Source organism: Bacteroides sp. 11BF, from assembly GCF_019633765.1.
GTDB lineage: Bacteria > Bacteroidota > Bacteroidia > Bacteroidales > Bacteroidaceae > Bacteroides > Bacteroides hominis.
Window position 1 is genome coordinate 1 of record NZ_JAFKPJ010000026.1, and the last position, 46,838, is coordinate 46,838.

Here is a 46,838-nt window from a genome sequence, read left to right on the forward strand (position 1 = left end):
CAGAGAAGTTAAGCCTGATCACGCCGATGGTACTGCGTAACAGTGGGAGAGTAGGTAGTCGCCGTTTTTTTCAGAGAGTTCATCCCCTCGGGTCAGAAGACACGAGGGGATGACTTGTTTTTGGGTATAAGCTAAGAGGGACATGCGCTTGGAGAAGCGGGGATCACTTATTTGCATTATATCTTTTTTACTTTGATTAATCTTTTATATAAAAGAAAGAATCTTTTAGTTAAAACAAAAGCCGGCTGTGAGTGTTTTAATGGTAGAGTTCGATTTTTAGCAATTAAAAGATGTGAAATATGGTGACACTATACAATAAGTTACTATTTTTGCCACGAAAATCGAAAAGAGAGTTTATCCATAAAAATAGAACGATGAAAACTTCTGTAAAATTCATATTGATGTTTGTTCTACTGATGCTATCCTTTAGCATAAGTGGCAATGCATTGAATATTATGGAATGCTCTCATAACCCAGTTACTTCTTGCCAGGTTTCATCTTCTTCTTTGGATGCTAATTACTCTTATCGGTGTGGTAGCGATTTTGCCGGTTTTGATAAATCGCAAACTTTGTCTGTCTCCGATGTTGAATTAGGTTTCAAACCTGTTTCTGAAACATATTCTTCTACTAATAATCTCCGTCTTCGTCGAATTCTTGAGGATTCTGACCTTTTTAATGACACAATGCGTAAATTGTGCCTGTTGAGAGAGAATTTGTTGGTATTAGACCAAAGTAAATCTTATTATTCGGATAAGGATCCACATTATGCGTCCATAAGCTGTCACTACTACATCTTTGCTTTAAGACGTATCCTTATTTAAATTCCCAATCTTATATACTCGCTGTGTTTGACAATGCAGCCTCATTTTTAGCATGAGGCTGTAGGGGGCGGACTGCGGTGTGTCTAATCGTATTTACTTTAATTCTTAATAACAAATTCTTTAACAAAAAAAACTTTATTATGGAAACTACTCAAAAAAAGTCGACTAAGATTGTAGGTATCAAGAATGCCGGATTGGTTATTATCTGCTGTTTCATTATAGCAGTGTGTATCTATCATTTCATTTTGGGAAATCCCACGAACTTTATGAACAATGATCCTAACAATCACCCACTTCCGGGAAACTTTATGGGGACTATTTACAAAGGTGGAGTGATTGTGCCTGTTATTCAAACTTTATTGCTGACTGTATTGGCATTGAGCATTGAACGTTATTTTGCTCTTCGCTCTGCTTTCGGTAGAGGTTCTTTGGTTAAATTCGTTTCTAACATCAAGGATGCCTTATCGGCAGGAGATCTTCGTAAGGCGCAGGAAGTTTGTGACAAACAGCGTGGTTCTGTAGCAAATGTCGTTACTTCTACATTGCGGAAGTACGAAGAAATGGAGAATGATTCTTCTCTTTCGAAAGATCAGAAACTGCTTGCTATCCAAAAAGAACTGGAAGAAGCTACTGCGCTTGAACTTCCGATGATGGAACAGAATCTTCCGATTATCGGTACGATCACCACATTGGGTACTTTGATGGGATTGCTTGGTACGGTTATTGGTATGATCCGTTCGTTTGCCGCTTTGGCTGCCGGTGGTTCTGCCGACTCAATGGCTCTTTCACAAGGTATCTCTGAAGCTTTGATTAATACAGCTTTCGGTATCCTTACCGGTGCGTTGGCAGTTATCTCTTATAACTACTATACAAACAAAATCGATAAGTTGACTTACAGCCTTGACGAGGTAGGCTTCTCTATTGTGCAGACTTTTGCAGCTACTCATAAATAATCTGGAATCCACTAAATTCTGACAATAATGGGCAGAGCGAAAATTAAAAAGAAAAGTACGTTCATCGACATGACGGCGATGAGTGACGTTACGGTACTGTTGCTTACCTTCTTTATGTTAACTTCTACATTTGTGAAGAAAGAGCCAGTACAAGTGACTACACCCGCCTCAGTTTCGGAAATTAAGATTCCGGAAAAGAATATCCTTCAGATATTGGTTGATCCGAACGGAAAGATATTTATGAGTATGGACAAGCAGTCCGACTTGAAAGCGGTATTGGAGAGCATGGGACAGGAATATGGCGTCACATTCACTCCGGAACAGGAAAAGAAATTCATGTTGGCATCCACTTTCGGAGTGCCGATGAAAAACATGAAAACTTATCTTGACTTGCCGACTGAAAAGCAGGATGCAGTACTGAAGAACGAAGGTATTCCTTGTGATAGTCTTGATAATCAGTTTAAGTCATGGGTGCGTAATGCACGTGCTGTGAATTCTGATTTGCGTATTGCGATCAAGGCTGATGCGGATACTCCTTATTCTGTGATTAAAAATGTTATGAATTCACTTCAGGACCTCAGGGAGAATCGGTATAACCTGATTACTTCTCTGAAAACGACTTCTGAAAACTAAAAACGAACAACTATGAGTGCTGAAGTACAAGAAAGCGGTAAAAAGAAGGGGAATAGCAAACAGAAGAAGATGACGGTTCGCGTAGACTTTACGCCTATGGTGGATATGAATATGTTGTTGATCACTTTCTTTATGCTTTGTACCTCGTTGAGCAAACCTCAGACGATGGAGATAAGCATGCCGAGCAATGATAAAAACATCACCGAAGAACAGCAAAGCAAGGTGAAAGCTTCACAGGCAATCACGCTCTTGTTGGGACCCGATGACAAACTATATTATTATGAAGGAGAACCCAACTACAAGGATTATACTTCTCTGAAAGAGACGTCGTATAAACCGGATGGATTACGGGCAATACTTCTGAAGAAGAATGCTGCTGCTGTCAGACAGGTAAATGATCTGAAACAGAAGAAGCTGGAACTTAAGATATCAGACGATGAATTTACGAAGCAACTTTCCGAAATAAAGAGTGGAAAGGATACGCCTACAGTCATCATCAAGGCGATGGATAATGCATCGTATGCAAATCTGATTGACGCTCTCGATGAAATGCAGATATGTAATATTGGTAAATATGTGATAACGGACATTGCCGAAGCTGACGAATTTCTGGTGAAGAATTTTGAAAGTAAGGGTGAGCTTTCACAGAATATTGCCGAATAAAATGTAACACCAAAAAATAGAAAATTAAAATGGCAAAAATAGATTTAACTTCTTTTGAATGGTGTGAGCTGATTTTTAAAGGCAAAAATAAAGCTTATGGTGCGTATAAAATGCGTGCTGATTCACCCAAACGTCACAATGTGGCAATGGTTATTGTGTTGATAATCGCCTTAGTGGGCTTTAGTCTTCCGACTTTAATCAAGATGGCCACTCCGAAGCAAAAAGAGGTAATGACGGAAGTCACCACCTTGTCGCAATTGGAGGAGCCTGAAATAAAGCAGGAAGAGATGAAGAGAGTAGAACCGGTGGCACCACCCCCGCCTGCTTTGAAGAGTTCTATCAAGTTTACCGCTCCAGTCATTAAAAAAGATGAGGAGGTACATGAGGATGATGAGATTAAAAGCCAGGAAGAACTCACACAAACCAAAGTCGCTATATCCATTGCCGACGTGAAGGGTAACGATGAAGCAAACGGTAAGGATATTGCCGATTTGAAACAAGTGGTTACTCAGGCAGAGCCGGCCGAAGAAAAAGTTTTCGATATGGTAGAACAGATGCCTACATTCCCCGGTGGAACCACAGAATTGATGAGGTATATCGGTGAACATCTGAAATACCCTACCATTGCTGCCGAGAATGGTACACAAGGAAAGGTGATCTGTCGTTTTGTGGTTGGTAAGGATGGACAGGTGCGGGATGTAACTATCGCACGTTCATTGGATCCATATTGCGACAAGGAAGCCATACGTGTTATCAAATCGATGCCTAAATGGATTCCCGGAAAACAGAACGGTAAGGCCGTGGCAGTAAATTTCACAGTTCCTATTGTCTTTAAACTACAGTAATTATGACTAAGAAACAATTCTGGCTAATCAGTGCCTGGTCTTTGATTGTATTATCTGCTTGTAATTCAAAACCCAAGGACGGACTGACGGATACTTATACGTCGGGAGTAATAGCTATTACCGCTGACGAAAGTTTTCAACCCATTGTTCAAGAGGAAATCGATGTATTCGAGGGATTATTTCCTTTGGCCGGAATTGTTCCCCGTTATACTACTGAGGTAGACGCTATCAATCAGCTTCTGAAGGATAGTGTGCGTCTGGCTATTACCACTCGTACATTGACTCCCGAAGAGATGAATTCTTTCCACAGCCGGAAATTCTTCCCTCGGGAAATAAAGCTGGCTACTGACGGATTAGCCCTGATTGTCAACAGGCAAAATACAGATACCCTGATTTCAGTGCGTGATATCCGGCGTATTCTGACAGGAAGGGTACATGCATGGAAAGAGCTTTATCCTACCTCAAAGCTGGGTGATATCCAACTCGTATTTGATAATAAGAACTCAAGCACGGTACGTTTTGCAGTTGACTCCATCTGCAAAGGAGCTCCTTTATCCGATAAAGATGTAAAGGCTCTGAGGACAAATCAGCAAGTGATTGATTACGTAGCACGTACACCCGATGCTATCGGAGTGATTGGCGTCAATTGGCTTGGAAACCGGAGTGATACCACAAACTTGTCTTTCCGTGATGAGATTAGAGTGATGTCAGTAAGTGCAGACGATATAGCTACCCCGCAGAACAGTTACAAGCCCTATCAAGCTTATCTGTATTACGGAAACTATCCGTTAGCACGCCCTATTTATGTATTACTGAACGATCCCCGTAATGCACTGCCCTGGGGATTCGCTTCTTTTCTCACTTCTGATAGAGGGCAGCGGATTATATTAAAGTCCGGACTCGTTCCGGCTACCCAGCCGGTTCGTATTGTGGACGTGAAAGACGAATAATAACTAAAATTGAATTACAATGAAACGATTTCAACTGTTTTTAGTAGGAGCATTTGTAGCAGCCGGTCCGCTTTTTGCGCAATCGGCGGATGCTGATTGGCACAGCGAGGTTGCCAAAGTAAAAGAATTGATTCAGACCAACCCGGCGCAGGCTTCCGAAGAAGCCGCACAGTTGCTGAAAGGGAAAAATAAAAAAAATACCGATCTTCTGACTGCTATTGGTCAGGCATATCTGGAAGCTGGTAAAATTAGTGAAGCGGAAACTTATGCCGCTCTTGGACAAAAGGCTGACAGCAAATCGGCTGCGGTATCGGTGCTGCAAGGCGATATAGCCGTAGCTAAGAAAGATGCCGGAAAAGCTTGTCAGCTTTACGAACAGGCTATCTATTTCGATCCTAATTATAAAGAGGCCTATTTGAAATTCGCTGATGTGTATAAGGCTGCCAGCCCACAACTTGCCATAGAGAAACTGGAACAGCTGAAGAGCATTGATCTTTCGAGTGTTGCTGCCGATAAGAAACTGGCTGAAATTTATTATTTGAATAATAAGTTTGATAAAGCGGCTGAAGCTTATGCCCGATTCATCAATACTCCGGAAGCAACGGAAGATGATTTGACGAAGTACTCTTTTGCGCTCTTTTTGAACCATGATTTTGAGAAGTCGCTACAGATAGCTCTGATGGGATTGCAGAAGAATCCGCGTGATGCCGCATTCAACCGTTTGGCTATGTATAACTATACCGACTTGAAACGCTATGATGAAGCTATGAAAGCAGCAGATGCTTTCTTTAAAGAGTCTGATAAGGCCGATTTTTCTTATCTTGACTATATGTATTTCGGCCATTTGCTTAATGCTGTGAAAAAGTATGATCAAGCGGTGGATGCTTATATGCAGGCAATCACACTCGATCCGAGTAAAACAGATTTGTGGCGTGAAGTCTCTTCTTCTTATGAATTGAACAATGAATTTACAAAGGCGATAGAAGCCTATAAAAAATATAGCGAATCGTTGAGTGCCGATAAGCGCACCCCTGACGTACAGTTCCAGATTGGAAAGCTTTATTACGAAAAGGGTACGCAATCGGATACATTGACGGTTTCTTTAGATGAGCGGAGGGCTGCTCTTCTCTCTGCCGATTCTATTTTTACTGAAATTGCTACAGTGGCTCCGGATAGTTATTTGGGTAACTTCTGGAGGGCACGCACCAATTCTGCGTTAGATCCGGAAACCACTCAGGGATTGGCTAAACCTTATTATGAAGAGGTAGCCACATTCTTGGTTGACAAAAACGATCCGAGATATAACTCTGCACTGATTGAGTGTTACAGTTATCTGGGATATTATTATCTGGTGGCTAACAAACTTCCTGAATCTAAGGAGTATTGGAATAAAATTCTGGCTATAGACCCCGCTAATGCTACTGCTAAACGTGCATTGGATGGCATCAAATAGTAATAATTTTAGTTGTTTGTCGTGTGGGAGGAGTGGAGAGTGATTCTTAGCTCCTCCTTTTTTATAGTGCTTTCCGCTACCTTTGCTTAATTATAAGTCTGCTTGTTTTTCACCTTATTATATTTAGTGAGACATATGCTTCTCAGTTTTTGCGTTGATCTTATTCTCTTCTTTGTATATATAAAATGTGTTTCTTTATAGTGTTGATTATAAGAATTGTATAAGAAAGTTTGAAAAAATATTGCTGAATTTGTTGTAGTATTCATATATTTGTCTACTTTTGCGGTGTACTATTATACTAATACACATAAACTCATAAATAAATGAAGATGATTACAGCAGAAAATCTTTCTTTTTTTTATCGTAAATCGAAGCGTGCCGTATTGCATGACTTCTCTCTGTCACTTGAGAAGGGTAGAGTTTACGGATTGCTCGGCAAAAATGGTGCAGGTAAATCTACACTACTCTATCTCATGAGTGGTCTACTCACACCCAAAAGTGGTCGTGTGCTTTATCACGGTACTGATGTGCGCCGTCGCCTGCCGGTTACATTGCAGGATATGTTCCTGGTTCCTGAAGAGTTTGACCTTCCCCCTGTTTCGCTAATTAGCTATGTAGAGTTAAACAGTCCGTTTTACCCTCGTTTCAGTAAAGAGGATATGGTGAAATATCTGCACTATTTTGAGATGGATATCAATATTGATCTGGGAGCGCTTTCTATGGGGCAGAAGAAGAAAGTGTTCATGAGCTTTGCGCTTGCTACAAATACGTCTTTACTATTGATGGATGAGCCGACCAATGGACTGGACATTCCGGGTAAGAGCCAGTTCCGGAAGTTTATAGCTTCGGGTATGACAGATGATAAAACGATCTTGATTTCTACACATCAGGTGCGTGACATTGATAAGGTGTTGGACCATGTGCTGATTATGGACAATAGCCGGGTGCTACTGAACGAATCTGTAATGGGCATTTGTGATAAACTGCTTTTTACTGAGAGTGACGACCGGACATTGCTTCAATCTTCTTTATATTCCGCTCCGTCTATTCAAGGTAATTTCTTGCTTCTGCCTAATGAATCGGGCGAGGATTCGGAGATCAATCTTGAATTACTTTTTAACGCTACCTTGGCAGTTCCCGAAAGGATATCTGCATTGTTCCACACTAAACAAACAGAATTATGATAAGAGATACTTTTTTCAGCCAAACACGTTTTATGAATCTCTGCCGTAAAGAGATGATCGAGAACTGGAAGTCAAATCTGCTCCGTGTCGCGTTGATGTATGGTGCCATGGCGGCGATAATGATATGGAATGGATATTTAAGTTATCGGGCCAGTCAGGATAGCGATATAACCTGGAGTTTTAATCTGATGATTTTTATATGGGGGCTTTGGGTGTTTGGTTGCCTGAGTGCTTCGTTCACGATGGAAAGGATGAAATCGAAAACAGGGCGGCTCTCTGTACTTATGACTCCTGCCACTTCGTTTGAAAAATTCTTTTCCCGCTGGCTGGTATTTACGGTTGTTTTCTTAATCGTTTTTCTGATTACCTATAAGCTGGCGGATTATACAAAGATATTGGTGTATTCGTTAGCTTATCCGGAGAATGATGCGATTGCGGTTACTCCGCTGTCTCATTTGTTTGGTGATAATACAGGTTATTATACGGTGTTCAGGCATACCTATACGTTTGTATTGATGATAGCAGGCTATTTTTTCTTTCAGTCTTGTTTTGTATTAGGGAGTACTGTCTGGCCTAAGAATTCTTTTGTCAAAACATTTTCAGCAGGAATGATTATTTTTATTGCCTATGTGTTAATTGTTGGCGGATTTGCTAAATTGATATGGTCGGATCACATAAACTTCAATCCGGATATTAGTGAGGAAGCAGCTTTTGGTTGTCTTTCAGCAATAGCAATACTCTTTACACTGGTCAATTGGACACTTTCGTATTTCCGTTTCAAGGAATCTGAGATTATTAATCGAATGTAACAAACTCTTACGTTTATGAATTTTAAAGAGAGTAAAGCCATTTATCTGCAAATAGCAGATCGAATCTGTGATGAGATACTTCTCGGGCAGTATCAGGAGGAGGAACGTATTCCTTCCGTAAGGGAGTATGCAGCTATAGTAGAGGTAAATGCCAATACGGCCATGCGCTCGTTCGACTATCTTCAGTCGCAGAATATCATTTACAATAAACGAGGTATCGGTTATTTTGTTTCCGCCGGTGCCAAAGATCTGATTCTTTCACTTCGCCGGGAGACCTTCTTGAAGGATGAACTTGAGCACGTATTTCGTCAACTCTACACACTGGGAGTTTCGGATGAAGAGCTGCTGGTTATGTATCGTAACTTTATGATGAAACAAAAATAAAAAAATAGAATCTTATGAAACGTACTACATATATATTTATTGGCATACTTGCTTCGGTACTCGTGATACTAATGGCAGGTGTCGTTTATATTTCTTTCCAAAAGTTTGATAGAGACTCATACATACTTACTTTTTCGGATAAGTTGCTTCAAACAGAGTTTTCCGGTGTTCGTGCCGTAAAAGTTTATGCAAGTGATACGCGTCATGCATGGCTGGAACAGGCTTGCGTGAATGTAGTGCCATCTACTGATGGGAAAACAAGATTATTTAGTCCGGAATCTGAATATCTGAAAATCAGTCAGGATGCGGATACTTTGGTGATTTGCCTGGATTTGACTAATTATGATCTTCCTGAACAGAAAAAGAAATGTCTTATTCCGGGGTTGCAGGCTAAAGGATTACAGCTTACTATAGAAGCGGATGCTAATCTGGCTTTTCTGACCAATACCATTCGTGGATTGCGTACGAATATAAACGGGATAAAAACAGACTCTTTGGCTACGTATATCCAAAGTGGGGAAGTACGTTTAGATTCTTGTGAGATTCGCGCTCTCTATGTTGATGGTGATGGCGTGACATTTAATGCTCATCAATCGATAATTCCCTATCTTTATTTGGATCTGGATGGCGTCAGAAACTGGGGTGTCCATGAATGTACAATTGGTACTGAACACTTGACAGGTAGTGAGACTTATCATCGTAATGAGCTCCAGAAAGGGGAATGCAAGAAGATGATTTGGACTCCTAAGAAGGAGGATGCCGTGCTGCATGTGACGATGAAGGAAAAAGGGTGTTTAGTACTTCAAGACGAATAAAAAAGGCATTGCTTCTCGGGCTTTGAGAAGTTTGAGTGGATAGATTGTATATCAGGAAGAAAAGGATGTAGCAAAAGAACTGTTTAGTTTATTGTTGCATCTTTTTTTGTTATCAGAAGTGGAAAGCTATACTTTCTGTTACATACTTACCATTTATGCAGTAAACTATTATGGGGCTAAATGCGATAGTAATGGCGTGTTTTTGGAGTGGTAAGGCATTGGAGTATTTTGCCGTTTTGGAGAGATTTAATGAAACGAATGAAATGATCTTGTTCGATAGATGAGAAGAATGATTATATTTGCAATATTTGTTTTTGTTAATCTAAAAAATATCCTATATGACACGACATAAAAACTTATTGATATTATTTTTTTGTAGCATGTGTATTTCTGTTGCAGGTCAGCCATGTGCAGTAAAAAGCCTTGTGCCCGATACTCCATCTAAAGCTCCGGATTACTTTTGTACGTGGAATTTGCAAGGCTATGTGGTCAGCTATAAAAGTACTGAACTAACCAGAGCCGCCATGACTGAAGACTATTTATTTGGAGATGGACCCTATCAGAATTGGGTAGATTGTTATCCTGCTATCCGGAAAGATCTTTATTTTGTAATGGACGATTCATGGGATATACCGAAAGGCGTTAATGATTCACCAAATCCTTATTTAGGAACTGTAGAACTTAGTCCGGATCGCTTCCCGTCTTTTGGTGGAGATGACGTGGAACGTTTAAGGCAGCTATCCTTAAAAATCAAAAGCAAAGGCTGGAAAGGTATTGGTGGATGGATTTGTGCTCAGAAGGCAGAAAAGTATGCCGATATTCCTGAGGAAGAATATTGGAAACGGAGGATAAAGGTAGCTAATGAAGCAGGTTTTGATTATTGGAAAGTGGATTGGGGGAAAGAGGATAGGAATGGAGAATGGAGAAAAAGATTAACTTCTATGGGCAAACGGTATGCTCCTCATTTATATATAGAACATGCTTTGCGGAATGAGTTTATTGAATTTAGCGATGTCTTTCGGACGTATGATGTAGAAAACATTACGGCGCAGCCGATTACTATTCAGCGTATTTGTGATCTATTACCTTATAAGACCGTTAATGGGGCAAAAGGAATTATCAACTGTGAAGATGAACCTTATATTGCAGTGGGGCTGGGTTGTGCTATTGGTGTGATGCGTCATTCGTTTGCAGGAACTTTGCCGGATGGGACACAGGATTTTGTATTTCCACCGACCGGGCGTGATATAAAGCGACGTTTGGATGAAGTAGTACGTGGAGTCAGATGGCATCGGATAGCAGTACCTTTCTCAGTAGGAAATACAGCTTATGCTATTGATAGCGTGAAGCTTACTGATCATTGGACGCTATGGGAGAACGAAACCTGGAATAAAGGACGTAAGGTTGGTACGGACGTGATAGCTGAAGCACCGGCACGGGTCGCCCGGGGAATGGGATTGCCGGAAGTTTCCGGGGCTCCTCTGGAAGTTCGTCCATTTGTGCTGGCGTCCCGTTATCCCAATGGTGCTGTAGCTGTTGTTACAATAGGGCGTAATTTGGGGCGTGAATATGTAACAGAAGAAGTTGTAGTGACCGTATCTATTGATCGTTGGGATGTGCCTGTCGGTTTACTGGGGTATTTCAAAGAGGTGACGATGGTATTTCCTTCCTCAATAGAAAAGGAGAATCGTACGGTATATGCACAGGATTTGGCAGGAGAAACTCCGGTGGACATTACTTCCAAAATTGTAATTAAGGGGAATCGTTTGACAATACCGGGGGATGTAATCCGACAAATGGGACTCATGAATGCTTCTGAGGGAGATTGTTCTGATCCGGGGATGGTACTAAGAATAATGTAGCTATTGGTGACTGTCTTAAAGTTGGTACTTAATGATAAAACGGTAATCCCTAAGATTTTAGGTATGAATCCTCTATGATCCCTTTGGTTCTGATATAAAATCAAGAAAGGCTGATAATTTATTAATTATCAGCCTTTCTCTTCTATTTAGTTGCGGAGGCCTGACTCGAACAGACGACCTTTGGGTTATGAGCCCAACGAGCTACCAACTGCTCCACTCCGCGATGTTTCTGTTTTGTGAGTGCAAAGGTACGGCTTTTATTTGAACTACCAAATATTTCGATATTTATTTTTCGATAAAAATGTTGTTTTTATGCTATGTTGCTGGAAATCAGCGATGACCTGTTTTACTTTTTTTCATAGTGCTTTCAGGTACAATTGTTAATAATTTATTTATTTTCTTGTGTGGACGAAAGAAAAGAATTACTTTTGCACAAATAATTCAGCAATGTGCAATTAACCTATGACCGTATCAAAAACAAAAGCCAAGTTAGTAGACGTTGCCCGTCAGCTTTTCGCCAAGATGGGCGTGGAGAATACTACAATGAATGATATCGCTCTTGCTTCTAAAAAGGGTAGGCGTACGCTCTATACCTATTTTAAAAGTAAGGATGAAATCTATTTGGCTGTTGTAGAGTCTGAACTGGATATTCTGTCGGATATGATGAAGCGTGTGGCAGATAAAGATATCTCTCCTGATAAAAAAATTATAGAGATGATCTACACGCGACTGGATGCAGTAAAAGAGGTGGTTTATCGTAACGGAACACTCCGTGCCAACTTCTTCAGAGATATTTGGCGGGTGGAGAAAGTCCGCAAAAGGTTTGATGCAAAAGAAATGCAACTTTTCAAAAGTGTGCTGAAGGAAGGACAAGACAAAGGGGTGTTCCATATAGACGATGTGGAAATGACCGCTGCGTTGGTACATTACTGCGTAAAAGGCATCGAGGTGCCATATATTCGAGGACATATCGGGGCGAACCTGGATATGGAAACCCGAAAAAGATATGTTGCCAACATCGTGTTTGGTGCACTACATAGAACAAAAATTAATCAATAATTTAAATTTAGTATGGGATTATTAGATGGAAAAACAGCCATTGTGACCGGTGCGGCTCGTGGTATTGGTAAAGCTATTGCTTTGAAGTTCGCTTCTGAAGGAGCAAATATCGCATTTACAGATCTTGTTATCGACGAAAATGCACAGAACACAGCGAGAGAAATCGAGGCAATGGGTGTAAAAGCTAAAGGATATGCTTCGAATGCTGCCAATTTTGAAGATACTGCAAAGGTGGTAGAAGAGATTCATAAAGATTTTGGACGTATTGATATTCTGGTTAACAATGCAGGCATTACTCGTGACGGATTGATGATGCGTATGAGTGAACAGCAGTGGGATATGGTTATCAACGTAAACCTGAAATCTGCTTTCAACTTTGTTCATGCTTGTACACCGATTATGATGCGTCAGAAAGCAGGAAGCATTATTAACATGGCGTCAGTGGTAGGAGTTCATGGTAATGCGGGACAGTCTAACTATTCAGCTTCAAAAGCCGGTATGATTGGTTTGGCTAAATCTATCGCACAGGAGCTTGGCTCTCGTGGTATTCGTGCCAATGCCATTGCTCCCGGATTTATAATCACTGATATGACAGCCGGCCTTTCGGAAGAAGTGAAAACTGAATGGGCTAAGAAAATTCCATTGCGCCGTGGCGGTACTCCTGAAGATGTGGCCAATGTGGCTACTTTCCTTGCTTCTGATATGTCTTCTTATGTATCAGGACAAGTGATCCAGGTTGATGGTGGTATGAATATGTAATATTCGGTATGACCGTTGTATACGAAGACAATCATATTATAGTAGTTAACAAGACCGCTTCCGAAATCGTTCAGGGAGACAAAACGGGTGATACTCCTCTTTCAGAAACAGTTAAGCAATATCTGAAAGATAAATATCAGAAGCCCGGAAATGTCTTTATCGGTGTAACCCATCGGCTGGACCGCCCCGTGAGCGGTCTTGTTATTTTTGCGAAAACCAGTAAGGCCTTATCCCGGCTGAATGAGATGTTCAAGAACAGTGAGGTCAGAAAGACCTATTGGGCTGTTGTGAAAAATTGCCCGAAGCAACCTGAAGGTGAACTGATACATTATCTGGTACGTAACGAAAAACAGAATAAGAGTTATGCTTATGATAAGGAGGTTCCCAATAGTAAGAAAGCAATTCTGAGCTATAAGCTTATCGGCCGTTCGGATAATTACTTCCTGCTTGAGGTCGACCTTAAGACCGGACGTCATCATCAGATTCGTTGCCAACTGGCAAAGATGGGATGCCCTATTAAAGGTGATTTGAAGTATGGTTCTCCACGTTCCAATCCGGATGGAAGTATCTGTCTGCATGCCAGGCATGTACGTTTTGTTCATCCGGTATCCAAAGAATTGATAGAACTCGATGCTCCTGTGCCGGATAGTAATTTGTGGCATGGGTTTGAAATAGATATATAGCAAAAAAGCCATTCCCTGAATAGACGAAGTAGGAATGGCTTTTTTGTTGTAGTGTGCTTACTATTATTCGGCAAACTGTGCAAATGCTCCTGGTGCTGCGACCGTTGTAGCAGTTGTATCAGCTACTTCTTTTTTAGGCTCGGTTTTCACAGTGTCTTTGACCTCTTTCTTTTGATCTTTTTTCACCGGATCCTGTGCCATGGCAAAGAATGATCCACAAGCAAACATAAACATAGCTACTACTAAAACTAACTTTTTCATAATTATTGCTTTTTAAAAGTTTTGATTGTCTGTTTTTTTAATTTCATGTTAAGGTCTAGGTTAAAAACCATCACAAACAAACATAAACATTGCTACTACTATAAAACTAACTCCTTAGTTTTATTTTCATTTGGTTAAACACTTGTACAGAGTATTTTCCAAATGCTGTGCCAGAAAGGAAGGCTCTGATGTAACCGGTTGATTTGCAGTATGCTAAAAAAAAGATAAAGATGAAGGATAGTGTAGAACACTGTGGAAAGTGTGGAATGGGGTGTGGAAATATTCCACACCTTGCTGTTCGTTAAAGATCGATTCCGTATAGTTTCAATTTATTATATAATGTTTTGCGGTCAATATCAAGTAATTGCGCGGCGCGACTTTTATTGTTGCCTGTCTGTCGCAACGCCTCCATTATATGCTCTTTTTCGGTATCCTCATCCCGCAATGCCATTTTGGGAGTTGAGGGTTGCGTCTCCTGTATCTCATTTCCCAGTTCTGTGAGACCAATAAAACTACCTTGTGCGAGCAGTGTGGCACGTTTGATTATATTCTTCATCTGTCTCAGGTTGCCGGGCCAGTGATATTCAAGAAGTGCTTTTGAAGCGTTGGCATCGAAGCCGATAAGTTGCTTGTCAAGTTCTTTATTAGCTTGGTCGAGGAAGAAGTTGGCAAAAAGAAGGATATCTTCTCCACGTTCTTTCAGCGTAGGCATTCGCAAAGTGAATTCATTAATCCGATGATATAGATCTTCACGGAATGTTCCTTTTTCGATAGCTTGTTCCAAATTTTCATTGGTTGCAGATACCAGACGGATATCGACTGTTATTTCTGTATTTGAACCAACAGGACGTATTTTACGTTCCTGTAATGCACGAAGAAGTTGAATTTGTATTTCGTAACTGAGGTTACCTATTTCATCAAGAAAAATGGTACCTCCGTTTGCTGCTACAAATGCACCGGTTTTGTCAGAGAGTGCTCCGGTAAAAGAACCTTTGATGTGTCCGAAAAACTCAGAAGCAGCCAATTCCTTGGGGATAGAGCCACAATCGATAGCGATAAACGGTTTGTCGCAACGTTTGCTTAACTGATGAATACGGTGAGCTACATATTCCTTACCGGTTCCGCTGGCACCGTTGATCAGGACTGACATGTTAGTGGGAGCTACCAGGCTGACATAATTATAAAGTTGTTTGGCCGCATCGCTTTCTCCTTCCAGGTAGGAATGGGATTCCCGTTTGGTTTTGGGACTTTTACCATGTGGGGCTACCTGTGGAAGAGGGGATTCTTTAACTTGAAGGGCTTCAGTTATTTTTTTGAGCAGTTCTTCAGGATTGACCGGTTTGGCAATATAATCTTGTGCGCCCAATTTCATGGCTTGTACTGCTGATTGGATGTCTGCATATCCTGTCATGATAATCAATGGGATATGAAGTTCTTTATCACCCATCCATTTCAGTAGATGGATGCCATCGTGGTCGGGAAGTCGCAAGTCGGAAAGAATCAGATCTGTCGGTTGTGCATCGATGTGCTTTTGCGCACGTGCAATGTTACTTACCGATGATACATTAAACCCTTTTTTGCCTAACCAGGTTTTTAGCATCATTCCGAACGTAATATCATCTTCAACTATCAGTATGGATCTCATGATGTTAGCTTTTGCCTCTTTTTGTGAGCTACAAAGGTAAGAGGTTTTGAGGTAAAGTCGTATATTTGCAGACTTAAATTAAATAAAAGCGTTATGAGAAAGAATTTTTGGATATTATTAATTATACTGGTTTGCGGTGCAGTAGCTTGTAAACCGGGACAAAAGAAAAATGGAAACATGGAAAAAGAAACTGTATTGAAAATTGAGACCTCTTTAGGAGATATCAAAGTGAAATTGTATAATGAGACTCCAAAACACAGAGATAATTTTATTAAATTGGCTGAAGACGGAACGTATAATGGGACGCTGTTTCATCGCGTAATAAAAGACTTTATGGTGCAAGCCGGTGATCCGGAATCGAAAAATGCTCCGAAGGGCAAGATGTTAGGTTCGGGTGATGTCGGCTATACAGTTCCGGCAGAGTTTGTATATCCTAAATATTTCCATAAGAAAGGTGCCTTGTCTGCTGCTCGTCAGGGCGATGAAGTAAATCCTAATAAGGAGTCATCCGGCTGTCAGTTCTATATTGTTACCGGAAAAGTGTTCAGTGATTCGACTCTTCTGAATATGGAACAGCAGAAGAATCAGAATAAAGTGACTGAGGCTTTTAATGCTTTAGCACAGAAACATATGAAAGAAATCTATAAAATGCGTAAGGCTAATGATCAGGATGGACTTTTCGCTTTACAAGATACTTTGTTTATACAGGCTGAGGCTGAAGCTGCCAAACAACCGGATTTTCATTTTACTCCTGAGCAGATAAAAGCTTATACTACCATCGGAGGTACTCCGCATTTGGATGGTGAATATACGGTTTTTGGAGAAGTTATAGAAGGTATGGATGTTGTTGATAAAATTCAGCAGGTAAAAACAGACCGCAGTGACCGTCCGGAAGAAGATGTGAAGATTATCAACGTTTCTGTTATCGAATAAATATGCTGCAGATCAACAGGCATATTCTGAGCAATGGCTTGAGGCTGGTTCACTCACAGGATGCCAGCACGCAAATGGTTGCACTCAACGTTCTTTATAATGTGGGAGCCAGGGATGAAAATCCGGAACATACTGGGTTTGCTCACCTTTTTGAGCATCTGATGTTTGGGGGCTCGGTGAATATACCCGATTATGATGCACCGCTTCAATTAGCGGGAGGAGAAAATAACGCCTGGACCAATAATGATATTACCAACTATTATCTCACTGTACCCCGGCAGAATGTGGAAACTGGATTTTGGCTTGAATCTGATAGGATGATGAGTCTTGATTTTAGTGAGCGCAGCCTGGAAGTGCAACGTGGAGTGGTAATGGAAGAGTTCAAGCAACGCTGTCTCAATCAGCCATATGGTGATGTCGGGCATTTGTTGCGCCCTTTGGCATATCGGGTTCATCCCTATCAGTGGCCTACCATTGGTAAAGAATTGTCCCACATAGCCAATGCAACATTGGAAGAGGTCAAAGATTTCTTTTTTCGTTTTTATGCGCCCAATAATGCTGTGCTTGCTGTCACCGGAAATATATCATTTGAAGAGGCCGTAAGCCTTACGGAAAAGTGGTTCGGACCCATTCCTCGTCGGGAGGTTCCTTTACGGCAGTTGCCCAAGGAGCCTGTCCAGACAGGAGAGCGTCGCCAGGTAGTCGAGCGGAATGTGCCGCTTGATTCGCTTTTTATGGCTTATCACATGTGTGACCGTTTGGATGCCGATTATTATGCATTTGATATTTTATCGGATATTTTAAGTAACGGACGTTCCAGTCGCCTGAATCAGCATCTTGTACAAGAAAAACAATTGTTTTCGAGTATTGATGCTTATATATCAGGAACGATTGATGCCGGTTTGTTTCATATCAGTGGTAAACCGGCTGCCGGTGTATCATTGGAAGAGGCGGAGACAGCCGTACGTGAAGAGTTGAACGAGTTGCAAACTGCTTTGGTACAGGAACATGAACTTGAGAAAGTGAAGAATAAATTTGAGTCTACCCAGATATTTGGAAATATCAATTATCTGAATGTAGCGACGAATCTTGCATGGTTTGAGTTGAACGGACAAGCAGAAGATATGGAGAAGGAAGTAGAACGTTATCGTGCTGTAACTGCCGACCGTCTGAAAGCAGTGGCACAAACCGCATTCCGTGAAGAAAATGGAGTGGTACTTTACTATAAGAGTAGCAAGGGAGAGCAGGAATGAGACTTATATATAAGAATCATTATAAAGCACTATTTCTTCTTGGCCTTCCTATTGTCATCGGGCAGGTGGGAGTGATTGTACTTGGTTTTGCCGATACCTTGATGATTGGGCATCACAGTACCAATGAACTGGGGGCGGCTTCCTTCGTCAATAATATGTTTACGTTGGCTATCATCTTCAGCACCGGATTCTCGTATGGGCTTACACCCATTGTTGGCGGTTTTTATGGTGTGCGTAAATTTGCTGCTGCAGGACAAGCTTTGCGTTGTAGCTTGCTTGCCAATCTTTTGGTGGGCATTTTGCTAACCGGAATTATGGCGATTCTTTATCTGAATGTGGAAAGGTTAGGGCAGCCGGAAGAATTGCTTTCTCTGATCAAACCCTACTATCTGATATTGCTTGCTTCATTAATTTTTGTGCTGTTATTTAACGGATTCAAACAGTTTACTGACGGAATAACCGATACCAAGACAGCTATGTGGATACTTCTGGGTGGTAATGTGCTGAATATTGTAGGAAATTATATACTGATTAATGGTAAACTGGGATTTCCTGAGTTGGGACTATTGGGAGCCGGAATCAGCACATTGTTTTCGCGCATTGTCATGGTGTTGGTTTTTGTATTGGTCTTTTTTAGTAGCCGTCGTTTTTTGCGTTATAAACTGGGATTTATCCGTTTAGGATGGTCGCGCGCGTTGTTTCGGCAGTTAAATGCTTTGGGGTGGCCTGTCGCTTTTCAGATGGGGATGGAGACTGCTTCATTTAGTTTGAGTACGGTGATGGTAGGATGGTTGGGCACTATTGCTCTGGCTTCCCATCAGGTGATGCTCACTATCTCACAGTTTACTTTTATGATGTTCTATGGGATGGGAGCGGCAGTGGCTGTACGGGTCAGCAATTTCAAAGGTCAAAACGATATCGTTAATGTGCGACGTACGGCTTATGCCGGCGCACATATCATATTGGCTATGGGAATCGTATTGTTATCCATTGTTTTCTTTTTCCGATATCAGGTGGGAGGATGGTTTACTGACAATACGGAAGTGTCAGCGATGGTAGTCGTTCTGATGGTGCCTTTTCTGGCTTATCAGTTTGGAGACGGAATGCAAATCAACTTTGCCAATGCCCTGCGTGGCATTTCGGATGTAAAACCTATGATGCTGATTGCTTTCATTGCCTATTTTATTATTTCTCTCCCGGCCGGGTATTTCTTTGGTTTTGTCATGGGGTGGGGATTGTTCGGAGTTTGGATGGCTTTCCCTTTCGGCCTAAGCAGTGCGGCAGTCATGTTATGGTTACGTTTCAGGTATAAAACAAGATAAGTTATGGCTATTCCTTCCCGTTTCACAAAAGTAAAGATCGCGGCGGGGTATACTTTGTTGCTGGTCGTATTATTGTTCTCTCTGTTGTTCGTACATAGGGAGATGGAGAAATTGTCTGATACGGATGATGTACAAAGTTTACAGACGGACAGTTTGCTTCTTCTGTTGAAAGAAAAGGATGAAAATACCATCCGGATGCTTCAGATCATCAATGAAGCGAATGAAAGCATGATTACTCCGGTTGAGTTGGATTCCATTATTGCCGAGCAGGATACGGTGATCACCCAGCAGCGTGTGCAGCACCGTATCATTACCAAACGCGATTCTGTTATTACCAAGCGAAAAAAGAAGGGCTTTTTTAGGAGGCTTGGTGAGGTTTTTGTGCCTTCAAAGGAAGATACTGCTGTATTGGTCAATACAGCAGTAGAGTTTGCCACGGACACTATTCTTGAATCTTATAACCCGATTGACTCGTTACATCAGCGTATACGTACGGTAACCAAGAGGAAGGCAAAGCCGGCAGTACGCCCTAATTATAATGCTCGCCTCCGTCGGATGAACAGGGAACTGACCACTCGCATAGACAGTATGATTACAACTTATGAACAGGTAGTCACCCGGCGTGCTGTGGATAATGCGTCCGAACAGCAAGAGCTTCGCAATAGATCCACTCGAACTATCGGAGGAATTGCTGTTGCTGCTGTATTGTTGTCTGCTTGTTTCTTGATTATGATCTGGCGGGATATTACCCGTAGCAATCGTTACCGTAGAGAATTGGAAGAGGCCAATAAACGTGCAGAAGCGTTACTTGAGGCCCGCGAAAAGTTAATGCTTGCCATTACTCATGACTTTAAAGCTCCTCTGGGTTCTATTATCGGATATACGGATTTGCTTTCAGGGTTGACAACGGACGAAAGGCAACGATTCTACTTGGACAATATGAAAAGTTCTTCGCAACATTTGCTTAAACTGGTAAGTGATTTGCTTGATTTCCATCGGTTGGATCTGAATAAAGCAGAAGTCAACCGGGTTACATTCAATCCGGCACAACTGTTCGAAGAGATTCGTGTAAGTTTCAAACCACTGACCGATGCCAAACACTTAGCTTTGGACTACAGTATAGATTCTGAGTTGGATGGACGTTTTATCAGCGATCCTTTACGCATCCGGCAAATTGTGAATAATTTGCTTTCGAATGCTGTGAAATTTACAGTAAAGGGCAATATCGCATTGAATGTCACCTATCATTCATCCAGTGTCCGCATTGAGGTTGCGGATACGGGTAAAGGAATGGCGCCCGGCGATCGTGAGAAGATTTTTCAGGAGTTTACCCGATTACCCGGAGCACAGGGGGAGGAAGGATTTGGGTTGGGACTTTCTATCGTTCACAAACTTGTGACGTTACTTGAAGGCTCGATTAGCGTGCAAAGTACGCTGGGGGAAGGAAGCCGTTTTATTGTCATTTTGCCACTGTATCCGGTAGGTCCTGTTGTCGGGGAGAAGCAGGAGGAGGCAGTTGTTTCAACCTCAGTTTCAGACCAGGCTGGTGATAGAGAAGAAATATCCTCCCAAAAGCTAAATCATGTTTTATTGATTGATGATGACCGGATTCAATTGGCACTGACCGCGGCTATGCTTGAGCAGCAGAATATTCGAGCTACTTGCTGTCAGCAGCCGGACGAGTTGATAGAACAACTTCGTACTTCTTCATTTGACGTATTGCTGACTGACGTTCAGATGCCTGCCATTAACGGGTTCGATTTGCTGAAGTTATTGCGTGCATCCAATATTCCTCAGGCACGTGCTATCCCGGTTATTGCTGTTACTGCACGTAGTGAGATGGGCGAACAGGATTTCCGGGAATATGGGTTTGCGGGATGTCTGCACAAACCTTTTACGGTGAAGGAATTGTTAGCGATGATAACAGGTGAAGTCCTTGAAAATTCGTCAATCAGGTCGACGGAGACCTCTCTTGATTTTCGGGCGTTGACGGCTTTTTCCGAGGATGACTCGGAAGCAGCTTCAGCTATTATTCAAACTTTTATTGAAGAAACGGAGAAAAACCGGAGTCGGATGGAAGAATCTGTCCGGACCATGGATGTGGATGGGATAGCAGGGATGGCACATAAGCTGCTGCCTCTGTTTACTTTACTTGGGGCTTCAGGAGTACTTCCCTTACTTTCGTGGTTGGAGCAGCGCCGTGGAGAAGCTATTTCGGACGAAATTGTACGAAAAGCAAAAGAAGCCCTTCAGCAAGTAGATATCGTGCTGACAGAAGCGCGCCGGTATGCGTCAGAGGATCAGTCCCGGTGATTGTTGTGAGTCTACTCATATATAAAATCATCGTCACTTTAATCTTTTTCCGGATAATTTTGTTTTCTTTGTATCACTTTTTACATTGAGACACAAGCTTCATGAAACGAAAATGGATCAAATGGGTAAGCTGGATTTTGCTTACTCCTGTCATACTCTTTGTGATACTGATGGTATTACTCTATATTCCTCCCGTACAGAATTTTCTGAGAAAGGAGGCTGCTGCTTATGCTTCCGAAGCGACCGGTATGCAGATTAATGTCCGGCGTATCGATTTGCGATTTCCTTTAAATTTGCTGGTAAGAGGGGTTGAGGTCATTCAGACTCCCGATACATTATTATCACTTGAAAGTTTCAATGTGCATGTGCAGGCACTTCCGCTTTTTCGTGGAAAAGTAGAAGTGGATGATATTACTCTTCGTCAGGTGACTGTTAACTCTGCTGACCTGATAGATGGTATGCGTCTGAAAGGTGTTTTAGGCAGCTTTAAACTCGAAAGCCATGGGGTGGATTTACCCAATGAAGTAGCTGTTATTAATCGGGCCGAATTATCCGATACCCATGTTCAGTTACTTCTGAATGATACTACTGCTACACCGAAAGATACTGCTCAGAGCGAGATTCGTTGGAAAGTTGATTTACGCCATTTGAAATTAAAGAATGTTTCCTTCAGCATGCAGTTACCGGCAGACAGTATGCGTTTGGCAGCCCATGTGGGAGACGCACAAATCAATGAGGCCGAAGCCGATTTGAAGAATCTGCGTTACGGGCTTCGCAGCTTTTTATTGTCGGGTACTTCTGTGAATTATGATGTGGGTTCGATGGAACCAGCCGAAGGCTTTGATCCGTCACATATTGCTTTGCGTGATATACGTATCGGGCTCGATTCGATGTATTATCGCGGGCGTAATATGAATGCTGTCATCCGTGAGTTTTCGATGAACGACCGGTCCGGGTTAAGTGTCACTTCACTTACCGGGCGTGTGTTTGCCAATGATACTGTCATCCGGGTGCCGGACTTGAAACTGTTGACACCCCATTCTGAAATAAATTTTACGGCACAGACCTATTGGGAGTTGGTGAATATTCCTACGACCGGACGGCTGACCGCACGCTTTAATGCGATGATCGGGAAGCAGGATGTTCTGCTTCTTGCCGGTGGGTTGCCTGATAGCTTCAAGGAGGCCTATCCTTTCCGCCCTTTGGTGATACGTGCCGGTACGGAGGGCAATCTGAAAGAGATGCAGATCACTCGTTTCAGCGCTGAGTTACCCGGAGCTTTCTCACTTTCGGGAGGTGGGGAGTTGCTGAACCTGACTGATAGTGTGGAGCGGTCGGCTGTTATCGACCTGAGAATGCAGACCCAGAATCTTAATTTCCTGACAACTCTGGGTGGAACAAGGGCGGACAGTTCTCTTGTTATCCCTAATCAGATGTCGCTTGTCGCAAAAGCCCGGATGAAAGGTCCGCAATATATGGCGCAACTCTTGCTGAAAGAGGGTGAGGGATCACTGAGTGTAGATGCGGCTTACAATGGAAGTACCGAGGCTTATCGGGCCGATCTGAAGGTGGAAGCCTTGCAGCTCCATCATTTCCTGCCTAAAGATTCGATTTATGAACTGACTACATCGGTAGCAGCAGTAGGCAGGGGAATCGACTTTACTTCTTATCGTACGGTTGCTTCACTGAAAGCCTCGTTGGAGTCACTCCATTACGGACGTTACCGTATTTCGGGAATTGAAGTGACCGGTGATGTTAAGAATGCACTTGCCACAGCCCATGTGGTTAGTGACAACCGGTTGTTGAAGATGAACGCCAATGCCGAATATCATCTTGCCAAACCCTACATGGACGGAAAGGCTGATTTGGATGTTACCCAACTCGACTTGTACGAACTGGGTATTGCTCCCAAACCCTTGAAGCATCCTTTAGCTTTTAATTTTACAGCAGAGGCCCGTCGTGACCGTATTTTCACCCATCTTACGGCTGGTGATATGAAACTTAACCTTTCGGCACGTTCCAGTCTGGACAAGTTGATTGAACAATCTACTCACTTTGCCGATGTGCTGATTGAGCAGATTGATAAAAAAGAGCTTGATCATGGAGAATTGCGTAAGGCGTTGCCTACTGCCATTTTTTCGATGTCTGCCGGTAAAGAAAATCCCCTGGCATATTATCTGGCAACAAAAGATATTGCTTTTCATGATATGGGTGTGAAGTTTGGCACCGCTCCCGATTGGGGTATCAACGGAAAAGCTGCTATTCACGCATTGAAGATGGATACCCTGCAATTAGATACGATTTACTTTACTGTCAAACAAGATACGACTCGCATGAGTTTGCATGGAGGAGTCATCAACGGACCCAAGAATCCGCAGATTGTATTTAAATCGAGTATTGCCGGAGAAATACGCAACGATGATGCAGAACTCACGTTGCGCTATGAAAATGATAAAGGAGAAACCGGTGTACTTTTCGGTGTGAATGTCCGTCCATTGGTTGAGGGAAGTGGAAAAGGGGAGGGACTTGCTTTCACGCTGATACCGGAGAACCCCATTATCGCTTTTCGGAAGTTCCACTTCGTAGACCGGCACAACTGGATATATCTTCATAAAAACATGCGTCTGTATGCCAATGTCGATATGGTAGATGATGAAGATATGGGATTCCGAATGAAATCCAACCAGAGTGACACCGTGTCATTGCAGAATATTGACGTGGAGTTGCAACGCATCCGGCTGGCTGAGATCAGTAAGGTACTTCCTTACCTTCCTGATTTGTCCGGTCTCTTCTCGGCTGAGGCCAATTATGTGCAGACAGCTACTTCTTTGCAGGTATCTGCCGAGGCCAGTATCGATGAACTGACTTATGAGCACCAACGTATCGGAGACGTTGCACTTGGGGTAACGTGGCTTCCGGGTGAAAGAGGGAAACATTACATCAGTACTTATCTGACCCATGAGGGTGAGGAAATTCTGATGGCCGACGGTTCGCTTCATCCCTCGGTAACCGGTAAGGACAGTATCGAGGTAAATGCCACAATGGAGCATTTCCCGCTAAAGATAGCCAATGCTTTTGTACCGGATCAGGTTGTTAACCTTTCGGGTGATATGGATGGTGGACTGCATATAACCGGAGATACGGATCAGCCATTGGTCAATGGTAACTTGATTCTGGACAGCGTGTCGGTCTTCGCCCGTCAGGCGGGAGCAAGGTTTACGTTCGACAACCGTCCCGTACAGATTAAGAACAGTCGTTTGATGTTCGACAAATTTGCTATTTTTACCACCAGTAAGAATCCTTTCACGATTGATGGTACAGTCGATTTTCGCGATTTGAGCAGTCCTAAAGTGAATCTGTCGATGTTGGCGGAAAACTACATGCTGCTCAACGCTCCCCGTACTAAAGAGAGTCTGGTATATGGAAAAGTGTTTGTGGACTTTAATGCAACTTTGCGTGGTCCGGTGGATGCGTTGGTGATGCGTGGCAATATGAACCTGCTGGGCAATACGGATGTCACCTATGTCTTGATGGATTCGCCGCTCACTGTGCAAGACCGGTTGGGGGACTTGGTTACTTTTACTTCTTTCAGTGATACGACCACCGTACAGAAAGAAGAAGCTCCTGTCGTGTCACTTGGCGGACTCGATATGATTATGACTGTGCAGATTGATCCCGGAGTCCGGTTGAAAGCGGATTTGAGTGCTGACCGCAGCAGCCGGGTCGAATTGCAGGGAGGAGGTAATCTGAGCATGCAATATACTCCACAAGGAGACTTATCTCTTTCAGGACGATATACCCTTACGGGGGGAATGATGAAATATGCCCTTCCTGTGATTCCGTTGAAAGAATTCAATATAAACAATGGCAGCTATGTAGAATGGACGGGAAACCCGATGGACCCGATGCTAAACCTGAAAGCCACCGAGCGCCTTCGTGCTTCGGTAGGCAGCGAAAGCGGACAGTCGCGTATGGTTAACTTTGACGTGTCGATTGTCGTAAAGAATCGTTTGGATAACCTTTCGCTGGCTTTTGAAATTGATGCACCCGATGATGCAGAAGTGCAGAATCAGTTGGCTTCTATGAGTGCTGACGAACGTGGGAAGCAAGCCATTGCCATGCTGGCTACCGGACTCTACCTTGCAAATTCCGGGAGTTCCGGAGGTGGCGGACTGAATATGGGATCGGCACTAAACAGTATACTTTCCAGTCAGATCAACGCATTGGCGGGTAATTTGAAGAATGCCAGTTTCTCGATGGGGGTAGAAGACCATGATGCTGCCGATGCAGGAGGAAAGCGTACCGACTATAGTTTCCGTTATTCACAGCGTTTCTTCAACGATCGTTTCCAGATAGTGCTTGGCGGCAAGGTATCTACCGGTGCACAAGCTACAAATGATGTTGAATCGTTTATCGATAATATTTCTTTGGAATATCGTCTCGATACATCCGGAACCCGTTACATCCGTCTTTTCCATAATAAGAATTATGAAAGTGTGCTTGAAGGAGAAATTACGGAGACCGGTATCGGTCTGGTACTGCGTAAGCGTATCGACAGATTAAGTGAGTTGTTTATTTTCCGTAAAAAGAAGAAGACGTCTCCTGATACACAGAAGGCTTCATCAACCGGTGAAGCACATCAGTAATTGATTAATAAAAGAGATTAAAATAGGATGATACGTAAAAAGATATTTCATATATTTCTTGGCACCATACAAGCCGGTTTGGTAATGCTGCTTTTGGGAGCTTGTTCTACGACCAAACATTTGCCCGAAGGAGAAGTGCTTTATACCGGATCGAAAACTATTATTGAAAACCGTCCGCAGGCACCTTTGACGGACGATGCCCTGACAGAACTGGATGCTGCGCTCGAAAAGGCTCCCAGTACAAAGGTGTTGGGATTCATTCCTATCCCTTTTAAAATGTGGGCTTACAATAGTCTGGTTCATTATAAGAAAGGATTCGGGCGCTGGCTCTTTAATCGATTTGCCGCCAATCCTCCCGTATTCATTTCTACTGTTAATCCGGAGATACGTGCCAAGGTGGGTACTAATTTGCTGCACGATTATGGATACTTTAATGGTACGGTCCGTTATCAGACTCTGCCGGACAAGAAAGACAGCCTGAAAGCAAGCATACGTTATACGGTTGACATGAAAGACCCTTATTATATTGATACGGTTTATTACACTCGTTTCAATCCGCGTACGTTGAGAATCATGGAGAGAGGGCGACGAGGTTCGCTGTTGACACCGGGCGAACAGTTCAATGTGAGTGATCTTGATGAAGAACGTAGCCGTATCAGCGCTTTGCTGCGTAACCGGGGATATTTCTATTTTCGTCCGGATTACATGAAATATCAGGCGGATACTCTGTTGAATCCCGGACATGTCAGTCTCCGGCTGATACCTGTACCCGGGCTTCCGGAAGCAGCCCAACGCCCATACTATGTAGGGAAGACATCGGTTTATCTGTATGGAAAGGGTGGAGAAGTGCCTAACAGCACACTTGAATACTGTGGACTTGACATTCATTATTATAAGAAAATGCAGGTGCGTCCGAATATGCTTTACCGTTGGCTGAATTATCAGGCATATGTCCGCAATGATTCTTTACGTAACTCCGCCCATAGCCGCTTGTATAGCCAATACCGGCAGACACGTATTCAGGAACGTCTTTCACAATTGAGTATTTTTCGTTATCTCGATCTGCAATATATACCTCAGGACTCTACGGCAACATGTGACACACTGAACGTACGTTTACAGGCTACATTTGATAAACCGTATGATGCCGAACTGGAATTTAACCTGACGACCAAGAGTAACAACCAGACCGGGCCGGGGGCATCTTTCGGGCTGACTCGTTACAATGTATTCGGTGGGGGAGAAACGTGGAATGTAAAATTGAAAGGTTCTTATGAATGGCAGACCGGGCAGAATAAAGGAAGTTCATTGATGAATAGCTGGGAGATGGGAGTGTCTACGGCTTTGACTTTCCCCCGGGTGGTATTTCCTTCTTTCGGAGGACGTGAATATGACTTCCCGGCAACAACTACTTTCCGTTTGTATATCGACCAGCTGAACCGTGCCAAATATTATAAACTATTGGCGTTCGGGGGGAATGCTACTTATGATTTTCAGCCGACTCGTACCAGCCGTCACAGCCTGACACCCCTCCGGGTGACTTTCAATGTGCTGCAACATACAACAAAAGCTTTTGAAGAGATAGCCGAACAAAATAAGGCATTGTACCGCAGTTTACAGAATCAGTTTATTCCGGCCATGGAATATACTTATACGTTTGATAACGCAGCTTTGCGCGGGGTGCGTAATCCTATTTGGTGGCAGACTACGTTTACTTCTGCCGGAAATATCACTTCCGGCATTTACCGTATTTTCGGACAGAAGTTTAGCCAGAAAGACAAAAAGTTGTTTGGTGTTCCTTTTGCTCAATTTTTAAAGGTGAACAGTGATTTCCGTTATACTTGGAAGATCGACAAGAATCAGTCCATAGCCAGTCGTGTTGCAGGAGGAATTATCTGGGCTTATGGCAATACTAATACGGCCCCTTACAGCGAGCAGTTCTATATCGGAGGTGCCAATAGTGTACGTGCTTTTACTGCACGGAGCATTGGTCCGGGTGGATTTCGTCCCACGAAAACATCCAAGGGGCTTTATCTGGACCAGACCGGAGACATCCGTATGGAGGCTAATGTAGAATATCGTTTCCGCATTTATGGTGACTTGCATGGTGCTGTCTTTTTGGATGCAGGTAACGTCTGGATGTTACGTAAAGATGATGAGGCGCCGGAGAAGCAATTGCGCTGGAAGACTTTCGGTAAACAGATTGCTTTGGGAACGGGTACCGGTTTGCGCTATGATCTCGATTTCCTTATTTTGCGTTTGGATTGTGGCGTACCTTTGCATGACCCATACGATACAGGAAAGAAGGGATATTACAATGTGACCGGTTCTTTCTGGAAAGGGCTGGGGGTACACTTTGCTGTAGGTTATCCGTTCTAAAATAGTCGATGGCGATGAACGGAGTAAGAAAATTCTTCATACTTCGTTCTTCATTCTTCATTCTATTTTGTACTTTTGCAACGATATCTGATGAGACACATCACTAACCTTTTAATATTCACAGTTATGAAACCAACATTATTTGTGCTTGCTGCCGGCATGGGCAGTCGTTACGGAGGATTGAAACAATTGGACGGACTGGGTCCTAACGGCGAAACTATCATGGATTACTCTATCTACGATGCTATTCGTGGTGGATTTGGTAAAGTTGTATTCGTTATCCGTAAAGATTTTGAGCAGGATTTCCGTGATAAGATTCTGAGCAAATACGAAAATCATATTCCGGTGGAACTTGTGTTCCAGGCATTGGATAACCTGCCCGAAGGCTTCACTTGTCCTGCCGACCGTGTAAAACCCTGGGGTACTAACCATGCTGTCCTGATGGGTAAAGATGTTATCAAGGAACCATTTGCCGTTATCAATGCCGATGACTTCTACGGACGTGACAGCTTTGCTGTATTGGGTGCCGAACTGTCTAAGATGGACGGTAAAAAGAACGACTACTGCATGGTAGGTTACCGTGTAGGAAATACGCTTTCAGAAAGCGGATCTGTAGCCCGTGGCGTTTGCGAGACAAATCCGGAAGGTTATCTGACTACTGTGGTAGAGCGTACTGCCATCGAACGTATCGACGGTAAAGTATCATTTAAGGACGAAAACGGTGAAATGCAGACAATCGGTGATAACACTCCGGTTTCAATGAATATGTGGGGATTCACTCCCGACTATTTTGCTTATTCGGAAGAGTACTTCAAAGAATTCCTGAAAGAAAACGAAGGAAACCTGAAATCAGAATATTTCATTCCGTTGATGGTAAACAAGTTGGTGAACGAAGGCACTGCTCGTGTGAAAGTTCTGGATACTACAAGCAAATGGTTCGGCGTGACTTATGCAGCCGATCGTCAAGGTGTAGTAGATAAGATCCAGGCATTGGTAGATGCAGGTGAATATCCTAACAAACTGTTCTAAAGCTAATTTGCTCATTTCTATAATGTAGATTTTGAAAGGGACGTCTTTGTGAAGATGTCCCTTTTTAATATCAAGCCGGATCACACCTCTTCTGTGTGATTCCTTCCGATGAACTTTAAATCACCATTCGGGTTATGATGGTAAAGATTGTCAATTTGTCAAAGTGTCAAATTGATAATATGATTTCTCTATATCTCGTTTTTTCGGACTGCAATCCGATAAGGTTCATAAAAACGGCTTACAGGCAAATATCCGTTTGCGCTTTTGATTTTGTTTCATTCATAATGGCGGTAAATGGAAAGGAAGTATGACCTTCCTGTTTCTAAATCTTTTCTTCGAGGAGTTTTGCCTACTCTTTTGATACTTTGTAAAGGGCGACCGAAGAAAGGCAAGCAGGAAAAAATCAGTTGCTCTCGCCACCCGATTATCGTTACAATATATGTAATCTGCCAAAACATATAGAGATATTCAGAAAAGAAGTAAGCATTTCCCGAAAATGCTTACTTCTTTTCACCCGAATGCTTACTTCTTTTGGGGTAAATGCTTCCTTCTTTCCGAGAAAACAAAGGTGCAATCGGCTAAAAATCCCGGCTTTTCTGTAGAAAAAATCTTTTACTTGGCTCTGTTCTTCTGCTTTGACCCGGAAATGAAAAGGGCTTGTAAGTGAAACCTGCAATTCTGTGTCTTTTTGATCTATATGTTTAGGAATGGGTGTCAATTCCTAATTATATTCCTTTTTTCTTTTCTATTGAGTTTTCTGTGTAGCCGGATATTTATTGCTGTTTCCGAAGATGCATATTTATATAGATTTTTTTTCGCAGTCTGCATAATTGAGTATCTTTGTTGCCTCAATTCCCTTATTTATAGAAAGAAGTGATTTCAGTAGAAGGATTAACAGTAGAATTTAACGCCACACCATTGTTTGAGGACGTTAGTTATGTCATCAATAAGAAAGACCGCATAGCCCTGGTGGGTAAAAACGGTGCAGGAAAATCAACGATGTTAAAGATCCTGGCCGGACTGCAAAGTCCGACACGGGGTGTTATAGCTATTCCGCGTGATGTAACGATCGGCTATCTGCCGCAGGTGATGATTCTCGCCGATAACCACACTGTGATGGAAGAGGCAGAACTGGCATTTGAACATATTTTCGAGCTTCAAGCCGATTTGGAGAGGATGAATCAGGAGTTAGCCGACCGCACTGACTATGATTCGGAAGAGTATCATAAACTTATTGACCGTTTTACGCACGAGAACGACCGTTTTCTAATGATGGGAGGGACTAACTTTCATGCAGAGATAGAACGTACCCTCTTAGGATTGGGCTTCAGTCGGGATGACTTTAATCGTCCTACCAGTGAATTCTCCGGTGGATGGCGTATGCGGATCGAGTTGGCAAAACTTTTGCTCCGTAAACCGGATGTACTGCTGCTCGATGAACCTACCAATCATTTGGATATTGAGAGTATCCAATGGCTGGAGAATTTTTTATCTACCCGTGCCAATGCGGTAGTACTGGTCAGCCACGACCGGGCCTTCCTGAATAATGTAACTACCCGTACCATCGAAATAACCTGCGGACAGATATATGATTACAAGGTGAAGTACGATGAGTTTATTGTTCTGCGTCAGGAGCGTCGTGAACAGCAGCTGCGCGCTTACGAGAATCAGCAGAAGCAGATTGAAGATACAGAGGCTTTCATTGAGCGTTTCCGATATAAAGCAACTAAGGCCGTACAGGTTCAGAGTCGTACGAAGCAGCTGGAAAAGATAGAGCGGATCGAAGTGGACGAAGTGGATAACTCAGCGTTGAGGCTTAAGTTTGTCTGCTCCAGCCGTAGTGGCAACTATCCTGTGATCTGCGAAGATGTGAAGAAAACTTATGGATCGCATGTTGTCTTCCATGATGTCAATCTGACCATCAATCGTGGCGAGAAGGTTGCTTTTGTGGGAAAGAACGGTGAAGGTAAGTCTACCCTTGTGAAATGTATCATGAGCGAGATTGATTATGAAGGCAAGCTTACCTTGGGACATAATGTACAGATAGGTTATTTTGCACAGAATCAGGCACAGATGCTTGACGAGAACCTGACTGTTTTCGATACGATCGACCGGGTGGCAGTGGGAGATATCCGTCTCAAAATACGCGATATACTGGGAGCCTTCATGTTTGGTGGTGAAGCCTCGGATAAGAAGGTAAAAGTGCTTTCGGGGGGGGAGCGCACCCGGCTGGCAATGATAAAATTATTGTTGGAACCTGTGAACTTCCTGATACTCGACGAGCCTACCAATCATTTAGATATGCGTTCGAAGGATGTATTGAAAGAGGCCATACGCGAATTTGACGGTACAGTAATTATTGTCAGTCATGACCGTGATTTCCTGGACGGACTTGCGACTAAAGTATATGAGTTCGGTGGTGGTGTAGTGAAAGAGCACTTGGGAGGTATCTATGATTTCCTTCAAAAGAAAAAAATAGAGAACCTGAACGAACTTCAGAAAAACAATCCTTTGTCTGTCTCACCTACAGGCGGTAAGAAAGAGGAAGGAGCTGAAGAGGGGGTGTCCGAAAATAAACTGTCCTACGAAGCACAGAAAGAATTTAATAAGAAGATAAAGAAACTGGAGCGCCAGGTGGCAGACTGTGAAGCTGCCATCGAACAAACAGAATCGGCTATAGCTATCCTTGAAGAGAAGATGGCTACACCCGATGGTGCTTCGGATATGTCACTTTACGAACAACACCAGAAGTTGAAACAACAACTTGACCACACGGTGGAAGAGTGGGAACGTGTTTCAATGGAGCTGGAGGAGATGAATGAAAAATAATAGTTTTTTAAGTGTATGAAAGTAATTAAGTATTTACCAATCCTTGCAATCTGTTGTATGGCGACAGGATGCAACAGTAAGAAAGAGGCCGTACTTACGTCCGGCATTGACCTTGCCAACCTTGACACAACTGCCCTGCCGGGCACCAGTTTCTATCAGTACGCTTGTGGCGGATGGATGAAAAACCATCCTCTGACAGACGAATATTCGCGTTTCGGTTCGTTTGATATGCTTGCCGAGAACAATCGCCGGCAATTGCGCGGGCTGATTGAAGGTTTGGCAGCGGGCAAACACGAAGCGGGCAGCATTGCACAGAAAGTAGGTGAACTTTATAATATTGCTATGGACAGCGTAAAGCTGAATAAGGAAGGCGTTGCTCCCATTAAACCCGAACTGGATAAAATAGGTGCTATCAAAAGTAAAACTGAGATTTATCCGTTGATCGTGGAAATGCAAAAGAATGGCATGTATCCCTATTTTATTTTTTATGTCAGCGCTGATGACATGAATAGCAATGAAAACATGGTACACACCATGCAGGGAGGCCTGGGTATGGGCGAACGGGATTATTATCTGGAGAATGATGCACAGACAAAAGAGATCCGTGATAAATATCAGCAGCATGTAGGTAAGATGTTCCGATTGGCAGGATATGATGAGGCTACTGCCGGAAAAGCAGTGAAAGCTGTAATGAACATTGAAACCCGCCTGGCCCGGTCGGCACGTTCACAAGTAGAATTACGCGATCCGCATGCCAACTATAACAAGAAGACTTTGGAAACATTGCAAAAAGAATATCCCTCTTTTGCGTGGGATGTATTTTTCTCGACTGCCGGACTGAATAACTTGAAAGAGATTAATATCGGGCAGCCTGATGCAATGAAAGAAGTGAATGCCATTATCGATACAGTACCGCTTGAGGACCAGATTCTGTACTTGCAGTGGAATCTGATCAATTCGGCCGCCAATTACCTGAGTGATGACTTCGTGGCTCAGAATTTTGACTTCTATGGTCGTACCATGTCGGGTAAGAAGGAAATGCAACCTCGTTGGAAGCGTGCTGTCAGTACAGTTGACAGTTCATTGGGCGAAGCTGTCGGACAGATGTATGTGGAGAAGTACTTCCCTGCTGCGGCCAAAGAAAGAATGGTGGCTCTGGTCAAGAATCTGCAAGAATCTCTGGGCGAACGTATCAGGGAACTGAGCTGGATGGGAGAAGAGACTAAAGAAAAGGCCATGGAAAAACTGGCAACTTTCCATGTAAAGATCGGATATCCGGATAAATGGAAAGACTACTCTTCACTTGAGATAAAGGATGATTCGTATTGGGCTAATATTGAGCGCGCCAGTCAGTGGGGCTACAATGAAATGATTGCCAAATATGGTAAGCCGGTAGATAAAGAGGAGTGGCACATGACTCCGCAGACAGTAAATGCATATTACAATCCGACGACGAATGAAATCTGTTTCCCGGCCGGAATACTTCAATATCCTTTCTTTGATATGAATGCGGACGATGCTTTCAATTATGGAGCGATTGGTGTAGTTATCGGACATGAGATGACTCATGGATTTGATGATCAGGGCCGTCAGTATGATAAGGATGGTAACTTGAAAGACTGGTGGACGGCAGAGGATGCCAAGAACTTTGAAGCACGTGCTGCAGTGATGGTTAACTTCTTCGACAGCATTGAAGTAGCTCCTGGGGTTCATGCCAACGGAGAGTTTACTTTGGGTGAAAATATTGCCGATCACGGTGGACTTCAAGTGTCTTACCAGGCATTCAAGAAAGCAACGGCGGCTGCACCTTTGAAAAATGAAAACGGATTTACACCCGAACAACGTTTCTTCCTGTCTTACGCAAATGTGTGGGCTGGCAATATCCGTCCGGAAGAAATCCTGAAACTTACGAAGATTGATCCGCACTCATTAGGTAAATGGCGTGTAGATGGCGCACTACCTCAGATTGGTGCATGGTACGAGGCTTTCAATATTACTGAAAAAGATCCGATGTACTTGCCAGTGGATAAACGGGTATCTATTTGGTAATAGATTGTTGCAAATAAACTGATAATAAGAAAGGCGCTGACTCATTTAATTGTGAGTCAGCGCTTTTTTATTATTAATTCACACCTTATTTATAACGTGTGATAAACAATATTTTGTAACTTTGCGCACCAAATACTTAATAAGCAAATCAATGTCTGAGTCTAAAAGAATAAAAACCGCACTGGTATCGGTTTATCACAAAGAAGGTTTGGATGAAATCATTACCAAACTGCACGAAGAAGGAGTGGAGTTCTTATCAACGGGAGGAACTCGTCAGTTTATCGAATCACTGGGCTATCCCTGTAAGGCTGTCGAAGATTTGACTTCGTACCCTTCGATTTTGGGTGGCAGAGTGAAGACGCTGCATCCGAAGATTTTCGGAGGTATTCTTTGCCGTCGCGGACTGGAACAAGACATCCAGCAGATTGAAAAATATGAAATTCCTGAAATAGATCTTGTCATTGTAGATCTTTATCCATTTGAGGCTACGGTTGCTTCAGGTGCCGATGAAGCTGCTATTATCGAGAAAATTGATATAGGCGGAATCTCTTTGATTCGTGCCGCTGCTAAAAATTACAACGATGTGATTATTGTTGCTTCTCAGGCGCAGTATAAACCATTGCTCGATATGTTGATGGAGCATGGAGCTACTTCTTCCCTTGAAGAACGCCGCTGGATGGCAAAAGAGGCATTTGCAGTTTCATCACATTATGATTCGGCTATTTTCAATTACTTTGATGCCGAGGAGGGATCTGCTTTCCGTTGTTCTGCAAACAGCCAGAAGACGCTGCGTTATGGTGAAAATCCGCATCAGAAAGGATATTTCTATGGAAACCTGGACGAGATGTTCGACCAGATTCATGGAAAAGAAATTTCTTACAACAATCTGCTCGACATTAATGCTGCTGTAGACTTGATTGATGAATTTGATGACGTTACATTTGCTATTCTGAAGCATAACAATGCTTGCGGACTGGCTTCCCGCCCGACTGTGCTTGAGGCATGGAAAGATGCTTTGGCCGGTGATCCGGTTTCTGCGTTTGGCGGCGTATTGATCACGAATGCCGTTATTGATAAAGAGACTGCGGAAGAGATTAATAAAATCTTCTTTGAAGTAGTGATTGCTCCTGATTATGATGTAGATGCACTTGAAATTCTTGGGCAGAAAAAGAACCGTATTATTTTGGTTCGTAAAGAAGCCAAATTGCCGAGAAAGCAATTCCGCTCTTTGCTCAATGGTGTACTGGTTCAGGATAGAGACTTGAATATTGAAACAACAGCAGACCTTAAAACGGTAACTGATAAAATTCCTACTCCCGAAGAGGTCGAAGATCTGTTGTTTGCTAATAAGATAGTGAAAAACAGTAAATCGAATGCCATCGTATTGGCAAAAGGTAAACAATTGCTGGCAAGCGGTGTAGGACAGACTTCGCGTGTGGATGCATTGAAGCAGGCTATCGAGAAGGCTAAGTCATTTGGATTTGACCTGCAGGGTGCAGTGATGGCGTCGGATGCTTTCTTCCCTTTCCCCGACTGTGTGGAAATTGCGGATAAAGAAGGTGTGACAGCTGTTATTCAGCCGGGAGGTTCGGTGAAAGACCAGTTGACATTTGACTATTGCAACGAACATGGCATGGCAATGGTGACAACGGGTATCCGCCACTTTAAGCACTAATTAAAAACTTGTTGTATGCCGGACAACCCGTTAGGGCACACTGGCATATCGACGCATTAGAAATTTATTCATTATGGGATTATTCTCTTTTACACAAGAAATAGCAATGGACCTCGGTACGGCCAATACTATCATAATTACCGGTGGTAAGATTGTAGTAGATGAGCCTTCGGTGGTGGCCCTTGACCGTCGGACAGACAAGATGATTGCTGTGGGGGAAAAGGCAAAACTGATGCACGAAAAGACCCACGAGAATATTCGTACCATCCGTCCGCTACGTGACGGAGTGATTGCCGACTTCTATGCTTGCGAGCAGATGATGCGCGGATTAATCAAACAGGTAAATACTCGCAACCGTCTTTTTTCTCCGTCGCTTCGTATGGTGATCGGAGTGCCTTCGGGTAGTACGGAAGTTGAACTTCGTGCTGTTCGTGACTCTGCCGAACATGCCGGTGGACGTGATGTTTATCTGGTATTTGAACCTATGGCCGCAGCTATTGGCATTGGTATCGATGTAGAGGCACCGGAAGGAAATATGATTGTCGATATAGGTGGTGGTTCTACCGAGATTGCCGTAATTTCATTGGGAGGTATTGTTTCGAATAACTCCATTCGCATTGCAGGTGACGATCTGACAGCAGATATTCAGGAATATATGAGCCGCCAACATAACGTTAAAGTCAGTGAACGTATGGCCGAGCGTATTAAAATCAATGTAGGTGCTGCTTTGACTGAACTGGGTGAGGATGCTCCGGAAGATTATATTGTTCACGGACCGAACCGTATTACTGCGCTTCCGATGGAAGTGCCGGTATGTTATCAGGAAGTAGCACACTGCCTTGAGAAATCAATTTCAAAAATTGAAACGGCTATTTTGAGCGCGTTGGAGAATACGCCTCCTGAACTGTATGCTGATATTGTACACAATGGAATCTATCTGGCCGGTGGTGGAGCGCTGCTTCGTGGCTTGGACAAACGTCTGACTGATAAGATTAATATTCCTTTCCACATTGCGGAAGATCCGTTGCATGCAGTGGCTAAAGGTACAGGTGTTGCATTGAAGAATGTAGACCGTTTCTCATTCTTGATGAGATAAATAATTAACTACGAATTACGAGCTATAAGTTACTGGCAGTGCATAAATGTAGCTGCATATACTTGTAGCTCGTAGTTCGTAGCTTGTAACTTATATGTCTTTATGCGGAATTTACTGAACTTTCTCTTGAAATATAATCACTGGTTCCTCTTCATTTTATTGGAGGTGATCAGTTTTGTTTTGTTATTTCGCTTTAATCACTATCAACACAGTGTTTATTTCAGTTCGGCTAATGCGGTTGCCGGCAAAGTGTATGAAGTATCCGGAGGGATTACTTCTTATTTCCATTTAAAATCGGTCAATGAAGATTTGCTGGATCGCATTATGGAACTGGAACAACAGAATCACAATCTGGAGGATGCTCTGGGAAGGCATTTATCAGACTCTACCGAATTAAATAGTATCCGCAATTTACCTAATACGGATTATCAGGTTTTTAAGGCGCGGGTCATCAATAACAGTCTCAATCTGGTAGATAATTACATCACTTTAAATCGTGGATCGAAAGATGGGATCCGTCCGGAAATGGGAGTTGTCGACGGAAACGGAGTCGTTGGTATCGTATACGATACTTCTTCTCATTATTCCCGGGTCATTTCGGTGCTGAACAGCAAGTCCAGTATTAGTTGTAAAATTGTGGGTAGTGAATATTTTGGTTATCTGAAATGGGAGTATGGAGATTCCCGATATGCTTATTTGAAAGATTTACCCCGTCATGCAGAGTTCAACTTAGGGGATACAGTGGTAACCAGTGGTTATTCTACCGTTTTTCCTGAAGGGATCATGATTGGTACTGTAGATGATATGGCCGATTCGAATGACGGGCTCTCTTATTTGTTGAAAGTAAAGCTGGCAACGGATTTTGGTAAAGTGAGTGAAGTGCGTGTGATTGCAAGGACCGGCCAGCATGAACAAAAAGAATTGGAACAAAAGAGTTTGGCGCAATGATTATCAACTATATACATAGAATAGGATGGTTTGTCGGTCTGATCTTGCTTCAGGTACTGATCCTGAATAATGTGCATATTGCCGGTGTGGCTACTCCTTTTTTATATGTCTACTTTATTTTAAAGTTTAATTCCGGTACTTCCCGAAATGAATTGATGTTATGGGGCTTTTGCATAGGTCTTGCCATTGATATCTTTTCTAACACACCGGGTATGAATGCGGCAGCGACAGTGTTGCTGGCTTTTCTACGTCCGTTGTTTCTCCGTTTGTTTACTCCCCGCGATACTTTGGACAGCATTGTACCTTCGTTGAAAAGTATGGGGATTGCTTCTTTTCTCAAATATCTGGTGGTGAGTGTCTTTGTACATCATCTTATGTTGCTTACTCTTGAGTTCTTCTCATTTACCAGCATACCGTTATTGCTGTTAAGGGTGGTGTCGAGCACCATTTTGACTATAACTTGTATTATGGCTGTTGAAGGAGTGAGGAAATAGATATGGCAAAAGATTATGTGCTGGAGAAACGAAAATATGTGATCGGTGGAGTAGCGCTGGCTATTGTCCTGATCTACTTAGTGCGTTTATTTTCACTCCAGATAGCTACGGATGACTATAAGAAGAATGCCGACAGTAATGCTTTCTTAAATAAAATTCAGTATCCGTCACGTGGGGCGATGTACGATCGGAATGATAAATTGTTGGTGTTTAATCAGCCTGCTTATGATATTACAATGGTTCCAAAGGAAGTTGAGAACCTTGATACACTTGATTTGTGTCAGACGCTGAATATCACCCGTGCGCAGTTCCTGAGAATTATGAGTGATATGAAAGACCGCCGTAGAAATCCGGGATATTCACGTTATACTAATCAGGTATTTATGTCTCAGCTTTCGGCAGAAGAGTGTGGGGTGTTTCAGGAGAAACTATTTAAATTCCGGGGATTCTATATACAGCGTCGCACCATTCGACAATATAGTTATAACTCTGCTGCCCATGTGCTTGGTGATATCGGTGAGGTATCAATGAAAGACATAGAAAATGATGATTACTACATCCGTGGCGACTATATCGGTAAGCAAGGCATTGAAAAATCGTATGAATCTTTTTTGCGTGGTGAAAAGGGAGTGGAAGTATTGCTGCGTGATGCCCATGGGCGCATACAGGGGCATTATATGGATGGGAAGTATGATAAACGTCCAATACCCGGGAAGAACCTGAAACTCGGAATTGACATTGATCTCCAGATGCTGGGAGAGCGTTTATTGAAAAACAAAATCGGTAGTATTGTAGCTATTGAGCCGGAAACGGGGGAAATACTTTGTATGGTTTCCTCGCCTGATTTTGATCCGAGACTGATGATTGGGCGTCAGCGTGGAAAGAATCACCTCATGCTTCAGAGAGATCCGATGAAACCTTTGCTAAACCGTTCGATTATGGGGGTATATCCTCCGGGATCAACGTTTAAGACAGCACAAGCACTGACTTTCTTACAGGAAGGAATTATTCAGACCAATACGCCGGCCTTTCCTTGTGCTCATGGATTCAATTACGGAAGCCTGCATGTAGGTTGCCATGCTCATGGTTCACCGCTGCCATTGATACCGGCCATTGCTACTTCATGTAACTCTTATTTTTGCTGGGGATTGTTCCGGATGTTTGGTGATCGGAAGTATGGCTCCTCGCAAAATGCCATTACTGTTTGGAAAGATCACATGGTTTCTCAAGGTTTTGGTTATAAACTTGGAGTAGACTTGCCGGGGGAGAAGCGCGGATTGATCCCTAATGCTCAGTTTTATGATAAAGCTTATCGTGGACGCTGGAATGGATTGACGGTAATCAGTATTGCCATCGGTCAGGGAGAGATTCTGGCAACTCCGTTGCAGATAGCCAATCTGGGTGCTACTATTGCCAATCGGGGACATTTTATCACTCCGCATATTGTGAAAGAAATACAAGACGAACAGCTTGACAGTATCTATCGGGTGCCCAGAAAGACCTCTATCGACCGAAAACATTATGAAGATGTGGTGACCGGTATGCGGGCTGCGGTTACGGGAGGAACTTGCCGGGTGGCTGGGGCCATTTTGCCGGATGTTGAAGTGTGTGGTAAGACCGGTACGGCGCAGAATCGTGGTCATGACCATTCTGTCTTTATGGGATTTGCTCCGATGAATAATCCCAAGATAGCCATTGCTGTATATGTTGAGAACGGTGGCTTTGGTGCGGTTTACGGAGTACCTATCGGGGCACTGATGATGGAACAATATTTAAAAGGAAAGCTGTCCCCCGAGAACGAGATACGTGCAGAAGAATATAGTAATAGAGTGATTATGTATGGAAACGAGGAGCGTTAGTTTATGGAAAACATTGGATTGGGTAACGATCGGTATTTACCTGCTCCTTATTATCGGCGGATGGTTCAGTGTGTGTGGAGCCAGTTATGATTATGGTGATCGTGACTTTCTGGATTTTTCTACCCGCGCCGGTAGGCAGTTTGTGTGGATTATCTGTTCTTTCGGGCTTGGCTTCATTCTTCTGATGCTTGAAGAACGGATGTACGATATGTTTGCATACCTTGTATATATAGGTCTGATTCTTCTGTTGATAGTGACTATCTTTATCGCACCTGATACAAAAGGCTCCCGTTCCTGGTTAATATTAGGTCCGGTCAGTCTCCAGCCAGCGGAATTCGCAAAGTTTGCAACGGCTTTGGCATTGGCGAAGTTTATGAATGCCTATTCTTTTAATATAAAGAAGTGGAAATGCTTTTTGCCTTTGGTTGCTTTTATTCTGTTGCCGATGTTGCTGATCGTGTTACAGAAAGAAACCGGTTCGGCATTGGTCTATCTTGCTTTTTTCTTGATGCTGTATCGCGAAGGTATGCCCGGAGTTGTTTTGTTTTCAGGGGTATGTGCAGTAGTATATTTTGTGGTAGGTATTCGTTTTGATCAGGTGTTTATTGCCGACACACCTACACCGATCGGAGAATTTGCTGTTTTGATGATGATACTTTTGTTTGCAGGTTCCATGGTTTGGGTGTATAGAAAGAAATGGGAGCCTGTGCGGAATATTATAGGTGGTAGTTTGCTTGCATTGTCGATTGCCTACCTTGTTTCTGAGTATCTTGTTCCTTTTAATCTGGTTTGGGTAGAGTGGGGACTTTGTGTGGTGGTTATCTGCTATCTGCTTTACTTGTCTCTGAGCGAGCGGCAACGTGCTTATCTCCTGATAGCATTGTTTGCTTTGGGATCTATTGGTTTTCTCTACTCAAGCGATTATGTTTTCGACAATATCCTTGAACCTCATCAGCAGATTCGTATAAAGGTAGTGTTGGGAATGGAAGAGGATTTGGCTGGTGCCGGTTATAATGTTAACCAGTCTAAGATAGCGATTGGTTCTGGAGGATTGACCGGCAAGGGCTTTCTGAATGGTACGCAAACGAAGTTGAAATATGTGCCTGAACAAGATACAGACTTTATTTTCTGTACTGTAGGCGAAGAACAGGGATTTGTTGGTTCAGCTGCTGTCCTCTTACTTTTCTTGGCATTGATACTGCGTCTTATAGCGGTATCGGAGCGGCAGACCTCAACTTTTGGACGGGTTTATGGCTATTCGGTCGTGAGTATCTTCCTTTTCCATTTATTTATTAATGTCGGAATGGTGCTTGGTCTGACTCCTGTAATTGGTATTCCGCTACCTTTCTTTAGTTATGGGGGGTCGTCTTTATGGGGATTTACTATTCTGCTTTTTATTTTTCTGCGTATTGATGCAGGACGTAGCAGGAGGTTATAAGTGCTCGATTTTCAGTCCCACATCAATGATTCCGGTTATTTGTTCATCTTTCATTCCGTGTACAACTTTAAAAGTATAGTTACCGGGATGCTTGATGGAGCAGTCTTTTAAGGGGAGAGCCGATTGGTAAAGACTTCCCCAGCCGGTTCCTTTCCATTTACCTTCCTGGTCAGTCAGAGTAAACTTCAGAGTGTCTGTTTTCCATACAGTTGAATCTTCCAGATTGTAACTGATAAGGATGTCCAGATTCTGATAAGGATAATTACTGCTGTTGCGTACACCGGCAGACAATCGCAGATTGATCAGGGAGTCATTCAAAGGGACATTGAAAAAGAGTGTATCACTCTTTTTCCATCCACCTTGAGGGGTGGATTGATATGAGTGATACACAGTGTTATCGTCACATGCAGTCAGTATCCATGTCATGAGAAGCATGCAGATGCTATTCTTGAGCAGGTTTTTCATTTCCCTGGGGTTTCTCGGTGCGTTTAGGTTGTTCGTTGTTACGTGGTCCGCGGGGTTCGCGTGGAGGGCGCTGCTCACGCGGTTCATTCTTACGTGTTTCCCGATTTTCATTATTGCGCGGTTCCCGAGCCTCATTATTTTTGCGCGGCTGATTGTTGCTGCGGTTATTGTTTTTGGGGCGTTCTCCTCGTGTGCGTTGTTGCCCTTGTACCGGTTGAGCTCCACTGTTCTCTTTGTTTTCTATAGCCGTCGGCGATGGGTTTTGTGTTTCAGCATTGGCGGCTTGTTGCGGACGGTTGTTATTGTTCTTTTTCTTCTTTTTGCGGTTTCCGTTTCCACCTTCTTCTTTTCCATTTCCATCTTTTCCGTTACGGCGACGGTCACGGTCAAAACGTGTCAGACTTTCTTGTTCCAACAGGTCAGTCGGCTTTTTAGGTTCCGGTTTGCGTTCAGCTTCCAATAGACTATCCGGTTTGATGCCCCTTTTGTTCAGTCCTATCACTTCGAATGCCCGCTTCCCGCTGATAGTGACTAAGTTTGCGGCGAAATTCTTGTCTGTTGAATACGAAATCTGGTTGCTGAGAATATCTGCTTTGAAGAAATAATAGGTTCCGTCTTTAGTTTCCAGTTCAATCTCTCTTGAAGGCAGGCGCTTCTGCGCTTCTACATAGCAATCTACTTCGTAGTTCAGGCAACATTTTAACTTAGCACACTGTCCTGCCAGTTTTTGAGGATTGAGTGAAATGTCCTGATACCTTGCTGCGCTGGTCGATACAGACACAAAACTTGTCATCCAGGTGGCGCAACACAATTCACGTCCGCAAGGACCGATACCTCCGATGCGCCCTGCCTCCTGGCGCGCACCGATCTGTTTCATTTCGATACGTACTCTGAAAGCTTCAGCCAACACTTTAATTAACTGCCGAAAGTCGACGCGTTCGTCAGCGATGTAGTAGAAGATAGCTTTGTTGCCGTCTCCCTGATATTCTACGTCGCCAATTTTCATGTCCAAATTCAGGCTGGCCGCTATCTGACGCGCACGAATCATTGTGGCGTGTTCTTTGGCTTTGGCTTCTTCATATTTCTCCATATCCACAGCTTTGGCTTTGCGGTAGATACGTTTGATTTCAGCATCTTGTTTAAAGTTTGCCTTTTTCATCTGGAGCGGCACTAATCGTCCCGTCAGGGTAACGGTGCCGATGTCATGTCCCGGTGTAGCTTCTACGGCTACGATGTCTCCCTTCTCTAATTTGATCTTGTTGCTGTTTCGGTAGTATCCCTTGCGGGTGTTCTTGAACTGAACCTCTACCATGTCACTCTCCTCCGCATTGCCCGGTATGTCGGCCAGCCAATCGTAGGTATTTAGTTTTTTATCTTGTCGGGAACAGCTCTTACAGCAAAGGCCTCCGCTCCCATTATGCAGTTTAAATTCCATATACTTTATTTTAAAGTTATTGCTTCAACAGTACGATCATCTTCAGTGAGAAGTCGAAAAATACCATTTTAGCGTTTACATTCTGTTCAATATGTTTTTGAGCTTCACTCAGTTCGTCCATGATGCCCATCACGTTTCGTTCGTTTACAAAAGGGGCAAACCGTGTAGCGAAGTTCTGTTCATCTAATGTCATATAAGTCAATTCTTTCCGATGCAGGTTGTAGATGAAATTCTCCCGGATCATCCGTTGGCAGTACTCCAGGAAGTTCTTCTGACGTTCACGTCCCATGCCTGACACTTGTTCGCTCCACAATTTCATTTCCCGGATTTTTCTTTGGTAAGAAAGGCGCATCAGGCTGACAAATAACTCAAAAAACAGTTGATTCTCTTCATTCAGATGAATGGTTTCAAGCGCTTTGATAAAGTTTCCGTTAGCCAGGTGGGCAATCGAAATACTGGTCGCCTGCTGCACTCCATATTTGTTTTGTAAAGCGTCGGCAATGCATTGTTCGTCTATTTTGCGTAGATTGAAACGTTGTGTGCGGCTCAGTATCGTTTGGAGAATTAATTCCGGATTCTCTGATACCAGTAAGAAAATCGTTTTCTGGGGTGGTTCTTCCAGCAGCTTTAATAACTTGTTGGCACAAGCTTGCTGCATCTTTTCGGGAAGCCAAAGAATGGTAATCTTAAATCCTCCTTCGCTGGATTTAAGGCTGAGCTTTTTCATGATCTCATCACTTTCTTTGGTGTAAATCACCGCCTGTGCATTTTCTGCGTTAATTTCGTTTAGCCAGTGGTTAATCGTAAAATAGGGATTATTCAGTACCAGTTTTCTCCATTCCACAATGTAATCATCACTTCTTCCGTTCTTTACTACCGGAAAAACGAAGTGAACATCGGGGTGAACCAGCTTATTGAACTTCACACACGACGGACAGACTCCACAAGCGTCTGTCTCACTGCGGTTCGTGCAACTCAGGTAGCGTGCATAGGCTAATGCCAATGGAAACTTGCCCACACCTTCAGGCCCGCAGAAAAGTTGAGCGTGTGGTATGCGTCCTTCGCTGACTTCTTGTATCAGTCGCTGCTTGGCTGCCTCTTGTCCGATGACGTCTCTGAAAAACATAGTTTAATAAATCGCTTTGGCTACTTCTTTAATACTGTCCACTGCTCCGATGGAGTAAAAGTGGATACTGGGTACACCGGCGGCCATCAGCTCTTTACATTGGTTGATACACCATTCGATACCCACTTTGCGGGCTTCCTCGTCTGTTTTGCACTTCAGTGCTTCCTGGGTTAGTTCTTCCGGAAGGTCTACCTTAAATGTTTTCGGAACCATGCTTAGTTGGGATAACTTCTTGAAAGGTTTGATGCCCGGAATAATCGGGATGTGTATTCCTGCCTGGTGTACTCTTTCTACGAAATCAAAGTATTTCTTGTTGTCATAGAACAATTGTGTCACAGCATATTCGGCTCCGGCTTCCACTTTCTTTTTCAGCCAATAGATATCCATGTCGATGTTAGGTGCTTCTTCATGTTTTTCCGGATAACAGGCCACTCCATAAGAGAAAGGAGTATTTGTTACTTTCATCTCCGAACCGTCTACAAAGATACCTTTATTGAAATTATTGATCTGTTCCTGTAACTCTAAAGCATGATGATGTCCGTCTCCTTCGGGGGTAAAAACCGATTCGTGCTTTGCTTTATCTCCACGGAGAACCAACAGATCGGTAATTCCCAGGAATTGTAGGTCGAGCAGTACGTATTCAGTTTCTTCCTGAGTAAAACCACTGCACAGAATGTGAGGTACTACCGTCATATTATACTTGTTCTGGATAGCAGCTGCTACAGCTACGGTTCCCGGACGTCTTCGTAGCCGATTGCGCTGATAAAGCCCATTCCCCAGATCTCTGTATACATATTCACTGCGGTGCGTAGTGATATTGATATACTTGGGGTCAAATTCTCGTAATGTATCTATGGTTTGATACAGCTTCTCAATACCTGTACCTTTCAGAGGAGGAAGTATTTCAAAAGAGAAGGCTGTTTTTTCGTTGCTATGTATTAAGTCAATTACTCTCATTGTTTCTTTATTCGTCGTTGCTCTCCTTATAATAAGGTGCATATTGGGACAAAAATACGAAAAAAAGATGAAATGAAATCGTTGTGGAACCCTAAAAGATTGCTATCTCTTCCGGTTATGAATCTTTTTTGGCTGTTAACCGATACTTTTAATGAATGAAAGGCAAGATTTACATGGACAGATGCCCCTTTGGGGATATTTTTAAAGTTCGGTTTTGTTGTCCCTTCTGTTGATTTTGCTGGTGTATTTGTTCTTTTATTCCTTATGACAGAAGTCTTAGAACTACCTTATGACGGTACATCTTGTTTATTTTGAAAGACCTTTGCGCTTGAATTGCGAAAGAATCATAATTAGCTGATTTTGCCCTGGAAAACGATGAAAGAAAGTTTTTGTCTGTTACTATAACTGCTTTCATATGCTTTGGTAGAACATGCCTTGTTTTTTTTGGGGGGGGAGAGAAATTATGGCAAAATGTGCTTTTAACATTAGTCTTTTATCTTTTCTTTTCGTCCCGTTTCACTCTTTCCCGGTCTCTTTCCTTTTTTCTTTTTGTATCTTTCATCTCCCATCCGCTTTTCTCCTCTCCTCCGCGAAATGCATTTCTATCTTCCATCTTCCACCTTTTTCAATCTTTTTGTCTGATTATCATTTAGTTAATAGGGTGGAAGATCGCGTTTTCAGCCTGTTTATCTTCCACCCTCATCTTCCATCTTCCACCCTCTGCCATCGCTTGAAAAACTTCCATAATTCCCTCGTATTCAGAAGTATACTTTTTGTTTCTTGTCAGTTTTCCCCTTAAAAAGCATTTTCATA

Annotated in this window: 36 protein-coding genes and 1 tRNA gene; 30 read left to right on the forward strand and 7 right to left on the reverse strand. The window is 43.0% G+C overall.

Features of this window, described 5'->3' with window-relative positions:
• The first annotated feature begins 374 nt into the window (after positions 1-374).
• The 12 genes from JZY04_RS19270 (at position 375) to JZY04_RS19325 (ending at position 11,372) form a co-directional block, all read left to right on the forward strand.
• Entirely contained in the window at positions 375-821 is a 447-nt protein-coding gene (locus JZY04_RS19270; RefSeq protein WP_080783769.1) for a hypothetical protein, read from the forward strand.
• Between the two features lie 140 nt (positions 822-961).
• A complete protein-coding gene (locus JZY04_RS19275; RefSeq protein ID WP_005783005.1) occupies positions 962-1,774 on the forward strand; it encodes a MotA/TolQ/ExbB proton channel family protein in 813 nt (270 codons plus the stop codon).
• Positions 1,775-1,801: 27 nt separating this feature from the next.
• Positions 1,802-2,407, forward strand: coding sequence for a biopolymer transporter ExbD (locus tag JZY04_RS19280; RefSeq protein WP_005783007.1), 606 nt, complete (start codon positions 1,802-1,804; stop codon positions 2,405-2,407).
• Positions 2,408-2,419: 12 nt separating this feature from the next.
• Positions 2,420-3,070, forward strand: coding sequence for a biopolymer transporter ExbD (locus JZY04_RS19285; protein ID WP_005783009.1), 651 nt, complete (start codon positions 2,420-2,422; stop codon positions 3,068-3,070).
• 29 nt (positions 3,071-3,099) lie between these two features.
• Complete coding sequence (locus tag JZY04_RS19290; RefSeq protein ID WP_005783011.1) at positions 3,100-3,915, forward strand: energy transducer TonB; 816 nt, start codon at positions 3,100-3,102, stop codon at positions 3,913-3,915.
• 2 nt (positions 3,916-3,917) lie between these two features.
• Complete coding sequence (locus tag JZY04_RS19295; protein WP_032542134.1) at positions 3,918-4,865, forward strand: PstS family phosphate ABC transporter substrate-binding protein; 948 nt, start codon at positions 3,918-3,920, stop codon at positions 4,863-4,865.
• Between the two features lie 19 nt (positions 4,866-4,884).
• Positions 4,885-6,318 carry a tetratricopeptide repeat protein gene (locus tag JZY04_RS19300; RefSeq protein ID WP_122143578.1) on the forward strand — a complete coding sequence of 478 codons (1,434 nt, stop codon included), beginning with the start codon at positions 4,885-4,887 and terminating at the stop codon, positions 6,316-6,318.
• A gap of 329 nt (positions 6,319-6,647) precedes the next feature.
• Positions 6,648-7,502, forward strand: a complete 855-nt coding sequence (locus JZY04_RS19305) for an ATP-binding cassette domain-containing protein (protein WP_032541064.1) — start codon at positions 6,648-6,650, stop codon at positions 7,500-7,502.
• On the forward strand, positions 7,499-8,311 hold the full coding sequence (locus JZY04_RS19310; RefSeq protein WP_122143580.1) for a hypothetical protein: 813 nt from the start codon (positions 7,499-7,501) through the stop codon (positions 8,309-8,311). The genes JZY04_RS19305 and JZY04_RS19310 overlap by 4 nt, the downstream gene beginning before the upstream one ends.
• A gap of 15 nt (positions 8,312-8,326) precedes the next feature.
• Positions 8,327-8,695 carry a GntR family transcriptional regulator gene (locus JZY04_RS19315; RefSeq protein WP_005811098.1) on the forward strand — a complete coding sequence of 123 codons (369 nt, stop codon included), beginning with the start codon at positions 8,327-8,329 and terminating at the stop codon, positions 8,693-8,695.
• Between the two features lie 14 nt (positions 8,696-8,709).
• The gene (locus tag JZY04_RS19320) at positions 8,710-9,510 is read left to right on the forward strand and encodes a hypothetical protein (RefSeq protein WP_122143581.1); all 801 of its coding nucleotides are present in this window, start codon (positions 8,710-8,712) and stop codon (positions 9,508-9,510) included.
• A gap of 338 nt (positions 9,511-9,848) precedes the next feature.
• Complete coding sequence (locus JZY04_RS19325) at positions 9,849-11,372, forward strand: hypothetical protein (protein ID WP_122143582.1); 1,524 nt, start codon at positions 9,849-9,851, stop codon at positions 11,370-11,372.
• A 150-nt stretch (positions 11,373-11,522) separates the two neighbouring features.
• Here JZY04_RS19325 and JZY04_RS19330 read toward each other — a convergent pair.
• A tRNA-Met gene (locus tag JZY04_RS19330) sits at positions 11,523-11,595 on the reverse strand.
• A gap of 239 nt (positions 11,596-11,834) precedes the next feature.
• Here JZY04_RS19330 and JZY04_RS19335 point away from each other — a divergent pair.
• Genes JZY04_RS19335 through JZY04_RS19345 form a run of 3 tightly spaced genes read left to right on the forward strand, consistent with a single transcriptional unit; the run spans position 11,835 to position 13,873 of the window.
• The gene (locus JZY04_RS19335; RefSeq protein ID WP_005783024.1) at positions 11,835-12,431 is read left to right on the forward strand and encodes a TetR/AcrR family transcriptional regulator; all 597 of its coding nucleotides are present in this window, start codon (positions 11,835-11,837) and stop codon (positions 12,429-12,431) included.
• Between the two features lie 12 nt (positions 12,432-12,443).
• Positions 12,444-13,190 carry a 3-oxoacyl-[acyl-carrier-protein] reductase gene (fabG, locus tag JZY04_RS19340; RefSeq protein ID WP_005783025.1) on the forward strand — a complete coding sequence of 249 codons (747 nt, stop codon included), beginning with the start codon at positions 12,444-12,446 and terminating at the stop codon, positions 13,188-13,190.
• 8 nt (positions 13,191-13,198) lie between these two features.
• The gene (locus JZY04_RS19345; protein ID WP_122143583.1) at positions 13,199-13,873 is read left to right on the forward strand and encodes an RluA family pseudouridine synthase; all 675 of its coding nucleotides are present in this window, start codon (positions 13,199-13,201) and stop codon (positions 13,871-13,873) included.
• Positions 13,874-13,936: 63 nt separating this feature from the next.
• On the opposite strand, the gene JZY04_RS19350 is transcribed toward JZY04_RS19345, so the two are convergent.
• Both JZY04_RS19350 and JZY04_RS19355 read right to left on the reverse strand, forming a co-directional pair.
• Positions 13,937-14,134, reverse strand: coding sequence for a hypothetical protein (locus JZY04_RS19350; protein ID WP_032543743.1), 198 nt, complete (start codon positions 14,132-14,134; stop codon positions 13,937-13,939).
• A gap of 301 nt (positions 14,135-14,435) precedes the next feature.
• Entirely contained in the window at positions 14,436-15,779 is a 1,344-nt protein-coding gene (locus JZY04_RS19355; protein WP_122143584.1) for a sigma-54 dependent transcriptional regulator, read from the reverse strand.
• Between the two features lie 93 nt (positions 15,780-15,872).
• Here JZY04_RS19355 and JZY04_RS19360 point away from each other — a divergent pair, with 93 nt between their 5' ends.
• From JZY04_RS19360 to rodA, 15 genes are all read left to right on the forward strand, one after another.
• Positions 15,873-16,712, forward strand: coding sequence for a peptidylprolyl isomerase (locus tag JZY04_RS19360; RefSeq protein ID WP_122143585.1), 840 nt, complete (start codon positions 15,873-15,875; stop codon positions 16,710-16,712).
• A gap of 5 nt (positions 16,713-16,717) precedes the next feature.
• Entirely contained in the window at positions 16,718-17,965 is a 1,248-nt protein-coding gene (locus JZY04_RS19365; protein WP_370635145.1) for a M16 family metallopeptidase, read from the forward strand.
• Complete coding sequence (locus JZY04_RS19370) at positions 17,962-19,287, forward strand: MATE family efflux transporter (protein ID WP_022011171.1); 1,326 nt, start codon at positions 17,962-17,964, stop codon at positions 19,285-19,287. The genes JZY04_RS19365 and JZY04_RS19370 overlap by 4 nt, the downstream gene beginning before the upstream one ends.
• A gap of 3 nt (positions 19,288-19,290) precedes the next feature.
• Complete coding sequence (locus JZY04_RS19375) at positions 19,291-21,600, forward strand: ATP-binding protein (RefSeq protein WP_122143587.1); 2,310 nt, start codon at positions 19,291-19,293, stop codon at positions 21,598-21,600.
• Positions 21,601-21,701: 101 nt separating this feature from the next.
• Positions 21,702-26,246, forward strand: a complete 4,545-nt coding sequence (locus JZY04_RS19380) for a translocation/assembly module TamB domain-containing protein (RefSeq protein ID WP_122143588.1) — start codon at positions 21,702-21,704, stop codon at positions 26,244-26,246.
• Between the two features lie 27 nt (positions 26,247-26,273).
• Complete coding sequence (locus JZY04_RS19385) at positions 26,274-28,625, forward strand: BamA/TamA family outer membrane protein (RefSeq protein ID WP_122143589.1); 2,352 nt, start codon at positions 26,274-26,276, stop codon at positions 28,623-28,625.
• Between the two features lie 126 nt (positions 28,626-28,751).
• Positions 28,752-29,654, forward strand: a complete 903-nt coding sequence (locus JZY04_RS19390; protein WP_005783042.1) for a hypothetical protein — start codon at positions 28,752-28,754, stop codon at positions 29,652-29,654.
• Between the two features lie 873 nt (positions 29,655-30,527).
• Positions 30,528-32,483 (forward strand): ABC-F family ATP-binding cassette domain-containing protein, encoded by a 1,956-nt coding sequence (locus tag JZY04_RS19395; RefSeq protein ID WP_122143590.1) that lies wholly within the window; start codon positions 30,528-30,530, stop codon positions 32,481-32,483.
• A 15-nt stretch (positions 32,484-32,498) separates the two neighbouring features.
• Positions 32,499-34,532, forward strand: coding sequence for a M13 family metallopeptidase (locus JZY04_RS19400; protein WP_022011755.1), 2,034 nt, complete (start codon positions 32,499-32,501; stop codon positions 34,530-34,532).
• Positions 34,533-34,683: 151 nt separating this feature from the next.
• Entirely contained in the window at positions 34,684-36,207 is a 1,524-nt protein-coding gene (purH, locus tag JZY04_RS19405; protein ID WP_122143591.1) for a bifunctional phosphoribosylaminoimidazolecarboxamide formyltransferase/IMP cyclohydrolase, read from the forward strand.
• A 73-nt stretch (positions 36,208-36,280) separates the two neighbouring features.
• Positions 36,281-37,303, forward strand: coding sequence for a rod shape-determining protein (locus tag JZY04_RS19410; protein WP_005792050.1), 1,023 nt, complete (start codon positions 36,281-36,283; stop codon positions 37,301-37,303).
• A gap of 102 nt (positions 37,304-37,405) precedes the next feature.
• Positions 37,406-38,251 carry a rod shape-determining protein MreC gene (mreC, locus tag JZY04_RS19415; protein WP_005783073.1) on the forward strand — a complete coding sequence of 282 codons (846 nt, stop codon included), beginning with the start codon at positions 37,406-37,408 and terminating at the stop codon, positions 38,249-38,251.
• Complete coding sequence (gene mreD / locus JZY04_RS19420; RefSeq protein ID WP_005822050.1) at positions 38,248-38,745, forward strand: rod shape-determining protein MreD; 498 nt, start codon at positions 38,248-38,250, stop codon at positions 38,743-38,745. The genes mreC and mreD overlap by 4 nt, the downstream gene beginning before the upstream one ends.
• Before the next feature lie 2 nt (positions 38,746-38,747).
• Positions 38,748-40,604: a penicillin-binding protein 2 gene (gene mrdA / locus JZY04_RS19425; protein ID WP_005810930.1), complete on the forward strand. Its 1,857-nt coding sequence runs from the start codon at positions 38,748-38,750 to the stop codon at positions 40,602-40,604.
• The gene (gene rodA, locus JZY04_RS19430; protein WP_022011752.1) at positions 40,585-42,042 is read left to right on the forward strand and encodes a rod shape-determining protein RodA; all 1,458 of its coding nucleotides are present in this window, start codon (positions 40,585-40,587) and stop codon (positions 42,040-42,042) included. The genes mrdA and rodA overlap by 20 nt, the downstream gene beginning before the upstream one ends.
• Here rodA and gldH read toward each other — a convergent pair.
• From gldH to metF, 4 genes are read right to left on the reverse strand one after another with little or no spacing between them, the layout of a single operon-like run.
• Positions 42,037-42,507: a gliding motility lipoprotein GldH gene (gldH, locus tag JZY04_RS19435; RefSeq protein WP_005783084.1), complete on the reverse strand. Its 471-nt coding sequence runs from the start codon at positions 42,505-42,507 to the stop codon at positions 42,037-42,039. The two genes, rodA and gldH, sit on opposite strands and share 6 nt — an antisense overlap.
• Complete coding sequence (gene ricT, locus JZY04_RS19440; protein WP_005810923.1) at positions 42,485-43,942, reverse strand: regulatory iron-sulfur-containing complex subunit RicT; 1,458 nt, start codon at positions 43,940-43,942, stop codon at positions 42,485-42,487. Before ricT ends, gldH begins: the two co-directional genes overlap by 23 nt.
• Positions 43,943-43,958: 16 nt before the next feature.
• The gene (locus JZY04_RS19445; RefSeq protein WP_005783087.1) at positions 43,959-45,068 is read right to left on the reverse strand and encodes a DNA polymerase III subunit delta'; all 1,110 of its coding nucleotides are present in this window, start codon (positions 45,066-45,068) and stop codon (positions 43,959-43,961) included.
• Between the two features lie 3 nt (positions 45,069-45,071).
• Positions 45,072-46,025, reverse strand: a complete 954-nt coding sequence (gene metF, locus JZY04_RS19450) for a methylenetetrahydrofolate reductase [NAD(P)H] (RefSeq protein WP_005783089.1) — start codon at positions 46,023-46,025, stop codon at positions 45,072-45,074.
• Between the last annotated feature and the right edge of the window lie 813 nt (positions 46,026-46,838).

What these genes read in the sequence shown, in the direction of transcription:
- JZY04_RS19270 (WP_080783769.1), top strand. Translation starts at nt 375, where the DNA reads ATGAAAACTTCTGTAAAATTCATATTGATGTTTGTTCTACTGATGCTA.
- JZY04_RS19275 (WP_005783005.1), top strand. Translation starts at nt 962, where the DNA reads ATGGAAACTACTCAAAAAAAGTCGACTAAGATTGTAGGTATCAAGAAT.
- JZY04_RS19280 (WP_005783007.1), top strand. Translation starts at nt 1,802, where the DNA reads ATGGGCAGAGCGAAAATTAAAAAGAAAAGTACGTTCATCGACATGACG.
- JZY04_RS19285 (WP_005783009.1), top strand. Translation starts at nt 2,420, where the DNA reads ATGAGTGCTGAAGTACAAGAAAGCGGTAAAAAGAAGGGGAATAGCAAA.
- JZY04_RS19290 (WP_005783011.1), top strand. Translation starts at nt 3,100, where the DNA reads ATGGCAAAAATAGATTTAACTTCTTTTGAATGGTGTGAGCTGATTTTT.
- JZY04_RS19295 (WP_032542134.1), top strand. Translation starts at nt 3,918, where the DNA reads ATGACTAAGAAACAATTCTGGCTAATCAGTGCCTGGTCTTTGATTGTA.
- JZY04_RS19300 (WP_122143578.1), top strand. Translation starts at nt 4,885, where the DNA reads ATGAAACGATTTCAACTGTTTTTAGTAGGAGCATTTGTAGCAGCCGGT.
- JZY04_RS19305 (WP_032541064.1), top strand. Translation starts at nt 6,648, where the DNA reads ATGATTACAGCAGAAAATCTTTCTTTTTTTTATCGTAAATCGAAGCGT.
- JZY04_RS19310 (WP_122143580.1), top strand. Translation starts at nt 7,499, where the DNA reads ATGATAAGAGATACTTTTTTCAGCCAAACACGTTTTATGAATCTCTGC.
- JZY04_RS19315 (WP_005811098.1), top strand. Translation starts at nt 8,327, where the DNA reads ATGAATTTTAAAGAGAGTAAAGCCATTTATCTGCAAATAGCAGATCGA.
- JZY04_RS19320 (WP_122143581.1), top strand. Translation starts at nt 8,710, where the DNA reads ATGAAACGTACTACATATATATTTATTGGCATACTTGCTTCGGTACTC.
- JZY04_RS19325 (WP_122143582.1), top strand. Translation starts at nt 9,849, where the DNA reads ATGACACGACATAAAAACTTATTGATATTATTTTTTTGTAGCATGTGT.
- JZY04_RS19335 (WP_005783024.1), top strand. Translation starts at nt 11,835, where the DNA reads ATGACCGTATCAAAAACAAAAGCCAAGTTAGTAGACGTTGCCCGTCAG.
- fabG (WP_005783025.1), top strand. Translation starts at nt 12,444, where the DNA reads ATGGGATTATTAGATGGAAAAACAGCCATTGTGACCGGTGCGGCTCGT.
- JZY04_RS19345 (WP_122143583.1), top strand. Translation starts at nt 13,199, where the DNA reads ATGACCGTTGTATACGAAGACAATCATATTATAGTAGTTAACAAGACC.
- JZY04_RS19350 (WP_032543743.1), bottom strand. Translation starts at nt 14,134, where the DNA reads ATGAAAAAGTTAGTTTTAGTAGTAGCTATGTTTATGTTTGCTTGTGGA.
- JZY04_RS19355 (WP_122143584.1), bottom strand. Translation starts at nt 15,779, where the DNA reads ATGAGATCCATACTGATAGTTGAAGATGATATTACGTTCGGAATGATG.
- JZY04_RS19360 (WP_122143585.1), top strand. Translation starts at nt 15,873, where the DNA reads ATGAGAAAGAATTTTTGGATATTATTAATTATACTGGTTTGCGGTGCA.
- JZY04_RS19370 (WP_022011171.1), top strand. Translation starts at nt 17,962, where the DNA reads ATGAGACTTATATATAAGAATCATTATAAAGCACTATTTCTTCTTGGC.
- JZY04_RS19375 (WP_122143587.1), top strand. Translation starts at nt 19,291, where the DNA reads ATGGCTATTCCTTCCCGTTTCACAAAAGTAAAGATCGCGGCGGGGTAT.
- JZY04_RS19380 (WP_122143588.1), top strand. Translation starts at nt 21,702, where the DNA reads ATGAAACGAAAATGGATCAAATGGGTAAGCTGGATTTTGCTTACTCCT.
- JZY04_RS19385 (WP_122143589.1), top strand. Translation starts at nt 26,274, where the DNA reads ATGATACGTAAAAAGATATTTCATATATTTCTTGGCACCATACAAGCC.
- JZY04_RS19390 (WP_005783042.1), top strand. Translation starts at nt 28,752, where the DNA reads ATGAAACCAACATTATTTGTGCTTGCTGCCGGCATGGGCAGTCGTTAC.
- JZY04_RS19400 (WP_022011755.1), top strand. Translation starts at nt 32,499, where the DNA reads ATGAAAGTAATTAAGTATTTACCAATCCTTGCAATCTGTTGTATGGCG.
- purH (WP_122143591.1), top strand. Translation starts at nt 34,684, where the DNA reads ATGTCTGAGTCTAAAAGAATAAAAACCGCACTGGTATCGGTTTATCAC.
- JZY04_RS19410 (WP_005792050.1), top strand. Translation starts at nt 36,281, where the DNA reads ATGGGATTATTCTCTTTTACACAAGAAATAGCAATGGACCTCGGTACG.
- mreC (WP_005783073.1), top strand. Translation starts at nt 37,406, where the DNA reads ATGCGGAATTTACTGAACTTTCTCTTGAAATATAATCACTGGTTCCTC.
- mreD (WP_005822050.1), top strand. Translation starts at nt 38,248, where the DNA reads ATGATTATCAACTATATACATAGAATAGGATGGTTTGTCGGTCTGATC.
- mrdA (WP_005810930.1), top strand. Translation starts at nt 38,748, where the DNA reads ATGGCAAAAGATTATGTGCTGGAGAAACGAAAATATGTGATCGGTGGA.
- rodA (WP_022011752.1), top strand. Translation starts at nt 40,585, where the DNA reads ATGGAAACGAGGAGCGTTAGTTTATGGAAAACATTGGATTGGGTAACG.
- gldH (WP_005783084.1), bottom strand. Translation starts at nt 42,507, where the DNA reads ATGAAAAACCTGCTCAAGAATAGCATCTGCATGCTTCTCATGACATGG.
- ricT (WP_005810923.1), bottom strand. Translation starts at nt 43,942, where the DNA reads ATGGAATTTAAACTGCATAATGGGAGCGGAGGCCTTTGCTGTAAGAGC.
- JZY04_RS19445 (WP_005783087.1), bottom strand. Translation starts at nt 45,068, where the DNA reads ATGTTTTTCAGAGACGTCATCGGACAAGAGGCAGCCAAGCAGCGACTG.
- metF (WP_005783089.1), bottom strand. Translation starts at nt 46,025, where the DNA reads ATGAGAGTAATTGACTTAATACATAGCAACGAAAAAACAGCCTTCTCT.